We start from the raw sequence: 56777 nt of genomic DNA on the forward strand, positions 1-56777 counted from the left end.
GCCTGCACCGGCGCCGGCAGCGTGGCCGGCATCTGCTTGAACGGGGCGTAGAACGGATTGGCCTGCCCGCGCGCCTGCGCCACATCGGCAATGGATTGATCGCGCCCGCGCAGCGTGACCTTGGGCTGGCTGAAGCCCCGAGCCAACCCGGCGCGCATATTGGCCGTGTGCTCGGAAAAATAGCGCGGGATATCGGCCAGCATCTTCAGATAGCGCTGATAGTCCTCGCGCGTGCGCAGCGTGGCCTGCGCACTGAAGCCCAGGTCGCTCCAGAACGCCGAGTCGCTGTTGAACGGCATCTCCCAGGCACGGAAATGCTGCTGATCCAGCAGCACCTGCAGCTGCTGTCGATACACCTGGTAATTCACCTGGTCCTCGGCCGACAGCTGCGCCGGCCCGATCGCATCCAGCTCGGCCAATGCCTGTTGCCAATACGCGGTGCGCTGGTTCTGGGTGGCGACATCGACCTTGGGCAGATGGTCGGCCTGGCGCTGCTGGGTGGCCTGGTTGTCTTCATCCACCGCGCCGGACACCTGCGCCTGCCGCCACTGCCACTCGCGCGTATACAACGCCTTGAAGCGGGCTGCGGCCGTGCCCTGCACGGTGGTTGCCGGCTCGGCGGCATACGCCTGCACGGGCGTGCCGCCCAGGCTGGCTGCAATCAGCAGGCTCAACGCACTGATGCGCAACATGGTGTGTGTCTGCGATACGCTCATTTGACTGCTCCCGGTATGGTCTTGGCCTGTGCAATCCACTGCTGCACGCGCTGCTGCAGCATCCCCAACGGCATCGCACCGCCGCCCAGCACGGCGTCGTGGAAGGCGCGCACATCGAAATGATCACCCAACGCTTTTTCCGCTTGCGCGCGCAGCGCCAGGATCTGCAGCTCGCCAAGCTTGTAGCCCAGTGCCTGACCCGGCCAGACGATGTAGCGGTCGGTTTCCGATTGGATGCTGGGTTCGTCGTCGGACGGATGCGCGTGGAAGAAATCCACCATCTGCTGCCGGTTCCAGCGTTTGTAATGCACACCGGTATCCAGCACCAGGCGGTTGGCGCGCAGCAACTCGCCCGATAGCCGGCCGTAGTCGTTATAGGGGTCCTTGAAGAAGCCGATCTCCTTGCCCAGCCGCTCGGCATACAGCGCCCAGCCTTCGATGTAGGCGTTGTAGCCGGCCTGCTGGCGGAACGGCGGCAATGGCAGCGTCTGGGCGAGCGAAATCTGCAGGTGATGACCTGGCACGCCCTCGTGGTAGGCGGTGGTTTCGATATTGACCAGCGTGCGGCTGGCGAAGTCGCTGGTATTGACCTTCACGATCGCCGGCTTGCTGCCTTCCGGGTTGCTTTGCCAGTATTCGGCGCTCGGCGCGGTCCGCCGGAACGCCGGCATCGCCTGCACCTCCAGCGGCGTTTTGGGCAGGTGCCCGAACAGCCTGGGCAGCTCCGGTTCCATCGCGGCGATGTACTGGCGGTAGTGCTGCAGGATCTGTTCGCCGGAGGTGGCGAAATGGCGCCTGTCGGTCTCCACCGCCTTGCGGAAGCTGGACAGGTCGGCAAAGCCCTGCGCCTGGGCGATCACCGCCATCTCGCCTTCGATGCGCGCCACTTCCCGCAGGCCGATCTGGTGGATCTGCTCCGGTGCCATGTCGGTAGTGGTCTGGGTATGAATGGCGTAGCGATAGCGGCGCTCGCCATCGGGCAGCGACCAGAGGCCTTCGGAACGACGCCCCTGCGCGGCGTATTCGTCGCGCACGAAGGCGGACAGCTTACCGTAGGCCGGGCGGACCTGCTGGTCGATCGCGGCCAGCAACTGCTTGCGCACCGCATCGCGCTGGTCGGCCGGCACCGCCGCAGCGAGTTTCTTCAACGGCGAGGCGAACGGGCTCTGCTCGCCGGTGAGCGCAGCCATCTTGTCGATCTGCTCGGGCAGGCGCTGCAGCAGGTAACGCGGCTGCACCAACCCGTCTTTGGCACCCTGCCGCGAGACCGCAATGATCTGGTCGATCACGCCCGGAATGGCCTGCAGCCGGGTGATGTAGTCCTGGTAATCCTTGGCATTTTCGAATGGAAACGCATCGCCATAGCCGGCCAGCGCCAGCTGGATGCCGCCCACCGGTTCCAGCGGCATTGCATAGGTCTTGAGGTCGATGCCCTCCAGCTTGTCGCGCAACTGGCCCAGCATCATCTGCAGGCTGAGCTGGCGTTGCGCGTCCAGCGCCTTGGCATCCACCGCTTCAAACTGCCGGAGCAGCGCGGCGGTGGCACGGCGGTCGTCCTGCACTGCTTCCGGCGAGTAGTTGGTCCAGCGATCGTTGTAGCGCTTGTCGCCGATGATGCTGGCGAACTCGGGGTTGTGCTGCAGCTGGTACTGCCACTGCTTGTCCAACAGCGCATCGAAGGCCTTGGCGGCCTGTTCGCTGCTGGCTGCGGCAGCCGGTTTCTCCGGGGCTGGCGGGGCCGGTTTGCAGGCGGTGAACACTGCCGCTGCAAGCAGGCCGATTGCGACAGATCGCAGGTGGCTCATGCATTCACTCCAAGATGCAGGGACAGCGCAATGGCTTTACTCGGTAATGCCCGTCGCGCCCGGGTGCGCTCCTACGCATGCGTGACGCTATGCAGGCTCATGCAAACGGTTGGTCGATCGCCGGCGACGGCGGGGTAAACCACTGCGCGCCAGCGTCGGTGACATGGAAATGATCTTCCAGGCGCACGCCGAACTGCCCCGGCACCACGATCATCGGTTCGTTGCTGGCACACATGCCCGGCTGCAGCGGCAATCGGTTGCCGCGCACCAGATACGGCGCCTCGTGTATGGCCAGCCCGCAGCCATGGCCGGTGCGATGCGGCAGCCCGGGCAACCGATACTCCGGGCCCAACCCTGCCGCTTCCAGCACCGTACGCGCCGCCTGATCCACCGCCTCGCAAGCCACGCCGGGGCGGATCGCCGCGAATGCCGCAGCCTGCGCGGCCTGTTCAAGGTCCCAGATGCGCTGCTGCGCCTCGTTGGGCGTGCCATAGATCCAGGTGCGGGTGATATCGGAATGGTAGCCCTGTACGGTGCAGCCGGTGTCGATCAGCACCAGCTCGCCTTCGCGCAACTGCTGCACGCCCGGAATGCCATGCGGGAAGGCAGTCGCGTGGCCAAACTGCACGATGCAGAAGGTCGAGCCGTTGTCTGCGCCCAGCGCGCGATGCGCTTCATCGATGAAACGCACCAGCTGGTCGGTGCCGATGCCTTCGTGCGCGATGCCGGCGGCCAGGCGCTGCACCAGCAAGGTCATGTCGCAGGCCTGCTGCATCAGCGCCAGCTCGGCGGGCGACTTGCACATGCGGCAGCCGTCGATGATGACCCCCGCGTCGCGGATGGCGGTGCCCAGATGCGCACGCAGGCCGGTGTGCACGGCAAAGGCGATGCCCGGGTCCAGCGCCAGCGCATGCGCACGGCGATCGTCCATGACCTGTACCACCAGCGCATACGGGTCCTGGTGTTCTTCCCACAGGAATTTGGCCACCGGAATCTGCAGTACCGCGTCCAGCGAGCCTTCCTCGAAGGCCGGGCAGATCAGCGCCGGATCGCCATCGATGGTGAGCAGCATCGCCACCAGCCGTTCGCTGGCACCCCACGCCACACCGGTGAAATAGCGCAACGAGGTCCCGGCACCGATCAACAGCGCATCCACGCCATGCGCACGCATCAGCCCACGCGCACGCTCGATGCGCTGCGCATATTCATCGGCCGCGATCGGCGCGGCACGCTGCGTCCAGGGCGCCAGTTGTGCACGCGCCTGCTGCAGCGACAGGCCACCGATCTGGGCGCTCATGCGCCCGCTTCCACATCAGCGGTACTCCACTGTCCGTCCACCAGCCGCGCCACACCACCGGGATTGCGCTGGCGCAGTTCCACTGGCAGCAAGGCATCGGGCACCGCGTCGTAGCTATGCAAGGCCGCGAAACGACGGATCGCGCCCGGCATGCCCACGGCGGTGAAGCCTGGATGCCCAGTGCTGGGAAACGGCCCGCCATGATTCTGCGCCGCGCTCACCGCCACGCCGGTTGGCATCTTGCTGTTGATGAGGCGTCCCACCCGTGCGCGCAGCACCGGCGCAATGGCCTGCCAGGCGGCATCGTCGCTGCCATCGCTTGCGCGATACAGCGTGCCGGTGAGGTTGCCTTCGAAGGCGGCCGCCAACTGCGCCAGCTGCGCAGTGTCGCGCGTGCGCACCAGCAGGCTTACCGGGCCAAAGGCCTCGGTCTGCAACTCCTGCGGATTGGCCAGGAACACCTGCGCCTCCACGCTGAGCAAGGTGGGCGCGTAGCGGAAACCGTCTTCGCCACGCTGCCCGCCGGCCAGCACGGACCCGCCGGCCGCAACCAGGCTCGCCACACCACGCTGCACGCCCTCCACACCGGATGCGGAGAACAGCACCATCGGCAAGGCCGCTGCGAAATGGCCCTTGGTGGCGGCAACGAAGGCATCGCCCGCCGCGCCGTGCGGCACCACCACCACGCCAGGATTGGTGCAAAACTGCCCGCTACCCAGCGTGCACGAGGCGAAGAACTCCTGCGCCAGCGCATCGCCGCGCTCGGCCAGCGCACCGGGCAGCAGGAACACCGGATTCACGCTGGACAGCTCGGCGTAGAACGGTACGCCAGCCGCATCGGCAGCCGCCTTCAAGGCCAGGCCGCCGGCGCGGCTGCCGGTGAACCCGATCGCCCCCAGCCGCGCGTCGCCGGCCAGGCGCGCACCGACTGCGGTATCCAGGTGATACAGCAACTGCACCGCCGCCGCCGGCAGGCCTGCGGCCAGCAGCGCCTGATGCGCGAGCTGGGCCATGCGCTGGCTGGTGGCCGGATGCAGCGGATGCGCCTTGGCGATCACCGGGTTGCGCGCGGCGATGGCCGAGGCGAAATCGCTGCCGGCAATCGCATTGAACGCGAACGGAAAATTGTTGGGGCCGAACACCAGCACCGGCTTGCCCAGCGGCGCCAGATGCGAACGCAGATCGGCGGCGGTGTCGATGATGGGGTTGGTCCAGCTGTAGCTGCGTACCGCCTTGGCTGCCTGGCGCAACTGCCCGCTGGTGCGCGGCAGCTCGTTGCCACGCAGGCGCGTGGGCGCCGGCAAGGCGGTTTCTGCATGCGCGAGCGCGACCAGGGTGTCGGCATCGGCATCCAGCGCGTCGGCGTAGCCCTCCAGAAAAGCGGCGATGCGCTCGGCCGGTGCGGCGGCAAACTCGGCGGCCACCGCCTGCGCGGCACGCAACGCGGTCGCTATGTCCTCGGCACCACTGATCGGAAACAGCGGGCCGATCGGCTCGCCGGTGGTGGGATCGGCAGCACGGAAGCTGTCGCTGGCCGCATGGCTGGGCTGCCATTGGCCGGCGAGCAGGATGGGTTGCAGCATGTCGTTCATTGCAGCACCTTCGATTGCATGGAAGGGACCGCCGCGCAGCGTGCTGCAGCGGCAGACCAGGGGACGATACGCAGCTCGCACGAGGTGCGGCCTGCGCATCGATCAGGACACGCCCGCCATGCAGGCGACGGCATGCCTATGCGACGCACCGGCGGAGTGTCGCAGTGCGCCGCGTCATGGTGCCTGCAAAATCACGACAACTTGGGCGCATGTGCGATGGCATGGTCGATCACCTTCAGCGCCGCCTCGCGCTCGGCGCCGGCCACCGCCAGACGCGGCGCACGCACCTGCTCGCTCCCCATGCCCACCTTTGCCTGCACCAGCTTGATCAACTGCACGAAGGTCGGCACGGTATCCAGGCGCAGCAGCGGCAGGAACCAGTTGTACAGCTCCCTGGCCGCCGGGTAGCCGCCATCGCGCGCCAGCTCGAACAGGCGCACCGATTCGGTCGGATAGGCATTGACCAGGCCGGCAACCCAGCCCTTGGCACCCATGCTCAGGCCTTCGACGATGGCATCGTCCATGCCCACCAGCAGCGCCAGGCGGTCGCCCAGCAGTTCCTGCAGCGCGGCAAAGCGACGCACGTCGCCGGAAGATTCCTTCACTGCCTGCAGGTTCGGGAACTCGCTGGCCAGCTCGGCGATCTGCGCCGGGCCGAAATCGGTCTTGTAGGCCACCGGGTTGTTGTACAGGATCACCGGCAGATCGGTCGCGCCGATCACCGCGCGCACATGCGCGCCCATCTCGCGCCAATCGGTGGAATACACGTAAGGCGGCAACACCATCAATCCGCCGCAGCCGATCTCCTTGGCCGCCTTGGCCAATGCCACCGCTTCGCCGGTCGCCAGGCTGGCGATGCCCGGCACCACCGGCACCCGGCCGTTCAAGGCGGTCACCAGGGTCCGCAGGACCGCCAGCTTGTCTTCCACGCTCAAGGTGGCCGCTTCGCCCAACGAGCCCAGCGGCACGATCGCGGTACAGCCGGCATCCACCAGCTGGTTGGCGTGCTTGCCGAGGAAGTCGTGGTCGATGTCGCCGGAGGCGGTGAACGGGGTGGTGATGGCCGGCAACACGCCGTGCCAGAACGCAGCAATGCTCATGGATGATTCCCTTGCGAGTCGGAAGTGAACGGATCGGCCAGCGCCGCGAGGCGGACCGGGAACAACGGCGGCCGGCGGCCGGCGTCGGTGGAAAGATCAGGCAGGCAGCGGCCCAGTTCGGCCAGCGCGCTGCCACAGATGCGGCCCTGGCAGGCGCCCATGCCACAACGCGATGCCAGCTTGGCGTCGCGTGCATCGTTGAAGGTGTCCAGTGCCGCCAGCGGCACGTCTTCGCAGCGGCAGACCAGGGTGTCGGCCTGCGCCAGCGTGCGGATGCGCGCATTCAGGGCGAAACGCTGCTGCAACAGCGTGGCAAAGCCACGCGCCACGCGTCGGCGTGGCTGCAGGCGCAGCGCATCGTCGGGCGTGTCGGCCGCCATGTGCCCCGCCATTGCGCCCTCGACCAGCGCACAATCGCGCCCGCCGATACCGCAGGCTTCGCCCGCCGCGAACACCTGGGTGACGCTGGTCCGCAGCAAGCCATCGACCTGCACCTGCCGATGCGCGCCACAGGCCTCCAGTTGGCAGCCCAGCAATTGCGCCAGCTCGGTATTGGGGACCAGGCCGTAGCCCACCGCGAGCTGATCGCAGGCAACACGCAAACGGCCGGCCGGCCCCTCCAGCTCCACTTCGCGCAGCTGCGTATCGCCGTGTGCGGCCACCACCACGCTGCCGGTGCGATATGCGACGCGATGCAGTTGCAAGCGCAGCGCCACCGCCTGCGCCGCCTTGCCCGGCCAGCGCCACAACTGAGCGGCGAAGGCACGCACCGCTGCAGCCGAGGCCTGCTCGTGAATGCCCAGCACCGTGGCGCCATGCCGCTGCAAGGTAGCTGCGCTGGCCAGCAGCAACGGCCCGCTGCCGGCCACCAGCACGCGCTTGCCGGCCAGCGGCCAGCCCTGTTTGGCCAGCGCCTGCGCCGCGCCGGCGCCGGTGACACCAGGCAGCGTCCAGCCCGGAAACGGCAGCAGCAGTTCGCGTGCACCGGTGGCCAGCACCAAGGCAGCGTAATGCAGCTGTAGCGCGCCATCCGGGCTATCGGCCAGCAGCCAGCCCGGCTGCGCCAGCACGATCTGCGTCTGCGTCAGCAGCGTGATCGCCGCATGGTTGCCTACCTGCTGCAACAGCGCGCGCGCATCCTGCGGTGCGCCATGCTGCACATCGTTGCGCCATACCTGGCCACCTGCGCGCGGCTGCATGTCCACCACGCCCACGCGCACGCCATGACCGGCGGCCGCCTGCGCGGCGGCCAGCCCGGCCGGGCCGGCACCAATCACCAGCACATCGAAATGCAACACGCGCTCAGCCATCGGTGCGCACCTGCATGCCCTCGCGCGCATCCACCAGGCAGGCGCGTTGCTGGCCAACCCCGTCGATGCGCACCCGGCATTCGAAACACACGCCCATGCCGCACAGCGGCGCACGCGGCTGCCCGCTGCTGCATTGCCTGAATTGCAGCGTGGCCTGCGCCACCGCGGCCGCCACGCTGGCACCGGCAGGCACCTCCACCGGCTGCGCATTCACCTGCAGGCGCACCGTCGCGCTCATGCCGCTTGCCCCTGCACCGCGCGCGCCGGCGCATACGGCGCCGGGTCGATGGCAGGCGTGCGCCCGAGCAGGCTGTCCACGATCACCCGTGCGCTCCCCAGCGCCGTAGTGACACCCAGCCCCTCATGCCCTGCCGCCACCCAGACATCGCGCCGGCCGGGCACCGCCCCCAGATACGGGCGCCCGTCCGGCGTGGCTGGGCGCAAGCCGGTCCACACGCGGATTGCCTGCAGCTCGCGCAACACCGGCAGGTAGGCGAATGCGCGTTGCAGCATGCGTTGCAGCACCGGCATCGACAGCGCGCGATCATGCTCGCCGAACTGCCGCGACGAGCCAATCAGCAGCTGCCCGGTCGGCCGCGGCTGCACATTGAAGGCCACGCTGGTGTCGTCGGCGCCATGCGCCGAATCGGCGTAGCCCAGCTCCAGCAACTGATGCCGGATCAGCCCGGGATGGCGGTCGGTGATGACCAGATGGCCCTTGCGCGGGCGCAGGGCCAACTCTGGCAGCAGCTGCGGCAGCGCCACGCCACTGGCCACCAGCACCGGCCCGGACAAGTGCTGCCCATCGTCCAGGCGCACGCCCCGCTCCAGCAGCTGCGCCACGCGGCGGCCAGCGAACAGCTGCGCGCCCGCCGTGCAGGCCAGCTCCACCAGATGCCGGGCCACGCGCGGCGGGTACACCACCGCTTCGTCGGGTACCCGCATGCCACCGGCCAGGCCCGGCACCAGCTGCGGCTCCAGCGCGTACAGCCGCTGCGCGTCGATCGCTTCGGCCTGCAGTCCGGCCGCGGCCAGCCGCGCGATCTTGGCCGGCACCTCCGCCAGTTCGCGTGCATCGCGGGCCACCCACAGCGTGCCGCAACGGCTGAATTCGGCCTCGCTCAGCGTGGCAAAGCGCTCCCACAGGCGCAGCGAATAGGCCGACAACGCCAGCTCGGCCGGGTCGTCGTCCATCGCCACCAGATGGCCCATCGCCGCCGCCGTGGAGCCGCCGCCGATCGGCCCCGGCTCCACGATCGCCACCCGCAGGCCCGCTTCCGCCGCGGCCTCGGCGCAGGCCGCACCGACGATCCCGGCGCCGATCACGATCAGGTCGTAGCTGCGCCGCGTGGAGGCGGCAGAGGTGCCGGACTCGGCACGGGCTGCACCGACCGCTGGCGTACTCGTCGCCGGTGCAGGACCACGCGACGACGCGGCCACTGCAGGCGCAGGCGCGGGCCGCGAGGCGTGCATCAGGCCACGATGCCCCAGGCGAACGGATCGGCCGGGTCGATGACCAGCTGCGACCGCGCAGTGAGATGCGCCTGCCCACTGATGCGCGGCGCAATACCACGCCCGCTCAACCGATAACTGCCCTCGAAGGCACTCCCCAGAATGCCTTGCTGCACCCAGCGCTCGCCTTCGCCCAGCTTGCCGTCGGCAGCCAGGCAGGCCAGCTTGGCGCTGGTGCCGGTGCCGCAGGGGGAACGGTCGTAGGCCAGCCCCGGGCACAGCACGAAATTGCGCGCCACGCCGCTGCCATCCGGCGCGGCGCCATTGACTTCGATGTGATCGATTTCGCCACCTGCCTCACCCGTTATCCCGGCCGCTTCCAGCGCCAGCCGGATCGCCTCGGTGTACGCGGTGAGCTCGCGCTGATGTGCTAGGTCGAGCACGCACGGCGCCTGTTCGGTGATGAAGAACCAGTTACCGCCCCAGGCCACGTCGCCGCGCACCCGCCCATGGCCCGGCACGTCCACCTCCACTCCGGCGGCAGCGCGATAACTCTCGACGTTGTCCACCCACACCGTGCCGTCGGCGCCCAGTTCCACGCCCACGGTACCGACCGGGGTTTCGATGCGATGCTGCCCCGGTGCGATCCGCCCCAGTTCCGCGAGCGTGCGCACCACCCCGATGGTGCCGTGCCCGCACATCCCCAGGTAGCCCACGTTGTTGAAGAAGATCACCCCGGCGCAGGCGCTGCGGTCGCGCGGCGGCAGCAACAGGGCGCCGACCATGGTGTCCGAACCGCGTGGCTCGCAGGCGATGGCGCTGCGCCAGCGATCGAAGTCGCGGCCGAAGCGCTCGCGACACTGCGCCAGGTCGCCGTCGCCCAGGTCGGGGAAGCCGGACAGCACCACCCGGGTGGGTTCGCCGGCGGTATGCGAGTCGATCACGTCTAGTGTGTGCATGGCGCATGCTCCCATTGCCGGCCCGCCAACGACTAGCGTGCAATGCGAATTGGAAATGCGGAAATCTGCACAATGCGCAAACTGTCTCGCCGCCGTGCGTTTAGGCTAGGATCGACGGTCGGCCGCACGGGCCGTGCAACCGTCATCCCACGACCGCCACCAGGACCCTGATGGACCTCAATCTTCCCGCGCTGGAAATGCAGACGTTGTTCGACGCGCTGCCGGACGTGGTGTTCTTCATCAAGGATGGGCAGGGCCGCTACACCCACTGCAATCTCACCCTGGTGCGCCGGCTCGGACGCAAGCTGCGCAGCGAAATCATCGGGCGTTCGCCACTGGAAGTGTTCCCGCTGCCGCTGGGCGGCAGCTATATGATGCAGGACCGCCGCGTGCTGCAGGGCGAGGTCATCGACAACCAGCTGGAAGTACACCTCTATCCCAACCGCCTGCCCGGCTGGTGCCTGACCTTCAAGCGCCCGTTGTGCGAAGCCAACGAGGTGATCGGCGTGATCGGCATCTCGCGCGACCTGGGCCAACCCGACAGCCGCCATTCGGCCTACGAACGCCTGAGCCATGTGATGGAGCACATGCAGGCCAACTTCGGCGACAACCTGCGCGTGCAGGCGCTGGCCGATCTGGCCGGCCTGTCGGTGGCGCAGCTGGAACGCCATTTCCGCCGCGTGTTCCAGGTCACCCCGCAGCAGTTGCTGACCAAGCTGCGCATCGAGTCGGCGATGCGGCTGCTATACGGCGACGACAGCATCGCCAGCATAGGCCAGCGCTGCGGCTTCGCCGACCAGAGTGCATTCGCACGCCAGTTCAAGGCCACCGTCGGCATGACCCCGCGCGACTACCGCTCGCTCAAGGGCCAGTTGTAGGCAGCGCGCCCCATGGAACAGTGTAGCCACGCAGCATCGCCAACTGCGTGGCTGCCACCTTGCGCGCGCGAGGCGGGTGGCTTCGCCGGTGCTGCGCACCCTCATCGCTACCGCCAACCCGCCGGCGCGTACTGACACATTCCTGCCACAAATGCAGAATTCGGCAGCATGACCATGACATCCTGGCAGCCTTCGGCCAGCGTGGAAGCAACAGGGACTGAAGACCGCGTCAGGGGCGGCCGACACCCCAATGGTAGACTCCCGGGTTTCCCCTACTGCGTTGCCAATGGCCAGCTTTTTCCGCCGCAACAAGCCAACTCCGTCCGATAGCGCGCGCACCTCGCGTTTCAGCCTGGAAGAACTGGCAGCCGCATTCCCCACCGCGCCGGCGACTGCCCCCTCCGCATCGCCCACCGAGGCCACGCCGCCTGCGCAACCTGCGCAACCTGGCACAGCGCCTGCCGGCGAGGCAGCGGTAACACCCACACCCAACCAATCCCCGGCGCCGTCAACAGGCGTTGCCGCACCGGCCATTCTTCCGGCCGACCAGCTTGCGCGCGACATCGCGACCCGCACCGGGCAGGCACAGAGCATCGCCGGGGTGCCCAGTGCAGCAACGCCGCCTGCGGCGCCTGCACCTTCTGCCTTGCAGGCATTGCCGGATCTGGCGCCGCCCGCCGCGCCCGTCGCACCGACGCCGGTGGTGGTTCCGCAGGTAGTCGTGCAGACGCAAAGCGCGCCCGCGCTGCCCGCGGGCACGCCCCCGCCTGCGCCAGCCGCGCAACCGCAAACGCCAGCACCGGTCAACGCGCCGTCGGTTGCGGTGCCCGGTGCTGCGGCTCCTTCGGCCATCCCGTCAGTTGCCGCCACGCCGGCCAGCGCGCCAGCGGCGCTCCCCCCATCGTCTGGGGCCGCCACTGCGGCGAGCGCCACGCCGGTGGTCACTGCGCCGGCCATCGTCAGCAGCCCGGCGCCGGCCACGCAGGACAGCGACAGCATCGTCGGCCGGCACGACGCCCTGCCCGCTGCCCCGGCCGGCAAACCCGGGTGGCGCGAGCGGCTGCGCAACAGCAGCTTCGCGCGCAGCTTCGGCGGCCTGTTCTCGCGCAACCCCAAGCTCGACGACGACCTGCTCGACGAGATCGAGACCGCGCTGATTACCGCCGACGTCGGCATCGGCGCCACCACCGCGTTGGTCGAAGGCCTGCGCAAGCGCATGAAGTCGCGCGAATTCGCCGACGCCCAGGCCATGTTGAAGGCCTTGCGCGCCGACTTGATCGCGCTGCTGCAGCCGGTCTCCAGGCCGCTGGTGATCGACCGCTCGCTCAAGCCGTTCGTGGTGCTCACCGTCGGCGTCAACGGCGTCGGCAAGACCACCACCATCGGCAAGCTCGCCAAGCGCTTCAAGGACGAAGGCCACAGCCTGATGCTGGCCGCCGGCGACACCTTCCGCGCCGCCGCGGTCGCTCAGCTGCAGGCCTGGGGCGACCGCAACGGCGTGGCGGTGATCGCCCAGGGGCAGAATGCCGATGCGGCTTCGGTGGCCTTCGATGCGCTGCAGGCTGCCAAGGCACGCGGCACGGATGTGTTGATCGCCGACACCGCCGGCCGCCTGCACACCCAGACCGGGTTGATGAACGAACTGGGCAAGATCCGCCGCGTGCTCGGCAAGATCGACGCCGCCGCCCCGCACGAAGTGCTGATGGTCATCGACGGCACCACCGGCCAGAACGCCATTTCGCAGCTGCGCCAGTTCCATGCCGCGGTCGGCGTCACCGGCCTGGTAGTGACCAAGCTCGATGGCACCGCCAAGGGCGGCGTGGTGTTCGCGCTGGCGCGCGAATTCAACATCCCGATCCGCTTTGCCGGCATCGGCGAACGCCCCGAAGACCTGCGCGTATTCGATCCGGTGGCGTTCGTGGATGCCCTGTTGCCCGACGCATTGGGCGGCTGAGTGGCAAGACGCCTGCCCGCACCTGCAGCCCGTGTACGCACTGGTGCTGCAGGCAGGTTGCACGGTGCAGGAGATATCGAGCGGGTGGTCGCGCGCCAAACGCGTGCTGCACTTTTCGCAACGGTTGCCTGCGGCGCTGCGCGCGCCTCGACACGCCGATGGGCCAGTCACCGACTACCATGCACCGGCGGCACCGCACTGGCAGGGCGATGAAGGTTTCTTCTGCGAACAGTGCCTGATCGTCCTCGCGTTTCCGCTGCACTGATCGGGGACGCCGTCGACCGGGCACCCGCTCCGCAATCGCCCCTCTCCTTGCCAGCAGACCTCATGCCCGCAGATCCTGCCGCTCCCCCCGCTGACGCCTTCGTCGCTTCGTTGCTGCACTGGTTCGACGGCCACGGCCGCCACGAGCTGCCCTGGCAGCATCCGCGTGCACCGTACCGGGTCTGGTTGTCGGAAATCATGCTGCAGCAGACCCAGGTTGCAGTGGTCATCCCGTACTTCCAGAAATTCGTTGCGCGCTTCCCGACCCTGACCGACCTGGCCGCCGCCGACAACGACAGCGTCATGGCGCACTGGGCCGGGCTGGGCTACTACGCGCGGGCGCGCAACCTGCACGCCGCCGCCCGGCAATGCGTGGCCTTGCACGGAGGCGAGCTGCCGCGCGACTTTGACGCACTGCTCGCGCTGCCCGGCATCGGCCGCAGCACCGCCGGCGCGATCCTCAGCCAGGCCTGGAACGACCGTTTCCCGATCATGGACGGCAACGTCAAACGCGTATTGACGCGCTTCCACGGCATTGCCGGCTATCCCGGGCTGCCAGTGGTGGACAAGCAGCTATGGCAGCTGGCGGCCACGCATGTCGCGCAGGTGCCGGCCGGCCGCCTGGCCGACTACACCCAGGCGCAGATGGATTTCGGCGCCACCTTGTGCACGCGCGCCCGGCCGGCCTGCATCGTGTGCCCACTGCAGCAGGCCTGCGTCGCGCGCCGCGAAGGGCGGGTGGATGCATTGCCCACGCCCAAACCGGGGAAGGTGTTGCCCGAGCGCGAAGCCACTGCGCTGCTGCTGGAAAACACGCAGGGCGAGATCCTGCTGCAGCGCCGCCCGCCCACCGGCATCTGGGCATCGCTCTGGACGCTGCCGCAGGCCGAGACCGACAGCGGCTTGCGCGCCTGGTTCGCCAGCCACATCGACGGCAACTACGCGCGCGCCGACGAACTGCCGCCACTGGTGCACACCTTCAGCCATTACCGCCTGCACCTGCAGCCCTTGCGCCTGCGCAAGGTCGCACTGCGCGCGGCGGTGCGCGACAATGAAGACCTGCGTTGGGTGGCACGCGCCGATCTCGCCTCGCTGGGCCTGCCGGCACCGATCCGCAAGCTGCTCGACTCGCTCTAATCGCTTCGAAGGAAACCGCATGTCCCGCACCGTGTTCTGCCAGTACCAGCAATGCGAGACCGAAGGCCTGGATTTTGTGCCCTACCCTGGCGAACTGGGCCAGCGCGTGTTCGCGCAGATCGGCAAGACTGCCTGGCAGGCATGGCTGGCGCACCAGACCATGCTGATTAACGAGAACCGGCTCTCGCCACGCGACCCCAAGCATCGCGCATTCCTGGAAAGCGAGCTGCAAAAGTTCCTGTTCGAGCGCAACGCCGAGAAGCCCGAAGGCTATGTCGCGCCGTTGGACGAGCAATAGGCTTGCCGGGAATCGGGAATCGGGAATCGGGAATCGGGAATCGCAACAGCGTCAATCAAGACCGCGCAACGTGGTGACGTAGCCGCGCCGGCAACCCACCATGTCGCGCACGGCTGCCTGTGGGCTCACCCTACTCCGGTCGGCCCGTCCAGCAGCATGCGGATGCGCTTGAGCAATTCCTTCTGCGTGTAGGGCTTGTTGACGACGTCAAATTCCGCCCCACCCACGTCGGTACGCTGGATGCTGGCATCGGCATAGCCCGTGGTCAGCAGCACCTTGATCCGCGGCAGCATGCGCCGCGCCTCGCGGGCCAGCATTACACCGTTCATGCCGCCGGGCATGATGAGGTCGGTGAACAGGGCATCCACCTCCGGATGCTGTTCCAGCAGCTCCACCGCCTCGCGCCCACTCGCTGCCGAAAAGACCCGATAGCCGGCGTTCTCCAGGAACATCCGCGCCACCACGGCCACGTCCTGTTTGTCTTCCACCACCAGGATGGTTTCGCTGCCACCCTTGTCGATCGAACGTGCCTTGACCGCCTGCAGGTCGTTCTCGAACTCGTCGGAGGCAGGAAAATACAGGCGCACGGTGGTGCCCTCGTCCACCTCGCTGTAGATGCGCACGGTGCCGCCGGACTGCTTGACGAAGCCGTATACCATCGACAGCCCCAATCCGGTGCCCTGGCCCTCTTCCTTGGTGGTGAAGAACGGCTCCATGACCCGGCTGGCGATCTCCGCTGACATCCCCGTGCCGGTATCGCTGACCGCGATGCTCACGTAGCGGCCGGGCGCCAGCTGGTGGTACATCGCAAGATCATGATTGGTGATCTCCACGTTCTGGGTCTGCACCGTCACTTCCTTGCGCTCGGACCGCGCCATCGCATCGCGCGCATTGATGAGCACATTCAACAGCGCGACCTCCGCCTGGGTGGTGTCGATCTGGCAGTTCCACAGGCCCTCCTCCAGTGCCTGCCGCAAGCTGATGCCGCCCCCCAACGCGCGCTCGGCCATGTTGGTCATGCCCGACACCAGCCCATTGAGATTGACCACCCGCCCGCGCAATTTCTGCTTGCGCGAGAACGCCAGCAATTGCTGGGTCAGCGTTGCCGCCTTGGTCGCGGCGGTGGCCGCATGTTCGGCGCTGAGCGCGATGCGCTCGGCACTCCCCGGGGCATTGCTGGCGGCCAGCATCTGGATCACTTCCAGATGCCCGGACATCACCTGCAGCAGATTATTGAAATCGTGCGCAATGCCGCCGGTCAACTGCCCCAACGCTTCCATCTTCTGCGCCTGGCGCAGCGCATCCTCCGCATCGCGGCGGCGGCTCACGTCCAGCTGCGAGCCGAAGAAGTACACCAGATTGCCGTGCTGGTCGAACACCGGCGAGATGAACAGCGCATTCCAGAACGAGGAGCCGTCCTTGCGGTAGTTCAACACCTCGGTGGCAAATTCACGGCGGTTTGCGATCGACTCGCGCACGTCCTGCACGCTGGCCGGATCGGTTTCCGGCCCCTGCAGGAACCGGCAATTGCTGCCGATGATCTCTTCGGCCGAATACCCGGTCATTTCCAGGAAGGCACGGTTGGCGAACACGATCGGATTGTCCGGCAGGTGTGGATCGGTCACCGTCATCGGCATCCGCGTGGTTTCCACCGCAGCGAAAAAAATATCCGAGCGAGGCGCCTCCACCGGCAGGCCGCGCGTGTCGCTGATAACGGGCGACCCTGGCTGTCCATGACGGGAATCGTTCAAGTGCTGTTCTCCGCGGGACCATTCCCGTGACGCCAGTTTAATGGGGCACGGTGATGCGCTCCCTCACATCCTTGGCGCCGTTTCGATACGGCACCAGCCGCGATGCGTCCGGATCACGTCGGCACTGCCACGCGTGGCGATGACCGCTTACCTGAGTTGAAGCTACGCGCTCAGCCGCCGTGCGTTTCCAGGGTCCGGTATTCCTTGGGGTCCAGGACTTCCGCAAGACAGCACCCCACCCTCAAGGCCTGTTCGCGTGCATCGCCACGGTAGTCCCCCGCGCCCGCACCATCGATCGTGGCGACTGGCGCCGAGCGGTCCCGGTGGTAGATGAACGCCGTCGAGAACCACTGGGTTTGCTCGGGGGCCTGGCTTTCCATCGTCTCCACGCGGAATTCACCGCAGTAGCCGTGGATCAAGGTGCGTCGAAGCGTCTTATGGGTCATGGGCAGGAGTATCGCCGCCCACGGTTGAAGAAGGCGTGCAAGCCGCGGCCGATGCCATCGCAGGCCCCCTGCGTTCGCAGATGACGCCGCGTAGTGCATTAGTGGTCACTCGATCGATGGGGCGCTGCACACCCCACCTGCACGCAGCCAGGAACAACGGCAGACCGATCTTCCGGCACCAGGTGCAGGGTCGGCTCACATCAATCCGAAGACGTTGGGATCAACAGCGCACAGAAGGGGCGGAACGCCTGCGCTGCAATACTTGAAAATGGTGGCCGAGGACGGAATCGAACCGCCGACACGGGGATTTTCAATCCCCTGCTCTACCAACTGAGCTACTCGGCCACTATCGCAACAATGCTGCCTGCGTTGCGAGGAGGCGCATCATAGCGAGCAGGCGCGGTTTGAGCAAGCGTTGTGACCAACTCCGCTGCAAGCCGCCACCGCCACGGGTGCATTGCACCAGTTCACGCCGCACAGCCGGGGCCATGGCCTAGCCTGCGCGCATCCACCGGAGATCGCCATGCACCTGCCCCGCCTGCTGTTGTCATGCCTCGTCCTGCTGCCTGTGACGGCACTCGCGCAGCAGCCGGTGCGTGCCGTACCTCAGCTGGATCTGTCGCGCTACGCCGGGCAGTGGCATGAGATCGCGCACCTGCCGGTGTCGTTCCAGAAGAAATGCCGCAGCGACATCACCGCCAGCTACACGCTGCGCGACGATGGCCTGATCGGCGTGCGCAACGCTTGCCGAACCGCCGACGGCGCGCTGGCGCAGGCCGACGGCGTGGCGCGCCCGGTGCAGGGCCAACCCGGCCAGCTGCAGGTGCGCTTCGCCCCGGAATGGCTGAGCTGGTTGCCGCTGGTATGGGCCGACTACTGGGTGATCGCCCTCGATCCAGACTATCAATGGGCAGTGGTCGGCGAGCCGGACCGCAACTACCTGTGGATTCTGTCGCGCTCGCCGCAGATGTCGCGCGCCCGATTCGAGCAACTCAAGGCGCAGGCCACACAGATGGGCTACGACCTGTCGCCGCTGATCGTGGCCGCACCGTTGCAGTAATGCCGGCAATCCGCCGCGCAGCGGCGCGGCGATGCACGGACTGCGTAGTATTCTTGGTGCCGCCCAAGCCGCCAAGGATTTCTGCCGCATGCGCCGTGCCTATCGCCTCCTGATCGTGTCGTTGACCTGCGGCCTGCTGTTGAGTGCTTGCGGCGGCCAGGTCCGCCGCGTCTCCGAACCGGCTGCCCGCATCCAGCAACTGACCGTGCGCGCGGACGGGTCGTGGTCGCTGGAGCTGCGCCTGCAGAACTACAGCAGCATTCCGATGCAGTTCGAACGCGTGGTACTGGAGATCTCCGCCGGCGACCAGGTGGCCGGCAAGCTCGACCAGGCCGTGGGCATCTCCATTGGCCCGGAAAGCGCGGATGTGGTGACGGTCAGCCTGCAACCCACCTCGCTGGGCCGACTCACCGTGGCCGATGTCCTGGCCGGTGGCCGTTCGTTTCCGTACACCCTCAAGGGCACCGTCTGGGCGACCCCGCAGGACAAGAAACAACGCGAGTTCGCGGTGGAAGCGCGCAACACGCTCAGCCCGGCCCCCGGCCTCAACGGCGTGCTGCGCTGACGCGCACGCCCTCTCGCACCATCTTCGAAGGACTCCGCATGAGCAGCTACACCGCCCCGCTGACCGACTTCCGTTTCGCCTTGCACGACGTCCTGGGCGCACCAGCCCTGTTCGCCCGGCTCGGCTACACCGAGGCCAGTGCGGACATCATCGATGCCGTACTGGAAGAAGCCGGCCGCTTCACCGCCCAGGTGCTGGCGCCGCTGAACAGCGTAGGCGACGAAATCGGCTGTGCGTTCGACAAGAGCACCCACGCGGTGACCACCCCGCCCGGTTTCCGCGCCGCCTACGATCAGTTCGTGGAAGGCGGCTGGAACGGGCTGACTGCCGAGCCGGAATTCGGTGGCCAGGGCATGCCGCACCTGCTGGGCGTGCCGCTGAACGAAATGATCAATGCCGCCAACCTGGCTTGGGGCAACTTCCCGCTGCTCTCGCATGGCGCCACCGAGGCGCTGCGCCAGCATGGCGAGGCCTGGCAGCAGGAAGCGTTCCTCAAGCCGCTGGTCGACGGCCGCTGGACCGGCACCATGTGCCTGACCGAACCGCATTGCGGCACCGACCTGGGCCTGCTCAAGACCCGCGCCGAGCCCAATGCCGACGGCAGCTACGCCATCACCGGCACCAAGATCTTCATCACTGCCGGCGAACACGACCTCACCGACAACATCGTGCATCTGGTGCTGGCCAAGCTGCCCGACGCCCCGGCCGGCGCCAAAGGCATCTCGCTGTTCGTCACTCCCAAGTTCAAGGTGGACCGCGATGGCACGGTGGGCGAGCGTAATGCGCTGCATTGCGGTTCCATCGAGCACAAAATGGGAATCAAGGGTTCGGTGACCTGCGTGATGAACTTCGAGGGCGCCCAGGGCTATCTGGTCGGGCAGCCGCACAAGGGCCTGCAGGCGATGTTTACCATGATGAACACCGCGCGCCTGAGCGTCGGTTTGCAGGGTGTCGGCCTGTCCGAGCGGGCCTACCAGAACGCCTTGCGCTACACCCGCGAGCGGCTGCAGTCGCGTGCGCTCAGCGGCGCCAAGGCACCCGACAAGCCGGCCGACCCGATCATCGTGCACCCGGACGTGCGCCGCATGCTGCTGACCATCAAGTCGCTGACCGAAGGCAGCCGCTTGCTGGCACTGCACGCGGCCAGCCTGGTCGATCTGGCCCACCGTGGCGCCAGCGCGCAGGAACGCCATGATGCCGAGACCTTGGTGAGCTTCCTCACCCCGATCTCCAAGGCCTGCCAGACCGAATGGTCGATCGAGAATACCTACCACGCGTTGCAGTGCTTCGGCGGCCACGGCTACATCCGCGAATACGGCATGGAGCAACTGGCCCGCGATGCCCGCATCACCACCATCTACGAAGGCACTACCGGCATCCAGGCGCTGGACCTGATCGGCCGCAAGACCGCCGCCAGCCAGGCCGCCGGGCTCAAGTTGTTCCTGGCCGAGGTGGACACGTTCGCCAAGGCGCAGGAGGGCAACGCGGCACTGGCCGAGTTCATCAAGCCGCTGCGCGACAAGGCCAGCGAATGGGCCATGCTGACCCGCGACGTGCTCGACCGCGCCGCACGCAACCCCGACGAACTGGGCGCGGCCAGCTACGACTATCTGTTCTATTCCGGCTACGTGGTGCTGGCCTACTGGTGGGCGCGCAGCGTGGCCGCCGCCGATGCCTCCGCGCATGGCGACGATTTCAAGCATGCCAAGCGCGAGACGGCACGTTTCTATTTCGCCCGTATCCTGCCGCGTACGCTGACCCACGCCGCCACCCTCCGCAGCGGCGCCGCACCACTGATGTCGCTGGACGCAGCGCTGTTCGGCGAAGCCTGAGCGACATCAGCATGGCGGGCGCTGCCGCTGTCGTAGGAGCGGACCTGGCCGCGACAAGGGCCATATCGATCGGTAAAGCCTCGCGCCCGGGTGCGCTCCTACAGCCAAGCATCGCGGGCGCTGCCGCTGTCGTAGGAGCGGACCTGGCCGCGACAAGGGCCATATCGATCGGTAAAGCATCGCGCCCGGGTGCGCTCCTACAGATAAGCATCGCGGGCGCTGCCGACTTCGTAGGAGCGGACCTGGCCGCGACCAGGGCCATATCGATCGGTAAAGCATCGCGCCCGGGTGCGCTCCTACAGACCAAGCATCGTGGGCGCTGCCGCCATTGTAGGAGCGGACCTGGCCGCGACCAGGGCCATATCGATTGGCAAAGCCTCACGCCCGGGTGCGCTCCTACGGGTCACCAAAGCCATCAACGCGGCCAGGTCACTACTGGCTGAGCCACTGACCGCAAGACACGCGCCAAAGCCGTTCGCTGCGATACACAAACTGTCAACGATCGGGTATAAGCTGTTTTCCCGATGGAGACAGACACGCACGTAGGTGATGTGATCGTCCCCGGAGGCAGCCCTGCCCCGGTCGCGGGCAACGCTGTCGCTGCAATCCAGCAACTGCCCTCCCTCCGCCTGCTCTCGCTCGATGCGCATGGCCGGGTACTGGACTGGATCAACTGGCAGGACGCCGCCTGCCTGTATGCCCGCGACGCGGTGTCCTGGACCTTGGGCGAGCCGTGCATGCAGATCCACGGCGGCATTTCGCGGTTGACCGGCAAACGCAGCACGCTGGCGCTGCACCCGATCATCGCCGCGCGCGGCCACGCCCGTTCGCGTGCGCTGGACCCCACGCCCACGCTCAGCAATACCGCCCTGTTCGCGCGCGATGCGCAGTTGTGCATGTACTGCGGCCAGCATTTCAGCCGCCCGCACCTGACCCGCGACCATGTGATGCCGGTCTCCAAGGGCGGGCGCGACACCTGGGAGAACGTGGTGACCGCCTGCTTCCAGTGCAATTCGCGCAAGGCCAACCGCACGCCGCAGCAGGCACAGATGCCCTTGCTGGCGGTGCCCTACCGGCCGAGCTGGATCGAGCACCTGATCCTGTCCAACCGCAACATTCTGTCCGACCAGATGGCATTCCTGCGCGCGCAGCTGCCCAAGCGCTCCAAGCTGTCGCTGTAGCCATTGCATTGGCGTTGCCCGCGCGGCGGGTGGTTGCGCCTGCCCACCCGATCACCGCATCGGGGTAGACGGCCGACCAATCACCTTGTTCGCTGCCCGACCTGGGCAACCCGCCGTTCACCGTTCCTGCGGCAATCCGGTATGCACGCAAACCATCCTCTGACGCGCGCCGACAATAGGGGTGCGGCAGATGGCCGCAGGCGCCTGCGCGCGCAACGCAGGCCAGCAGCAGTGGGCCGCACGGTCCGCACCGCCCGCCGATAGCTGAACCGGTTTGCTTGCCGGGCCTTCGCATGGGGAGGACAATACGGCTTCAGAATATTGACACGATGATGATCGACTCCACCCGCTACCCGCGCCTGTCGCGCATTCAGACCCCCGACGACCTGCGCCACTTCGACGAGGCCGAACTTGCGTCCATTGCCGAGGAGCTGCGCGCCTATCTCATCGAATCGGTGGGTAAGAGCGGCGGGCACTTTGCCGCTGGCCTGGGCGTGATCGAACTCACCGTTGCCCTGCACTACCTCTACCAGACCCCGGTCGATCAGCTGGTGTGGGACGTCGGGCATCAGACCTATCCGCACAAGATCCTCACCGGGCGGCGCGACCAGATCCACACGGTCAAGCAAAAGGACGGCTTGGCGCCGTTTCCCAAGCGCGAAGAGAGCATCTACGACACCTTTGGCGTTGGCCATTCGTCCACCTCGATCTCGGCCGCGCTCGGCATGGCGATCGCCGCGCAGCGCAATGGCGACGACCGCAAGGTGGTGGCGGTGATCGGCGACGGGGCGATGACCGCCGGCATGGTCTACGAGGCGCTCAACCATGCCGGTGGCATGGATCCGGAGCCGAACCTGCTCGTGATCCTCAACGACAACCGCATGTCGATCTCCGAAGCGGTGGGCGGGCTGACCAAGATGCTCGGCCGTGCCAGCGGCAGCCGCACCCTCAACGCCATCCGCGAGGGCGGCAAGAAGATCCTCGGCGACAAGAAGAACAATCCCACCGCGCGCTTCGTGCGGCGCTGGGAAGAACACTGGAAAGGCATGTTCGTGCCGTCCACGTTGTTCGAGGAAATGGGCTTCCACTACACCGGCCCCATCGATGGCCATGACCTGCCCGGCCTGGTCGGCGCGCTGAAGACGCTCAAGACCCTCAAGGGCCCGCAGCTGCTGCACGTCATCACCACCAAGGGCAAGGGCTACGAGCTGGCCGAAGGCGACCAGATCGGGTATCACGCGGTCGGCCCGTTCGACCCGAGCAAGGGCCTGGTCGCCAAGACCGGCACCAAGAAGCCGACCTATACCGATGTCTTCAGCGACTGGGTCTGCGACATGGCCGCTGCCGAACCCAGGCTGCTGGTCATCACCCCGGCAATGCGCGAAGGCTCCGGGCTGGTGCGTTTCAGCAAGGAGTACCCGCAGCGTTACTTCGATGTGGCAATTGCCGAACAGCATGCCGTGACGCTGGCCGCCGGCATGGCGACCCAAGGCGCCAAGCCGGTGGTGGCGATCTATTCCACCTTCCTGCAGCGCGGCTACGACCAGCTGGTGCACGACGTGGCGGTGCAGCAGCTGGACGTGCTGTTCGCGATCGACCGCGGCGGCGTGGTCGGCCCGGATGGCGCCACCCATGCCGGCAATCTGGACCTGAGCTTCCTGCGCTGCGTGCCGCACATGGTGGTGATGGCACCGGCCGACGAAGCCGAATGCCGCCAGATGCTGAGCACCGGCGTGCACTACGCCGGCCCGGCCGCGGTGCGCTACCCGCGTGGCACCGGCCCAGGCGTGGCGCTGGATGCCGCGCTGGCCACCTTGCCGATCGGCAAGGCGCAGCTGCGCCACAGCGGCACCCGTCTGGCCCTGCTGGGCTTTGGCGCGTGCGTGGACGCTGCCGAGGCGGTGGGCCGCGAACTCGGCCTCACCGTGGTCAACATGCGCTTCGTCAAACCGCTGGACAAGGCAATGCTGCTGGAGCTTGCCCGGACCCACGACGGCTTCGTCACCATCGAAGACAACGTGGTGGCCGGCGGCGCAGGCTCTGGCGTGTCAGAGCTGCTCAACGCCGAAGCCATCACCATGCCCATGCTGCACCTGGGCCTACCGGACAGCTTCCAGCACCACGCCAGCCGCGAAGACCTGCTGGCCGAAGCCGGTATCGACCAGGCTGGCATCCGCGCCGCCGTGCTCAAGCGCTGGCCGCAGCTGATGGCCACCAGCGCACCGGCGTTGAATGCCGCAGCGGGCTGAATTCATCTGACAACGCCACGCCGCAACCATTGAGGAGTGGCCGTTGCACAGGAACCGGCAGACGCCTTGCGGAGGCCGGTTTTTTCGTTGGCCAACCTGCCGCCTGAAAATCTACGCTGTCACCGAACCGGTGCGCTGAAAAGTTTCTACCAGCTCCACGATGCGGCCACGCGCCTGCATGTCGTGCAGCTCCATCTGCAACCGACGCACCCCCGGGCCCGGCTCGGCACACGCGAGTGCCTCGCGCACGAGCGCCGGCAGCCCGTCCAGCTCCCGCAGCCACCATGCCGCGTCGGCAGCCTGCAACCGCGCGGCGTGGTCGAACTGGTCGTAGTCCAGTGGATACACGATCGCCGGCAATCCCGCCTCCAGGCAGGCGTACAGGATGCCGGCACCGCCGTGGTGAACCACCAGCGCATAGCGATGCAGATGCTGCGCGTAGTCCACGTAGGGCAGACGCCGATAATTGCCGTATGCCGGCTGCGGCGGCGCGGCGGTGTCGCCATCGCTGAAGTGGAACACCACCTCGGGAAACTGCGGCGCCAGCGCGCGCAGCACCGCATCCATGCGCTGCTTGACCCACTGCAGATGCGTGCCCAGGGTCACCAGCACATGCCGCCGCCCGGCGATGAATTCCGGTGCCTGCACGGCCGACGGGGGCGTGCACAACTGCGGCCCGACAAAGCGCAGCGCAGCCGGCCAGCGCTGCGCGAATTCGAATGACGGCACGCCCAAGGCCAGGATGCACTGCGGCGAATACACCGCCTCGCTGCCATCGTTGCGATACAGCGCCGGCAATCCGCAGGCCCGCATCTGCCGCCGGTAGCAGGCATGCAGGCTGCGCTTGAAGCCGCGGGTGAGCCGCCGGGCGATCGCATGCCAGGCACGCTGGCGCAGCGTGGTCGCAGGCAGCAGGCCGCCAAAGTACGCCGGTGGCCCGTCGCCGGTTTCGATCACGCAGGGCGACGGCATGCTGGTCCACCAGGCGATGCCCATCGCCTGCGCCGCCAGCCCGGCACTGGGCAGGGTGAAATCGACGATCACCAGGTCCGGCCGCTGCGTGCGCCAACGCGCCTGCAACGCATCGCCCACCTGCGCCATCAATCCCAGTGCGTCGTGCAGCTGCCGGCGCAGACGCACGGGGTGATGCCCGACCGCATGCGGCGGGTTGGCGATCTCCAGCAACACACGGTCGGCTTGCGCATCCAGCACGCCGGCGCCGCGCAATCCACATGCCTGGATACGCGCCTGTGCAGCAGGCGTGCTGACCACATGCACATCGTGGTGCGGCGCGAGCTGCCGGGCGATGGCCAGAATCGGATGCAGATGCCCGCTGTACGGCGGGGCGACCAGATCAATGCGCATGCACCCTGCCCCGCAGCGTCTGCTGGACCGTGGCGACGAAGGCCTGGCACTCGGACAGCACCTTCGCAGTGGTCAGGTAATCCAGATGCCCGCAGGCCGGCGCCAGCTGCACCGGCCCGCGAAACAACGCACGCGAAATCCAGTCGCTGCGCCCTTGCACGCTATGCAACTGCGCGAACGTGGCCGGGTTGCGGCAGACCGGGCCGTAGGCGAACACCGCCAGATGCGCGCGCAGCTCCTGCGGCAGCTGCAGCGCAGTGAGCAGCTGCAACCCGCAGCTGCCGGCCAGCAGCACCGTCATCGGCGCCTGCGCAAGCAGGGCCTGCACGCTCATGCGATCGCTATACGCCACGCGCGCAGCACGCGCGGCCAGGTAATGGCGTGCGTTGGAGACACTGGCGCGCCACAGCGCAACGCGACGGTGCGGCGCCATGTCGCTGCGGTACGGGTAATTGCATGCGATCAACTGCCGGCCATCGCCGTGCAGCTGCTGCAGAAAATCGCGTTGCTGCGCACTCAACGCACAGCTCGCCGGATCGCTCTGCCCGGTGAGAAAGGCGATCTGCACCGCTGGCGCCTCAGTGCGCACGGAAGCGACCATCTGCCAGCACGCGGTAACGCCGCGTGCGCCAGGCGATGCTGCGTATGCAGGCCGCGTGCAGCAGGTGCAGCGGCTGCAGGCATTCGGCCAGGACCGACAACACCGGCCGGTGACGTACCGCACCGGTGCTGCGCCACTGCACCACACACAGCAGCAGCGCGCGCAGCAGCAAGAGCGTCGCCCCGCATGCGATGGACCAGCCACCGGGCTGCACGCAGATGCCGAGCAACAGGGCCACCAACACCACCGGCGGCAATCCCTGCAGCACCGAGATGGCAGCGGCAATACCGATGCGCTGACGGCGCAGCAGGAGCAAGGCGAACAGCATCCAGCGATGCATCTGACGGGCATAGCTGGGCAGATCCGGCATGGCGGTGCGCATCGCCACCGGGGCGGTGGATTGCCGGATGCGGCCACCACGTTGGCGCACCAGGGCGGCCACGGCCAGATCGTCGGTGAGCTGGTCCAGCAGGCCGGAAAAACCGCCCCAGGCACGCAGGCGCTCGGTCCGCACGGCGTAGCACATGCCGTTGATGGTCAGCGGCGCGGCGAACGGCAGCCAGCCCAGATAGGTGAGCGCGGCATTGTTGTTGACGAACTGCGCCAGCAGCCGCCCGGCCAGCGTGTCGCTATCGCGGTAATACGGCAACCCGGTGACCAGGTCGGCGTGCTGCAGATCGCGCAGCAACTGCACCAGCGCAGCAGCGCTCAACTGCGCATCGTCATCCAGCACCAGACTGATCGGCGCCTGCAGCTGCGCAAGCGCCGCCTGCAACTTCCACGCCTTCGGATTGAGATCCGGCGGCGCAGCGGGCACCTGCATGCGGGTGATGCGCACCTGCGGATACAGCGCCACCAGCGCATCAGCCACCGTATTGCCAGCGCGGTCGTCCGCGTCCAGCAGCCACAGGAAGTGCGCCTGCGGCAGCGCCTGCAGGTTGGCGGCCAGCACCTGCTGCAACTGCGCGTCGCCCCCCAGGATGGGCTGCAGGATCGCCACATCCGCCTGGCGGGCTGCAGCGCCATGCAACGGCGCCATGCGTGCGCGGTGCATCACCCACAGCGCCGCTGCGGTCTTGACGATAAGCAAGACCAGATAGAGCGCAGCCAGGGCCGACACTAGGCCCATTGCGCCGCCTGCCAGCGGACGAACGCCTCCACGCCCTCGTCCAGACCGACACTGGGCGGCCCCAGATCGGCCAGCGTGCGCCGCGGATTGAAGGTCTTGGAATACGCGAACACGCCCACGCCGAAGCGCGTGATCGGCGGCTCGCTGCGCAACCGCAGCAAGCGATACGCGCCCTCCACCACGCTGGCCATGCGCAGCGCCGTGCCGATGCGCACCTCGCGCTGCGGCAGCGGCAAGTGCAGGCGTGCCAGCACATCCAGCAACAGCTGCTGCAAATCCACCGGCTGCGCATTGGTGAGGTTGTAGGCGCGCTGCAGCTGCGCTGCGGTGGCGGCGCGGTAGAGGTAATCGCACAGCGCATCAATGTAGATCAGATCGCCGATCACCGGCTGGGTCTGGCCGACAAACCGCGGCAGCGCGCCCTTGCGGGCCGCCGCGATCACGCGCGGGAACAACACCGTATCGCCAGGCCCGAACACCGCGCGCGGGCGCAACACTGACCATTGGCCCGGATACGTCTCAAGCAGCGTTTCACCCAGGTACTTGGTCTGCGCATAGGTGTTGACGAAGGCCGGGCCGATCGGGCTGTCCTCCTCCAGGTCGTACTGATGTTCCTCGCGATAGAACACCGAACTGGACGAGACATACAGCAGGCGCGGGCAACCGTGCCGCCTGCAGAAGTCGATGACGTTGGCGGTGGCCTGCACGTTGTGCTGGAGGAACTGCGCGCGCGTTCCCCACGGCGACGCCAGCGCGGCGGCATGGATCACCACATCCGGCTGCCAGTCCAGCGCGAACGGCTGGCTCAGATCGATGCGGTGATAGTTGGGCAGCGCGCTCGCGCGCCGACCGATGCCATGGATCTCCACACCGGGCCGCCCCTGGAAACGCCGCAGGAATGCGCCGCCGACAAAACCGGATGCACCGGTCACGAGAATGCGCAAGCTCATCGCCACTCCGGTTGATAACGGTCAAGACTGGGCTGGCAGTGCGAAGGCAGGATGACCAGCTCCGGATGCGCCTGCGACAGGCCGTGCAGCTGCCGCACGGTGCGCTGGAAGGCGGGCCAGTCGTGCATCACCAGGCGTGTGGGCCAGGCCGGCCATTGCAGTGTCTTCCAGGTTGCCGACGACCACACCGCATCTGCGCACAGCAACACCTCGCGGTCCTGTTGATCGCGCAGCCACAGCCCCATCTGCCCCGGCACATGGCCAGGCAGCGGCACAGCGAGCACGCTACCGTCTTCGAACAGATCGTAGGCAATGCCCAGGCCTTGCCAGGCACCGGTCAATGCACGCTGCGGCGCCTGTTCGGCAAACTGCATGCGCCGATCGACATCGGCCGGCAGCAGCTGCGGCAACAGCGCGCGGCGCAACCCGCCCAACCGCGAACAGCGGCGCATCTGCGCATAGTCCGCGCGCAGACAGATGAAACGCGCGTTCGGCAGATCGCGCAGGCCACCGATATGGTCGGCATGGAAATGCGACACCAGGCACCAGGCGATCTCGTCCAGCTGCACGCCGCGACGCGCCAGTTGCGCGCCCAGGGTTTCGTGCGCCGGCAGCGTCACCGGCGTGGTCCAGCGATACAGGCGTTCCGGCCACGGATCGGTGGCGCGGAAAAAATGCTCCGCATAGCCGGTGTCGTAGAGCAGCGCGCCGCGCTGCGGATGCCGGATCAGCACGCTCAAGGCCGGAAACTCGACCGCATGCCAATGCCCATCGGCGCGCACCATGCGCTCGCAATGCCGGCAATGGCCGATGCGCAGCAGGTCGAGGGAAACGCGCGGCGCCATCAGTAGCGCAACACCATGCCGCCGATCGCCAAGCCGGCGCCGGTGCCGAGCAAGGCGACCAGCTCGCCGCGCTGCAGTTGCCGATCCACCACGGCATGATGCAGGGCATGCGGCAACGAGGCGGCCACCTGGTTGCCGGTGGTCGGCAGGATGCGCACCACCTGCTCGGCATGCAGCCCCAGCGCCCGCACCACATGCTCCAGGCCACCACCGGAGGCCTGGTGCGGCACCAGCCAGCGCAACGCGGTGGCCGCAACCCCCGCCTCGTCCAGCAGTTGCGTCCAGAACGCTGGCAGGTGACGCGCGGCAAAGCGGTACGCGCCGCGGCCATCCATCCAGAACAGGCGCGAGGCCGCGGGTGCGCCTGCTTCTCCGTGCGGCGCGCGGGTGCCGCCGCCGCCGATGCGGCACAGGTCCGCGCCGTTGCCATAACTGGCAAGGCGGCTGGACAGCAACGCCGAGTCCTGGCCTGCACTGCTGCACCCAACCACGACCGCGGCAGCGCCATCACCGAACAATCCCGCAGTGCCGGGGACGGCATCATCCAGCCCGGCCGATGCCACTTCGCTGGAGACGATCAACACGCGCCGGTAGCGGCCCAGGGCCAGCGCACTGGCGGCCATGTCCAGCGCCACCAGGAAGCTCAGGCAGGTGGCATTGACATCGAAGGCGGGAATGCCGGAATCGCCCAAGCCCAATGCGCGCTGGATCAGCACCGCCTGACAGGGAATCGGTTGCTCCATGACCGCACAGGCCGAGATCAGGCAATCGATCTGGGTTGCGTCGATGCCGGCAGTGTTCAACGCCTGCCGCGCTGCGGCCGCTCCCATCGACGATGCCGTTTCGCCCTCGCCCACGTAATAACGGGTCACCACACCCAGGCGTGCGGCCGTGGTTCCGGCCGGCAACTGCCAGCGCGCGTCCAGCGCGAGTGAAGTGACTTCGCGCGCCGGGACATGGCGTCCAGTACCCAGGATGCGCAGCGGCAATGCGTTCAACACGAAAGCTCTCGGCAAACAAGGCGCGCAGCATACCGTGGCAGCAACGGCCGGCCTAACCCCCGCACGACCAGTCGCCCTGCGCGATCGCAGTGCCATCCGGGAGGCGCGCGACACGGCTCCGGCGACCGGGCGCGACAAGCGCCGCTTCAAACGGCTGCAACCACTGCACAACGACATCGCCGGCGGACTGCAGCAGGCAATCGCGCGTGCAGACGTGTACCACCCGATGCGTCAGGCGATCAAGGCGCCTCCACCTCGTAGCCGAGCGCCTGCAGGCGGGCCAGATACCCATCGGGCGCGGTCAAGCGACTGATCGGCAACACCGCGAAGGTGCTGCGGTTGCGCTGCAACGCGGCACTGGCGATGCCGAGCCAATGCTCGCGCATGCGCCGCTCCAGATCGTCGATACCGCGTTTCCTGGCCGCCCCGGAACTGGCCATCGCGCTCATGCACGCCGCCTGCGGATCTTCGCGCGGCAACTGGCGCAACGCCTCGATGTCGCCCACCGACCAGGCATTGGCGCGTTCGACCATGGTGGGCAGATCGCGCTCCACCGTCACCAGGATGCTGCGAAAGCAGCCAGTGTCGTCCATGCCGCCAGCACGAAATTCCTTGAGCGCCTGCCGCGGGTCGGTGATCTTGTAGTCCAACGCGGTGGGTGTCGGCTTGATGCCCGCGCGCTTGGCGGCGCGCTCCACCACCGACCAGATCACCGGCGAGCGGGCCAGGCCCGAGCGTTTCAGCGCCACCTGGTACAACTCGCCAGCGGCCAGCATCGGGCGCTTGCGCTCCACGCTGCGGTCGTCGCCGATGTAGCGGGCCTTGGCCACACGCCAGCGCGCGTACAGATCGGGCGGCAATACCTCGCGCAGTTCGCGGCCATCGGCGTTCTTCATCGCCTTCATCGCCGACGGCAGCAAGGTGAGTTTGCCGAAGAACCCCATGTCCGCATCGACTTGTACGGTCGGCGCCATCAGCACCTGTTGGGACTGGCCAATGATGGTTTCCACTTCGCTCGATTGCCATTGCAGGCGCTTGGGCAACGGCGACTGCGTGCCCAGGATCCACAACACGTGGTCACCCTTGCTGACCTTCCACAGGCCCGGCCCGGGCTGCACGCCGCGGACCACCATCGCTTCCAGATCTACCACCGGCGGTGGTGGCGCCGTCTTCGGCGGCAGCGTTTCGCTGGCCGCCGCCAGCAGCGATACCAGCATCATGCCGACTCCCCATCCCGCTGCCCTGTGTCGCATCGCGCATCGCCCCCTGTGTGAGGCGGACATTACGTGAAGCCAGCACCCGCCGCGTTAGGGAAGCGTTGTGCCACGGCAGCAAGACATGCCATCGACGCTGCATCCCCGCATGCTGGACCAGCAGCGCACGCCGTGGATTAGGGCAACTGCTTGCCCGCGCGCAGACAGGTGCGGAAGAACACCAGCAGGTCCCAGCTATAGCGCTTGAGCAGGCGACGCGGCTCGTTGAGCAGGCGGTACATCCACTCCATGTGCAGGCGGCGCACCCAGTCCGGCGCGCGCCTGGCGGTGCCGGAAAGAAAGTCGAGCAATGCGCCTACCCCGAAGACCAACGGCACCCGCAATGCGTGGCTATGGTCGAGGATCCAGCGTTCCTGCAACGGATTGCCGAATGCCACCAGCAGCACGTCCGCGCCGGAGCGGTTAATGCGCTCGGCCAGGCCCTGGCCTGCGGCGGCAAATTCGCCATACCCGTCGCAGATGCCAACCACCTGCTGTCCCAGGGAGTCGGTCAAGGTGGCCGCAGCAGTCTTGCCGACACCGGGCTGCCCGCCCAGCAGAAAGAACTTCAGCGGCTGCGCACTGTGCCGGCATAGGTACGGGATCAGGTCGGTCCCGTTGAGATTGCCGGCAAACCGGCGCCCATGAATCAGCCGTGCCGCCAGATCCATCCCGATTCCATCGTTGACGATGCGCACACTGGGTTCGCGCATGCGTTTGCGCAGTGCCTGGCACTGCACGATGAAATTGGTGTTGGCGAAGAACACCCGGCGCGGCTGCTGCGCCGCCAACGCCTGGAACAGGTCCACCGCGAAGGCTTCCTGAGTGGTGGACAGCACCGGAAAGCCGCCCAGTGGAATCACCACGCCCGGCGGTGCCTCGACGGCGGCGGGCGTTGTGTCCATCTGCATGCGCTGGCCTTGCATCATCGAATCACCAAAGGTCGTAAGGGAAGGCAGCCAGCAAGCCGGACTGCAGTTTTTCGAGGTCGAAGCTGCCGTTGCCCCCCAGCGCCAGGCACTCTTCCACGTTATTGCCCGAATGCCACTGGGTGCGCCCGGTGCCGTAGTAATAGTCGTCGTACTTGAAGCGGTCTTCGCCATTGCCCCAGTCCAGGTAGACCGCCGGGATGCCATAGGCCTCGGCCAGGATCAGACCATGCAACGAACTACTGACCACCAGCTCCGCGCCCAACAAGCGGCTTGTGAATGTTGCCGGCTTGACGTCCGGGAACACCAGGTGATCGGCGTAGGCGCTGTATTTTTCAACCGGCTCGTTGAAATGCGGAACGATGGCGAACGGACGTTTCTGCACCTCGCCCAGCGCCTCGGCGGGAAAGAACATCGGGGTCAACAGGCCCGGGTCGCCATAGACCTCCGGCACCGCGATGCCACGATCCAGCAGGAATTGGCGGGTCTTGGGCCCACGGACTGCACGCACGTCCAGCGTGCTGAAGGTATTGCGCTCGGCGGGAATCTTGCCGTTGATGCCGCTGCCCCAGACGGTGTCGCCGTCCTTGGCGAAATGCAGCACCGACCCGATTGCGATGAGCTTCTTGCTGAGATCGTGTTTTTCGATCAGCGTCTTGTCCTGCAACGACAGCACGCAGGAGACGATCACCTTGGACAGGTGGTCGCCCATGTTGACGCCCGCATTCTTCGGCTTCCACCAGAACAGTGCACGACGTTCTGCGTGTTCCACCCACTTCTGCAGCAAAGCGTTGGCCATTTCCAAGGGTCTCCTGTGTACAAACGTGCGAGGTGCGCCGCATTGGTCAATGCGAAAGCGCGGCCTCCGAGGAAGCACGCGCGGCGGCGCCGATGTGCTGCGGATACAAACGGGTTTCCGGATACGCGGCCGGATCGAGCACGCGGTCGGTGGTGTCCGACCAGTTCAGGCACTGGCGGTAGCGCACATGCGGCGCATCCAGCGCCAAGCTGATCGCGGCAACGATCGACTCTGCATTACCGGGGGTATAGCCAAAGCGGGACTGGTAGGGCCCGACCACGACGTTGGGACACACGGCCGGCAAACCGAAGAAGTCGTACTGCAGCAGCTTCATCGAGCTGTCAGCCAGGTAGACCGGCACCTGTTCCGACGCATACGGCGCAATGCCCAAACGCGCGTGCTTGATGTAGCCGATGGTCTCGGCGTGCTTCATCTCACCATAGACGATGACGTTGTCGCCGTAGCCTGGGTGACGGCCCATGCCTGAGCCGATCACATGGAACGTGACCTGCGGGAACGCCTTGCTGGCAACCACGAAGAAGTCCGGATCGAACAACATCGACCCCACCGCCACTGCATGGATTCCCTCGCCATACGGCGATCGGTCTCCCAGTTGGTCCAGGTTGTGATCCACGCCATGGCCTACGTGGTAGACATTGTCGCGGCTGGCGATTTCCTCCGCCATGGCCGGCGATACCAGCGCAATCACATCCAGCGAGGACGCCACCCGATCGAACTCACGTTCGATATAGGACGCCACGTTGATCGTGCTCAGGCCATCGGAAGCCCGATATACCAGCTTGGCTGCGGGGTTGGTGCGCTTGGCCAGTTCGATGAACGCCACCGCGATACCGCTTTCAAACACGATGACGTCGGCGTCGCGCATCCAGTCGAGCAACTGGCGCGGTGGATGCGCGGCATACCAGCGAAACATCGCATCCTCGACCGAGCGCAACCATGCGCGACGCGTATTGAAGGGATGCACCGCAGTACGCCACAGATAGCAATCCACGCCCTTATGCGACACCACGGTGTTGGCAGTCTCATCGAGTGGCAAGCGCGCGTCGCCCTTCATCCGCGACAGGCGGCTGTAGCGCAGCGAGAAGAACCGCGTGGTGCCACGCTGCGCGAGCTGATCGGTGATGAAATGGATGTTGGCGCGGCGCGGCGTGCGGTAATCGTGGGCGGACAAGACCAGGTAGCAAGGCCGGCGAATGCCGGAAGCAGCGGCGGCGGATGTGTCGCTCATGGGCCGTGTCCTATGAATGAGTGAGAGAAAGCATGCCTGAGGACAGGAGAAGACGATGTCGATCTCATCGGCGCGCCCTGGCCTGTGTCAGTAACTTGCGGATATTGATGATGGAAACCACATCGCGGCGGAATGCCGGCCAGATGCCCAGCATCAGCAGACAGACTGCGGCCATCGCTGCAGCGCCAACGCCCAACTGCTGCCACAACGGGCCGCCAACGGTGACCGACGCGTAGTAGGCACAGGCACCGGCGAGCCCATAGGCCGTCATCGCACGGACTGCATTGCTGAATAGCGCGGCTACCGGCGTGTCGGAGATCTTGCCGACCCAGATCAGCGACAGCGGCCAGGTCAGCAGCAGACCGAACGAATAACCGATCGCCACCCCCATGGCGCCCCAGCGCGAACCGACGAAGATGCAGGCGATCAGCACGATGCGGCTCACCAGCGAGAACAGCAGCTGCTGCCGCATCAACCCCCTGGCCAGGAACACCCAGTAGGTGGCGTAAGACGCTGTCTGGAAGATGCCACCCAGCGCCAGCACCTGGAACAATGGCACTGCTTCGCGCCATTGTTCGCCCAGCACCAGCACGATCAACGGCATCGCCACCGCACAGGCGAACGAGAACAGCGCCACGATCAGATGCACCATCACCGTCTGCCCACGCAGCAGGAACGCGCTGAATCGCTCGCGGTCGTCCTGCAGTTGCGACAACACCGGCAAGGCCACGCTGGTGGCCGGCGCATTGATCTGGTTCAGCGGCATCATCAACAGCTGGAACGCGCGGTTATACAGGCCCAATGCATCCGGACCAGTGCGCCAACCGATGATGACCTGCCCAACGTTGCGGCTGGCGTAACCCAGCAACTGCGCCGCCATCAGGTTCCAGCCAAAGCTCATGAAGTCGCGCATCGGCGCCGCACGCTGATAGCCGCCCGGCAACCAGCGCGCACAACTGGCAGCGATCACCAGGTTGACCACTGCCTGCACCATCTGCTGCACCACCAGCGCCCAGTAACCCCAGCCCAGCAACGCGGCAGCCACCGCCGCGCCCAGGCCCAGCACCTGCGAACCGACATCGCTCAGTGCCACCTGCCCGAAGCGCAGCCCGCGGCTCAGATGCGCGCGGTACTGCGTGGTCATGCCATTGAGCAGGAAAGTCACCGCCAGCGCCTGGGAAATCGTGACTAGCGCCGGTTCGTTGTAGAAATTGGCGATCAGCTGCGCCGAAGCGAACACGATCACCGACAGCAACAGGCCGATGCCGCTGTTGATCCAGAACAGGTTGTCGCGTTGTTCGCGGCTGACGTGCTTGGCCTGAACCGCAGCAGCCGACAAGCCGAAATCGCGCAGGATTTCTGCGGCGCCCACAATGGCAGTCACCATCGCCATCAGGCCATAGTCGTAAGGCGTCAGCAACCGCGCCAGCAGGATGATGCCGCCAAACTGCACCACCATCTTGGCCGACTGGCCCAGCATGGTCACTGCGGCCCCGCCGGCGGCACGCGAACCCAGGCTGCGCTGCGGCGGCGCGGGAGTGGGCGGTGTAGGCGTTTCAGCGGTCACAGCGCCGCATCTCCATCCTTGCCCAGCGCTTCCAGATAGGTGCGGTAGTGCAGCTGCCCGCTACGCGGCCAGTCGCGCTGCGACAGATCCGGTGCCGGTGCGCGCGGCGCCGTGCGCACCTTGTCCAGCATGCCGGCCAGCAACGCTGCATCGAAATCACCTTCATACAGGAACACCCAGCCCGGCCCCACTTCTTCGGCGATTGCCGCATTGGATTCGCTCCACGGCGCCAGCACCGGCCGCGCCAGCGACAACGCCAGCAGCAAGGTGCCGGAGTTGTGCATCTGCCGGTACGGCAGCACCACCAATTCGGCTTCGCTGACTTCGCGTGCCAGCACCGGCTCTTCCACATAGGCCAGCAGCGCAGTGATGCGCGGATCCTGCACGCACGCAGCTTCCACCAGCGTACGCATCTGCGGTGTGGCCGGGTTGCCCACGATGCGCAGATTCACGCGCGGGTCGCTCACCTGCTGCATCACTTCCAGCAAGGTTTCCACGCCCTTGTACGGACGGATCAGGCCAAAGTGCAACAGCCGCCCAGGCACCGTACTGCCCTGGGGCATGGGCGCGAACCAGTCGCGATAATGCCCATGCAGGATGGTGTCGGTGAACGGCGGACGCGCCGGCGTGGTCGCATTGATGCGGATCCAGCGGCGTGTCAGGTGGTCGATCCAGCGCAACAGGCTGCGCTCGCGCCACCCGCGATCTTCGTGCGGCGCCAGATTGTGCAAGGTCCGCACGACCGGCGTGCCGGTCACCTGCAGTTTGAGCAGCAACAAGGCCGCACACATCTGCTTGGCCAGCGTTCCCGCAGCGCTGGGATGGCGCAGCAGGTACTCCGGCCAATGCAGGTGCAGCACGTCGTAGCGCGACAGCAACGCAGCGCGCATCGAGAAGAAGCGCAGCTGCACCGCGTCCGGGAGCGCGTCATACAGCTGGGTCAGATAGGGGTTGGTGTTGGCACTGGGCTGCTCGGTGGAAAACAGCACCGTGAGCTGCGGCTTCGCCGCCGCTGTGGCTGCGGGCCCGCTCATCGCCGCGTCTCCCGCGGGCGCGGCGTGCCCAATGCCATGTGGTACTCGTCGACATAGCGCCCAACCACGTGTTTCCAGTCGTAGCGGCTCACATAGGCCATGGTCGCTGCGCGACGGGTAGCAAAATCGGTGTCTGCCGTCAGCGCCAGCGCCTGCACCTGGTCAGCCGCCGCCTCAATGCGGTCGCGGTTGACGATCACGCCCTGCCCCGATTCAGTGGCAAGCCGCACGAACGGCGGAATGTCACTGAGGACGGGGATCAGCCCCGCGCTCATCGCCTCCACCGCCGCGATACCGAAGCCCTCGTGACGCGACAGGCAAACGAAGAACTGCGCCTGCTGCATCAACGCGCGCAACTGTTCCTGCGACGGCGACATGCTCAGCTGTACCTTGTCCTGCAACCCACGCTCGGCGATGGCCTTGCGCAAGTCTGCCTCGTTCAGGTCGTACGCGCGGCCGGCGACGATCAGGCGCCATCGCGGGTCGCGCTTTAGCGCAGCCTGCAGCAACTCCAGCGTTTCGATCAGGCCCTTGTTCACCGACCAGCGACCGAAATACAGCATCGTCCGGCCCGGCGTTACTGCGCCCTGCCCCGCATATTTTTCCACATCCACGCCATTTTCGATCACGCGCAGCCGCGCCGGCGAGACCACCTTGGCAAACAGGTCGCCGTCGTTTTCGCTGGTTGCAATGACCCGGCAATACGCCAGTGCCGAGATACGCGTCAGGGTCTGGAACCACAGCTGCTTCATGCGCGAGGCGTATGCGGTGTGGAAGAAACCACCATGCGTGGACACCACCATCGGCTTGCGATGCAACGGCTTGGTCAGCGCCAGATAGTCATAGAAAAAATCGATGCCATGCAGATGCACCAGGTCCGCAGAGTGGATCGCACGCAGCACCGAGGGCGCCAGTGGATAACGCGACGAACCGCGATAGCCGATCCGCCGGATCGGCAGACCTTGGTAGGCTTCCTGCGGCGCCAGCTGTGCACCCGGATCGGTGAACACGCGATCCAGCGTGACCACCTCCACCGTATCGGCACTGGAAGCCTGATGCTGGCGGGCCACATTGAGAACGACTTCCTCCATCCCCCCGATCGACGGGTGGAATTGGCGGACGACATGCACCACTTTCATTGACGCCCATCTCCTGTGCCAGCGACGCGCACGCAGGTGCTGCGACGGCTAATGATTCTGCAATTGGTCATCGACCCTTCAACCCCAACATCCATGGCGCCAGACGCACCAGCACCGCACGCAGCGGCACAGCGCATACAATCGCGAACGCGCTCAGGCCCATCGCCCACACCGGCGTACCGATGAGCCCCCGATCCACTACTCCGGTCCGCGCAACCACGCTGGTCGCCACCAGGAACACCAGCGTGTGCGTGCACAGAATCAGCAAGGTGTTGGTGCCGATCCATTGCACCCAGCGCCAGTGCCGAAGGAAATAGGCCACGCACAAGGTCATCGCCGTGCCGAGCAGGCTCACCAGCAGGAACAGCACAGGCCAATGCCCGAACTGAAGGTTATTGACATCCACCTGCCCGTTCCACGCCGCCAGCACGCCCCATGCAGCCGCCACCACCGGCAACACCAGTGCCCACCCCAGCGCCGAGACCGATCGCAGCGTATCGGCGAACCGCGACAGGGCAGCACCGACGGCGATGAAGAACAACGCAACCGGCAATACATCCAGCGCAAGCGGCAGGCGCATCTGCAGCAACGGAAACCAGCTGACCCAGGCCAATGCGAGCGGCAAGCCGAGCGCAGCCACCACGGTGGCGCTCAGCCGTGCGCGCAGTGCAATGTAGCTCAGCGTTGTGACAAACAAGGCTGGCAGAAACCACAGTGCCGGAAGCACATACAAACGTGTTCCGTTGGCCCACAACACGCCGACGAACGGGTGCCACCACGGACGCGCGCCCGGTTGCTGAAATGCATGATTGAGCACGGCCATCAACAGCCACACCCCATAAGCAACCAGAAAAAACCCCAGGTACGGGATGAGCAACGTCCGCGCGAGCTTGTTGACCGTGGCCACGTTCAATGCGCGGCGCCCGAAGCGCTCGCCCACCCAGCCAGAGAGCACGAAGAACAGCGGCACATGGAAGCTGTAGGCAAACAACTTGTAGGCCGGCGGCATGCCGCTCGCATGACCAAGCACGACCAGCACGATCGCCAGCGCCTTTGCGGCATCGATCTGCCAATCGCGCGTTGCCGCGGCCGCTGGCCGGGCCATCGTGCTGGCCGGACCCGCATCGGAAGACGCCGCCGCCGTTGTCATGCCGCAGCGCCGGTCATGCGGTCACCATGCGCGCACCCAACGCCCACGGAGCAAAGCGCATCAGGATCCAGCGCATGGGCACACACACGGCCAGCGCAAACAGCGTGACAAAGATCGCCCAGCCCAGGCCCGGACGCGCCGAGCCAACGCCACCGGCAACCGCCGCAACGCCGGACAGCACGAAGAACACCAGCATGTGCGTGCAAAGGATCAGCAAGGTGTTGCGACCGATCCACTGGATCCATGCCCAGCGCTGCACCAGCCGCGCCGCGCAGATCACCATCAGCGAGCCCAGGATGGCGCTGAGCAGGAACACGGCGTGGTGGCGTCCGAATTGCAGCATGTTCACGTCGATCCGCCCGTTGACCTGCGCCAGCCAGGCAACCGCAAGCGCCAATCCCACGGTCCCCAGCGCGCTGACCGGCAGCGATGTCGGCAGGCGCGGCGACACATGGATCAACAATGCACCAAGCGCGTAGAAACACAACGACACCGGTAGCACGTCCAGCCCGAAAAAAAGCCGCACGCCCTGGGCAGGGAACCAGTTCATCCAGAACCATGCCACCACCAGCGCGACCGCAGCGATTGCCAACGGCGGCAGCACGCGACGCAGCAGCACATAGCCGATCAGCGTCACCAACATCACCGGCAGGAACCATAGCGGCGGCTGCACATATAGATCGGGACCGATGCCGGTGAATAGCGACACGATGGGCTCCCACCAGGGATGACTACCCCAGCGAGCCGCCTTTTCCCCGATATTGCGGGTCAGCAACCAGTACGCATAGCCCAGCAGATAGAAGGTGACATATGGCAGCAACAGACTGCGCGCCGGCTTGGTCATCGTCTGCGAGAGACTGCTGGTGCGCGAGGCGTAGCCGGCCGCCAGCCATCCCGACACCAGGAAAAACAACGGCACGTGGAAGCTGTAGGCGAACACCGTCATGCCCTGCGGCACGCCCTTGGCGTGGCAAAACACCACCAGCAGGATCGCGATCGCCTTGGCGGCATCGATCTGCGGATCGCGCGCCCGCCCGCCGCCAGCCACCCGCAGGTCGGGTGCGCGCGCAGCCTCTGCAGCAGAGGCAACGCTCATCGCATGGCTCCCGCCGGCACAGGCATGTGCTCGCGCTCGGAGCCTGCCTGATGCTTGCCTGGCGATTCGGCGGCGGTCACTGAGGACCAGGTGGGACGCAGATGCCAGAGGCAGCCGCACACGAACCACCACAGGGCCGAGGTCTTGATCGAGAAATAGCCATTGGAGACCAGCAAGCTCAGCGCAAACGCGAAGATGGCCAGGTTCTTGAACAACTGGCCTTCCTTGCTGGGCATCAACAACAGGAACGAATACGACAACAGGAACGCCAGCACCCCGACGATGGACTGCGACGCAATGAAGTACGAAATGCCGCTATCGAAGTAGCGGTACGCCTGCGCGAAGTCCAGCCCCATCCAGGAGTTGAACGACAGGTTGTTCATCGAGTTCACGGTGAAGAACACCCGCCCCATGGTGGTGTCCTGGTAAGCCGAGATACCGGTGATCCAGACCAGCAACCATGCGCTCATGATGACCAGCAGGAACACCAGGAATGCAAGCCGCTGGTCCAGACGTTTGAGCAGGGGCGACAGCATCACCATCAGCACGCAGGTGCCCGCAGCCAACCGTCCGTCGGAGGCGACGATCATGAAGCCGATCAATCCAACCGACAGCAGCAGCGCCGCAGGTCGCATCCAGCGCCAGAACACCAGCAAGATGGCGGTGAAGAAGCAGATGTAGTTGCCCATGGTCACCGGCTCGATGAACATCGAGGAGGCGCGCGGCAGATTGGAGCCGGGCAGGAAGTTGCGCTCGCCCGGCCGGGTCGCGCTCACGAACAGGTTACTGTCCTCATTCCAGAAGCCTTCGGCACTCATCCCGCGTGCGTTGACGAAGAAGCTCTTCGGATTGACCAGATCGCCATATGCGGTTGGCATCGCCAGTTCAAACGCGGCGACCAGCGAAACGATGATGGTCATGCGAATGAACAGTTTGGGCAGCGATCCGGTATAGGCCGAGCCCAGTACGACGAAGGCGAATACCACTAGCGCATCGCGCAAGAACTTCGGGTCGATCTGCCAGTTCACCAGAAACCGGACGAACATCAGCAGCACGATCAACCCCAACCCGCTGATGATAAGCGCCAGCCGCTTGCGGCTCAGCGAGCCAAGGCCTAGCAGGAAGCACGCCGCATAGACCATGAACTCGACCGCATAGGTGATGACCGGCCGGACGGTGAACACGTTCGCATTGATGAGTGCCAACACCAGGTTGTAACCCACGCCAACCAATAACGCCAGCTCGATCAAGGCGTTATGCCAGCGAACACGGGCCTGCTCGCTCATTCGGATCAGCATGCAGCCGCCTGCGCAGGTGAGGCGGCCGCCATGCAGCCGCCCGCAGCGCCGGACGCGCCAGCTTGCAAGCGTCCGGCCATCATCAGTACGCGGTCTTCTGTCCGAGCACGCGCACCGCAGTCAGCACGATGATGCGGATATCCAGCCACAACGACCAGCGGCGGATGTAATCCAGGTCGTACTGGATGCGCTTCTTCATCGTCCGCAGCTCCGGGGTCTCGCCACGGAACCCGTTCACCTGCGCCCAACCGGTGATGCCCGGCTTGACGTAGTGGCGCTGCATGTAATGGTTAATCAGCTTTTCATAGTGCGTGTTGTGCTGCGCCGCGTGCGGACGCGGCCCCACGATCGACATGCTGCCACCCAGCACATTGAAGATCTGCGGCAGCTCATCCAGGCTGCTACGCCGCAGAAACGCGCCGAAGCGGGTGATACGCGTATCGTTCTTGGTCGCCTGCTGGATGGTGCTGCCATGATCGTCATGCACGCGCATCGAGCGGAACTTGAACATGTAGAACTCGCGGCCACCCAGGCCATGACGGCGCTGGCGGAAGAACACCGGGCCCGGCGAGCTCAGCTTGACGCCAACGGCAATCGCAGCCATCAACGGCCACAGACCCATCAGCGCGATCACGGCCAGGATCTTGTCCTGCAACGCCTTGGCCACCACGAAGTAGTTGTCGCGGTCCACACCACCCTGACGCAGGTTGATGACCGGCGTGTTGCCGATCTGCTCGCCGGACTGATTCAACAGACCGAAGTCGAACAGGTCGGGCACCAGCTTCACGTTGATCGGGTAGCGGTCCAGGCGCTGCAGCAGCTGCTTGATATGCTCGCGCTCACCCAGCGGCAGCGAGATCCACACCTGCTCGACCTGGTTTTCCTTCAGGTAGTCGATCAGCGCATCCGGCTCGCCCAGGCACGGCAGCGACTGGCGCTGCTCGGTCACGGCAATGTCGTAGGGAGTGCGAAAGTAACCGACCAAATTCATCCCTACCCACGAATTGCGGCTCAGGTAGTGGTTGATCTTCATCACCGGATGGCGCAAGCCAACCACCACCACGCGCTGCACGTCCACGCCCTGGGCACGCAGGTGATTCAGAAAGCCGCGCAACAAGGTGCGTGCCGCCACCAGCGATGCCAGGCCACCGACGAACCACAGACCGATCCAGCCGCGCGCCACTTGCTCGCCCACCTGCACGATCAGCGCGTGCACTGCAAACAGCGCGAACACGCCGCCGAATGCGCCGCCAAGCACGGCCAACTCGCTCAGCAACCCACGGCCGCGCCAGCTGCGGTACAGCGGAAACAGCGCGAAACAGATCACCGAGTACAACAGCGTGGTGGCAATCGCCACACGATACGGGGCCGCTGGCACCCAGGTGCCCAACACGATGCGGTAAGCGACCAGGCCGGACACCACCACCATGGTCAGGTCGAACACACGCAGTACCAGGTCGGCCGCCGCCGAATACTTGGACAACAACCGCGGTGAGGAAGTGTTATAGGTCGCGCTACTGAGGTCTGCCAGAAGCATGGGGATGTCCTCCAAACTCGATACGTTGCATGCGGGGGAACATACGAAACGCACGCGAGCCTTCAATCATCTCCGTCGCATGATCGCCGCGGTAATAGCTACCGACCCCAGATCACCCGACAGCCCTTTGTTTCAACGTAAGACACACTTTCTGCAATGGAAGAGTCCGCAACATACCGACTCTTCCTTGTTCCACGCTGAATCGCCTGTCACCTCAATTAACCAGCGTTTTGCAACACCACGATGTCAGTTCACGCGCGCTTGCAGGCCCGGGCCGCGCAGGAAGTAACGCACAAGCGCGGTTGCCAAACCGAGAAATACGCCAAAGATAAGACCCAATGCGAGATTAAGTTTGAGTTTTGGTGAGGTCCTGGACGTAGGCACATCTGCTGTATCGACGATCGTCACGTTGTTGGCGCCGACATTGCCCGCCACGCCGATTTCCTTGTAACGCTGCAGGAGCGCGTCATAGAGCTGGCGATTGGTATCGACGTCGCGCTTGAGCATGTTGTAGCGAATGCTGCGGCTCTGCAGGTCCAGTTCATTGTTGCGCAGGCCGGCGATGCGTTCGTTGAGCAGTTGCTCCTGGTGGACAGACGCGTCGTAGGTCGCCTTGAGCGACTGACGCACGTTGACAACCTCGCCGTTGATCTGCCGGCGCGACTCTTCGATCTGCGCCTTCAGGCGCTGCATTTCCGGGTAATCCGGCTTGAAGGTCGACAGCTTCTGCTGGTACTCGCTGGTCAGGCGCACCTGCTCGCCGCGCAGCGTCTGGATCAACGGGCTGCTGAGTACCTGCGGCAGCGACATCGCATCGCCGGTGGCCGCCTGGCGCCAGGCGGCCTCGGCCTTGATGCGTGCATCCTGCGCAGAGGCCAGCAGCGCATTGAGGTCGGTCAGGTTCTGCGCCGGCAGCGATGGCTTGTCATCGCCCACCGAGACGATCTGCTCGTCGGTGGAATACGCCACCAAGTTCTTCTCGGAGTCTTCCACCTTGCCGCGCAACTGCTCCAGGCGCTCGGACAAGAACTGGGTGGCGAACGAGGATGCCTTCATGCGGCGCTGCTGGGTACTGACGATGAACACCTTGGGATACGTGTTGGCGATCTTGGCCGCCAGCACCGGGTCCGGCGAATCGTAGTTGACGTAGACCAGTCGCGAATTGAGGATCGGTTCTACCACCAACCCCGCCAGCAAGGTGTCGGTGAGGCTGCGCTCGATGATCGCCTGACGCGAATCTACCGACTTGCCGACCTCTGGGTTCTTGGCCGCCGCCTTCGCCAACGCTTCGTCGACCTGCTCCTTGAATGCCGGCTCCTGGTCGAGCTTGGCTTCGCGGATCACCGCACGCGCCAACGAGCGGCTCTGCAGCAACTGGTACTGGGTCTGGTAGAAGTCGCGGTCCTGCGGCGACTCCACCGGCATCAGGTTGTCGACGTTGACCACATTGAGCGAATCACGCTCGATCTGCAGCGTGCTGGTGGCACGATACTTTTCCGGCATCAACAAGGTGATACCCAGCGCCAGCACCACTGCAGCCACGGTGATGCAGACGATCAGCCAGCGCTGCGACACCAGCGCACGCCAATAGTCCAGCAAGCTCACGTCCGCCAGTTCCAGGTGCCCGTGGCGATGCGACGACGAAGACGTGTTGTCGGAATTCATACTCATCGGTAAGCGCGCCACACCATCACCAAGGGGGTCAGTTCCAGCATGGTGCGCAACCACACGCGCGCATCCGAGCGGTACACCACGACAATGTCACCGCCATAGATCTCAGGGTCCGGGTGGGTTCCCTTTTCGATCTCGGTCAGGTCGAAGCGCGCGAGCATCCTCTGCCCCTTGACCATGCGGAACACGATGACGTTGCCGCGACTGGCCACGGTGCTGACGCCTTTGGCCTGCGCGATGGCCTGCTGCAGGGTGAGGTTGGCGCCGATCACCGGATAGATGCCCGGCTCGTCCACCGCCCCGGTCACCGTGACACGCCGGCCGTTGGATTCCTGCACGAACACCGACACCTGCGGATCCTGCAGATAACCGTTGCGATAACGGTCGGCGACCAGCTTTTCCAGCTCACCGACCCCCATGCCGACGGCATTGACGTCGCCGATCAGCGGCAATGAGATGTGACCATTTTGGTCGATGCGCACCTGGCGCTCCAGGTCGTCGACCTGAAAGACCTTGACCAGCAGCAGGTCGCCCGGCGAGAGGCGATATTCCGGCTGCACGGCAGACATCGCCAGCGGGTCCGGAAGCGGCAACGCGTTCGCCATGTCCTTGCCGGTGCTGCAGGCGCCCAGCGTCATCGAGCAGATCAACGCCAGGCCCAGACCTTGGCAGAATCGTCCGATCAGTTTCTTCATGCGTGTGGCTGGCTGCCTCGGTTGGTGGGACAGGAGCTCGCGCAGCATTCAAGCGGCCAACGCGCCAGCACGAACGTACGACAGAGAGTGCACTCCGATCATGTCGGTATCACGTCGGAGATGACGTGTTGCACTGCACTATGGCACAGAACGCGTGCGCTGCAAGACGCAGCACGCCATTTTTTTGACGGCGTTGGCCTATTGATTCAAATTTGTAGATGAAACGTCAAAAAAATGTGATGAACGTCCGCAACCAAACCGCGTCAATTGGAGTGTTTTCGGTCACTTAGCGCAGTTAAATCATGTACATCAATAGCGAGCAGGACCATACGGAACGGGCGCTAGCGCACCCACCCAACGCTCTCACAGGTATGCCGATCGACGTATCGAGGTAGATCGAAATGCGCATCCATTCACGTGATGCGGCGCAGCAAAAAGCCCATGTCGCGGCGACATGGGCTTGGTGTTTGGTCGGGGTAGCCGGATTCGAACCGACGACCACTAGTCCCCCAGACTAGTGCGCTACCAGGCTGCGCTATACCCCGAAGATGTTGCGTCCCGCCACCAGGGCGGCCTGCGATTATAGCGGCTTTGCGCAAGGTTTTCCTAGCGGCGCAGCAGTTGCAGCACTTCTTCCAGCTCCATCCGCACCTGCTTGATGATCTGGTTGCTCAATGCCGACTCGCTCTTGGCGCCATCACCCTCCAGACGCAGGCGCGCACCGCCAATGGTATAGCCCTGCTCGTAGAGCAGGCCGCGGATCTGCCGCACCATCAATACGTCGTGGCGCTGGTAGTAGCGCCGATTGCCGCGCCGCTTGACCGGCTCCAGGCTCGGAAATTCCGTTTCCCAGTAGCGCAATACGTGCGGCTTGACGTCGCACAGCTCGCTCACTTCACCGATGGTGAAGTAGCGCTTGGCCGGTATCGGCGGTAGCTCGCGATTACTGCCCGGATCCAGCATAAGCCTCCACCCGTTCCTTGAGTTTCTGGCCCGGGCGGAAGGTCACCACCGTTCGGGCCGAGATCGGAATTTCCTCACCGGTCTTGGGATTGCGACCGGGCCGTTGATTCTTGCGCCGCAGATCGAAGTTGCCGAAACCGGACAGCTTCACTTGGCGGCCCTGCTCCAGCGCATCGCGCAGCACGTCGAAGAACGCATCGACAAATTCCTTTGCCTCGCGCTTGTTCAGGCCGACTTCGTCGAACAGACGCTCGGCCATCTCCGCTTTCGTCAATGCCATGCCAATCCCCTGGTTACCGCCTCAACTCCGGATCCGGGCGCGGTGCTCGCGCTCGACCACCGTTACCACATCGGCCACGACCGCATCCACGTCCCGGTCGGTGAGAGTGCGCGAGTTATCCTGCAAAATCAAGCCCATAGCCAGACTCTTGAAACCTGGCTCGACCCCCTGCCCGACATAGCGGTCGAACAACTGCACCTCGCGCAGCAACGGACCGACGGCAGTCTGCACGCTGGCCGACAGCGCCGCCCAACTCACCTCCTCCGGCACCAGGAAGGCCAGGTCGCGGCGCACCGAGGGGAACCGCGACAGCTCGCCGGCACGCGGCAAGGCGCGCCGCACCAGCGGTGCAAGCTCCAGTTCGAACGCGAGCACGTCCACGTCGATGTCCATCGCCTTGGCCAGGCGCGGATGCACCTGACCGATCCAGCCGATGCACACCCCGTCGCGGTAGATGTCAGCCGAACGGCCCGGATGCCCGAACGGCTGCGCCGACGGACGGAACTCCAGCACCGCACCGCTGGCCGCCGCCAGCGCCAGCAGGTCGCCCTTCACATCATGGAAGTCCACCTTGCGTGCCGGCTCGCCCCATTGCAGCGCCAGCGCATCGCCGCACACTGCAACGGCAACGTGCTGGGCTTCGCGCGGCGCCACGCCCGCATCGGCGGCAGCGGCGAACACCTTGCCCAGCTCGAACAGGCGCACGCGCCCGGCCTGGCGCGCGGCATTACGGCCCAGGGTCGCCACCAGACCCGGTAGCAGGCGCGGACGCATGATGGCCAGCTCCGCACTGAGCGGGTTGGCAAGCGGCACGACGCCGTCGTTGAGCTGCCACTGCTGCAGCAGGTCGGCATCGACGAAGGCGTAGTTGATGGTCTCCTGCAGGTCCCGCGCCACCAGCTGGCGGCGCACGCTGAGCTCGTCCAGCTGGGTTTCGCTCGGCATCGCAATCCGGCTGGCACCGCCGGGCAGCGTGGTCGGCACCCGGTCGTAACCATGGATGCGCGCCAGTTCTTCGATCAGATCTTCCTCGATGGCGATATCGAAGCGACGGCTCGGCGCCATCACCTGCCAGCCCTCGGCCACGGCCTCAAGCTGCATGCCGAGCGCGCTCAGGATGCGCACCACCTCCGCATCGTCGATCTGGATACCAAGCACGCGTGCGATCCGCGCGCGACGCAACGTGATCGGTGCGGCCTGCGGCAGATGCTGCGGCAACTCGGCATGCACCACCGGGCCCGGCGTACCGCCGGCCAGATCCAGCACCAGGCGCGTGGCCACTTCGATCGCCTGTGGCGCCAGTGCCGGGTCCACCCCACGTTCGAAGCGATGGCCGGCATCGGTGTGCAGGCCGAGCTTGCGACCACGGCCCATGATCGCGGCCGGATCGAAATATGCCGACTCCAGGAACACGTTGCGGGTAGTCTCGGTGACCCGCGTGTCCAGCCCGCCCATCAGCCCGGCCAGCGCCACCGGGCGGCCGGCATCGGTGATGGTCAGGAAGCTGTCGTCCAGCGTCACCTGCCGCCCGTCCAGCAGCGCCAGTTGCTCGCCGGCGCGCGAACGGCGCACGCCGATCGGCCCCTGCAAGGTGTCCAGGTCGAAGGCGTGCATCGGTTGGCCCAGTTCCAGCATCACGTACTGGGTGATGTCCACCAGCAACGACACCGGGCGCACACCACTGCGGCGCAGGCGCTCGGCCAGCCAGACCGGCGTGGTCGCCGCCGGATCGATGCCTTCGATCACACGCCCGCAATAGCGTGGCGCTTCCTTGTCGGCGTCCAGCTCCACCGCCAGCGTCCGCGTGGACACCGGCGCAACGGCAGCCGCGTCGAAGGCAACCACTTCGCTGGCGCAAGCCGCCGCCACATCGAAGGCAATGCCACGCACGCTGAAGCAATCAGCGCGATTGGGGGTGAGCTTGATCTCGATGCTGGCGTCGGGCAGGCCGAGATACTCGGCCAGCGCCTGACCCACCGGCGCATCGTCCGGCAGTTCGAACAGGCCGGAGGCGTCGCTGTCCAGGCCCAGTTCCTTGGCCGAGCACAACATGCCGTTGGAGGGCACACCGCGCAGCTTGGCCGCGGTGATGGTCAGCTCGCCGATCTGCGCACCGATCAGCGCCAACGGCGCCACCAGGCCTGCACGCGCATTCGGCGCGCCGCATACGATCTGCAACAACTCGCCCTGCCCGGCATCCACGCTGCAGATCTGCAGGCGGTCAGCCTCCGGGTGCCGCACCGCTGCGACGATCCGCGCCACCACCACCTGGCCCAGCGACGCGCCCAACGGCGTTACCTCTTCCACCTCCAGACCGATCGCCGTCAGCGTCGCCGCCAACGCCTCGCGGCTGGCCTGGATCGGAACGTGGCTACGCAGCCAATTTTCTGAGAATTTCATGGAGAACCGGGAATCGGGAATGGGGAGTGGGGAATCGCAAAAGCGGGGTTACCAGGCGTCCGGAAAGGAATCGACAGAGCGTACGGCCCTTACGATTCCCGATTCCCGAATCCCGATTCCCTGCCGTCAGGCAAACTGCCTGAGAAAACGCACGTCGTTCTCGAAGAAGGCGCGCAGGTCGTTGACGCCGTAACGCAGCATCGCAAAACGCTCCACGCCCAGGCCGAAGGCGAAGCCGGTGTAGCGCTCCGGATCGATGCCGACACTGCGCAGCACGTTCGGGTGCACCATGCCGCAGCCCAGCACTTCCAGCCAGCGCGTGCTGCCATCGGGCTGCTGCCAGGCAATATCCACTTCCGCACCCGGCTCCACGAACGGGAAATAGCTGGGACGAAAGCGCATTTCGAAATCGCGCTCGAAGAACGCGCGCACGAACTCGGACAAGGTGCCCTTGAGATCGGCGAAGTTGGAATGCTCGTCCACCAACAGCCCTTCGACCTGATGGAACATCGGCGAGTGGGTCTGGTCCGAATCGGAGCGATACACCTTGCCGGCGGCGATCATGCGCAGCGGCGGCGTGTGTGCGTCCATGTAGCGCACCTGCACACCGGAGGTGTGGGTCCGCAACAGGCGGCCGTCGCCGAAGTAGAACGTGTCGTGCATCGCGCGCGCCGGATGGTGCGGCGGGAAGTTCAGCGCTTCGAAGTTGTGCCAGTCGTCCTCGATTTCCGGGCCATCAGACAACTCGTAGCCCAGCCGCGCGAAGATCTCGACGATACGCTCGAGCGTGCGCGTGACCGGATGCAGGCCGCCCCGTTCACCCCGACGCCCCGGCAAGGTGACGTCGATACGCTCCCCGGCAAGACGGGCGTCCAATGCGGCGGTTTCCAGCGTGTTCTTGCGCTGCGCCAATGCAGCGGTCAGTGCGTCGCGGGTCTGGTTGATCGCCTCGCCGGCCGCCTTGCGCTGGTCGGCCGGCAGCGTGCCGAGCTGCTTGAGCTGGGCAGTGATGCTGCCGCTCTTGCCCAGCAAGGCGACCCGCAATGCTTCCAGTTGGTCCGGCGTCTGTGCGGCGGCAACATCGGCCAGCGCGCGCTCGGTCAGGGATTGAATCTCACTCATTGCACTTGCGCCTCAACTGCTAGCCGAACGGTGTTTCCGGGTGCACCGGAACGCATTGTCACTGCACCAACCTGCCATCACCCACTTGGTGGCTTCGCAAAAACGCAAAAGGGGAAGGACTCGCGCCCTTCCCCCTGCATCTCTGCGTTTCACGCATCGAAAGCACCCGCACCGAGGTGTGACTACTGACGATGACTCGCTTCTGTCAAAAGTCCGCACATGGATGTGCGGGCTCCTGCGAGGGACTCGCACATACGGCGTGCGGGCTCTTGCAGAGGGACCTGCATTTACGCCGCCAGCGCGCCCTTTGCCTTCTCGGCCAGCGCGGCAAAGCCGGCGGCGTCGTGCACGGCAATATCGGCCAGCACCTTGCGATCCAGGGTTATACCAGCCTTGAGCAGGCCATTCATGAAACGGCTGTAGCTCAGGCCGTTGATGCGGGCAGCCGCATTGATGCGGGTGATCCACAGCGAACGGAAATTACGCTTCTTCTGCTTGCGGCCAATATAGGCGTACTGCTGTGCCTTGATGACGGCCTGCTTGGCAACGCGGAAGACCTTGCGGCGAGCGTTGTAGTAGCCCTTCGCCAGGGTCAGAATTTTCTTGTGGCGGCGACGCGCCTGTACGCCACGCTTTACTCGTGCCATGGGTCAGTCCTCAGAGGTAGGGAAGCATACGATCGAGACGGCCAGCGTCCTCGGCACGGACGTGGTTCGTCTGCCGCAGGTTGCGCTTGCGCTTGGTCGCTTTCTTCGTGAGGATGTGGCTACGGTTTGCGTGGCCGCACTTGTACTTACCGGAGGCAGTCTTGCGGAAACGCTTGGCCGCCGCCCGGTTGGTCTTGATCTTGGGCATTGCGATGTCCTTGATGGTGTTTTGTCACTGACACGGGCGGCAGTCTTGCGACCACGCTTTCCATCCTTGCCCTTGCCTGCTTGTAAGCCCTTGATCGAACACGATCCGGACAGGTCCTGGTGCCGCTTGCACGGCGCCCCGATAAACTGGGCCGCGCAGTCTACCCGTTGCCGGGAATTCTTGCAAATCGCGCCCTATCGCCGCGGCTGGCCCGGGTTGGGCCGCCGCGGCAGCGGGTCAGATCTTCTTCTTCGGCGCGATCATCATGACCATCTGACGCCCTTCCAGGCGCGGACGGGATTCGATGACGATGTCGTCGCCCAGATCGGCCTCGATCCGGGCCGCCATCTCGCGACCGAGCTCCTGGTGGCTCATTTCACGACCACGGAAGCGGATGTTGACCTTGACCTTGTCACCCTCTTCCAGGAAGCGGCGCATGTTGCGCAGCTTGATCTGGTAGTCACCTTCATCGGTGACCGGGCGGAACTTCAGTTCCTTGATCTCGACCTGCTTGGTCTTCTTCTTGGCCTCGTTGGCCTTCTTCTGCTGCTCGAACTTGAACTTGCCGAAATCCATGATCTTGCAGACCGGCGGATCGGCCTGCGGCTGGATTTCGACCAGGTCCAGGCCTTCTTCTTCGGCCTTGGCGAGCGCTTCGTCGCGCGACAACACGCCGACCATCTCTCCGTCACTGCCGATCACGCGGACGCGCGGCACCCGGATTTCTTGGTTCTTGCGGTTCTGTTTGTTGTCAGGGGTACTGATATTGCAATCTCCCAGGGGAATCGAACCGGCGCATCCGGATCATCCAGACCGGCCGGGGTTGGCTCACGCTGCCTGCTCTGCCTGCAGACGTTCGATGAAGGCCGAAACCGCCATGGTTCCAAGGTCTTCTCCCGAGCGAGTCCGCACGGCAACCGCGCCATTTTCCTTCTCACGGTCGCCGACCACGAGCAGATAGGGCACGCGTTGCAGCGTATGCTCGCGGATCTTATAACCGATCTTCTCGTTACGCAAATCGGCGCTGACACGGAAGCCTTGATTTGCAAGGGTTTTCCGAACCGAGTCCACATATTCGGCCTGAGCGTCGGTAATGTTGGCGACGACGACCTGCACCGGAGCCAGCCAGGACGGGAACGCGCCGGCGTGGTGCTCGATCAGAATGCCGATGAAACGCTCCATCGAGCCGACGATGGCCCGGTGCAGCATCACCGGATGCTTCTTCTGGCTGTTCTCGTCCACATACTCGGCGCCCAGCCGGCCAGGCATCATGAAATCGACCTGCATGGTGCCCAGCTGCCAGGTGCGGCCGATGGCGTCCTTGAGGTGGTACTCGATCTTGGGGCCATAGAAGGCGCCCTCGCCCGGCAACTCCTGCCACTCCACCCCGCACACGCCCAGCGCGCTGCGTAGCGCGGCTTCGGCCTTGTCCCAGGTGGCGTCGTCGCCCAGGCGCTTTTCCGGGCGCAGCGCGATCTTGATCTGGATCTCGTCGAAGCCGAAGTCGGTATAGACCTTCAGCGCCTGCCGGTGAAACGCAGTCACCTCCGACTCAATCTGCCCCTCGGTGCAAAAGATGTGTCCATCGTCCTGGGTGAACCCGCGCACGCGCAGGATGCCGTGCAACGCGCCGGACGGCTCGTTACGGTGGCAGGCGCCGAATTCGCCATAGCGGATCGGCAGGTCGCGGTAGCTGTGCAGGCCCTGGTTGAACACCTGCACATGGCCCGGGCAGTTCATCGGCTTGACCGCGTAGGTGCGCTTCTCCGATTCGGTGAAGAACATCGCGTCCTGGTAGTTGTCCCAGTGGCCGGATTTTTGCCACAGCGACACATCCAGGATCTGTGGGCAGCGCACCTCGCCGTAGCCGCTGTCGCGGTAGACGCGGCGCATGTACTGCTCGACCACTTGCCACAGCGACCAGCCCTTGGGATGCCAGAACACCAGGCCCGGCCCTTCCTCCTGCAGGTGGAACAGGTCCTGCGCCTTGCCGATCTTGCGGTGGTCGCGCTTGTCGGCTTCTTCCATGCGCAGGATGTAGGCGTCCAGCTGCTTCTTGTCGGCCCAGGCGGTGCCGTAGATGCGCTGCAATTGCTCGTTCTTGGCATCGCCGCGCCAGTAGGCACCGGAAATACGGGTCAGCTTGAAGGCCTTGAGGAAGCGCGTGTTGGGCACGTGCGGGCCACGGCACATGTCCACGTATTCCTGGTGGTAGTACAGCCCCATCGCGGTGATGTCGGCGGACATGTCCTCGATCAGGCGCAGCTTGTACTCCTCGCCACGCTGGGCGAACACCTCGACCACCTCGGCGCGCGGAGTGACCTTCTTGATGACGTCGTAATCCTGCGCGATCAGCTCCTGCATCCGCTGCTCGATCGCGGCCATGTCTTCGGGCGTGAACGGGCGCTCGCTATAGATGTCGTAATAGAAGCCTTCGGCAATGACCGGACCGATCACCATCTTGACCTCGGGGTAGAGCTGCTTGACCGCGTGGCCGACCAGGTGAGCGCAGGAATGGCGGATGATCTCCACGCCTTCGGCATCCTTGGCGGTGATGATGCGCAGGCTGACGTCATGGTCGATGACGTCGCTGGCATCGACCAGCTGGCCATCGACCTGGCCGGCGATGGTGGCCTTGGCCAGGCCCGCGCCGATCGACTGGGCGACCTGCATGACCGAGACGGGGGATTCGAATTCGCGGCGGCTGCCGTCGGGGAGCGTGATGTTGATCATGGGCAAGAATAATGATGTCTGGTCTGGCTGCAGCCGGAAGCTGCCATGGGAGGCCTGACCACTGCTGGACAGGCTCGGGGAGAAGCGGGAAAGGTCATGCGGAAGACCGCGTCGCGGGCGCCACGGACACGGGCGCCGCTCGGGATCAGCGGTGGGCGGTGGTAGTGCTCATGTCGCACGCTCGGCCGGCGCGGGGCGCGGGCCACCTTCTCGCAAGGGGTCTTGGAGGTGAATGGTAAACCAATCAGGCGGCCACCGGGCAGCCCGGCACGGGGCCGGCGGGCGCATGGCATGATGCCGGCCACTCGTCCTGCCGCTGCCGACCATGACCATCAAGGGTAAAGCCACCTCGCTGGATATCGCCTACCTGGCCGGCGTGTCGCAGCCGACCGTGTCGCGTGCCCTGCGCGGCAGCCCGATGGTCAACGAGGAAACCCGCAAGCGCATCCTGCGGATTGCCCGCGAGCTGAACTACAAAGTGGACAAGAATGCTTCTTCGTTGCGGCTGCGCAATGCCGGCACGCTGGCGCTGCTGTTCTTCGAAGACCCCACCGCCGACGATTCGCTGATTAATCCGTTCTTCCATTCGATGCTGGGCTCGATCACCCGCGCCTGCGCGCTGCAGGGCTACGACCTGCTGGTGTCGTTCCAGCAACTGTCCAAGGATTGGCAGGCCGACTACGAAGACAGCAACAAGGCCGACGGCATCATCCTGCTGGGCTACGGCGATTACCAACAGTCGCGCCAGCGGCTGCAGCTGCTGGTGGAGCAAGGCACGCATTTCGTGCGCTGGGGCGCGGCGCTGCCGGGCCAACCGGGTATCTCGATCGGCAGCGACAACTACCAGGGCGGGCTGGACATCACCGAGCACCTGTTGGCGCAGGGCTGCCGGCGTATCGCCTTCCTGGGCCATGCCTCCAATCATTACCCCGAATTCGAGGAACGCTACCGCGGTCACGTGGCCGCGCTGGCACAACAGGGCCTGGTTGCCGATGCGGCGTTGCAGTTCGATGCGATCACCACCGAGTCGTCCGGCCATGCCGCGTGCCTGGCGCTGCTCGACAGCGGCCACGCCTTCGATGCAGTGTGCGCGGCCAGCGATCTGATCGCCATCGGCGCGATGCGCGCCCTGCGCGAGCGCGGCCTGCGCGTGCCGCAGGACGTGGCGGTCAGCGGCTTCGACGATATCGCGCTGGCCGCCTCGGTGGCGCCGGCCTTGTCCACGGTGCAGCAGGACACCAAGCAGGCCGGCACGCTGCTGGTGGAAAGCCTGGTGGCGCTGATCCGCGGCGAAGCGGCGCAAAGCCGCACGATTCCGGTGAAGCTGGCCGTGCGCGATTCCTCGCACAGTAGCGGATTGCAGCCGCCGTTGGGCTGGAACCCATCCGGCGCGGAGACTGGCGAGGCGGTGACTGGCAGGGCCGCCGATGGGACTGCCAGGCGCTGAGTCGGGATTCGTCAGCGCATGCATGGGGCTGCAAGAAACGCTTCGTAGGAGCGCACCTGGGCGCGATGAAGCGTTACCGATAATGCCCCGTCGCGCCCAGGTGCGCTCCTACAGATTGCGAACGTCGCGGGCGGCTTGTTCGGCCATCTGGGCGTCGAGTTGCTTGCGCAATGCGGGAAGTGAAACTGGCCGTGCGCGACTCCTCGCACAGCAGCGGGTTGCAGCCGCCGCTGGGCTGGAACCCGTCCGGCGCGGAGACCGGCGAAGCAGTGACTGGCAGGGCCGCCGATGGGACTACCAGGCGCTGAGTCGGGATTCGTCAGCGCATGCATGGGGCTGCAAGAAACGCTTCGTAGGAGCGCACCTGGGCGCGATGAAGCGTTACCCATAATGCCCCGTTGCGCCCAGGCGCGCTCCTACAGATTGCGGACGTCGCGGGCGGCTTGTTCGGCCATCTGCGCGTCGAGTTGCTTGCGCAATGCGGGATCGATGACCGGCGCGTCCGAGAGCAGCACGCGCACGCCGTGCGCCGGGACCTTCGTGACCAGCCGCCCCTGCGCCTGCAGGTGTTCGCCACTGACCGCATCGCGCCAGAGGCCGGGTTGCAGGAAGCGATTGACCACGATGCTGGTGGCTGCATCGCCCTTGTTGAGCAGCACAAGGGCGGTCTGGGTCGTGCCGGCATGCTGATACACGCGCAAAAACGCGGCCTGCTGACCGCGCAGGCTGAGATCGACCTGCACGCCGCGCTGCAATGCCGGGGTCTCGCGGCGCAGGCGTGCGATGCGCTGCAACGGTGCAAAGATCGGGCTTTGCGGCGCCGTACGGATACGCTCCACACCGAAATAATTGCGATTGCCTGCGTGCTCGGCGCGCCCGCGCATGAAGCCGGTTTCCGAGCCGTAATAGATCACCGGGATACCGCGCGCGGTAAATAGCCAGTTGTGCGCGTCGATGAAGCCGGTGTCGCTGGCATCCAGCCGCGCCATGTCGTGATTGTCGTAGAAGCTCATCAGCTCGTAAGGGTTCGCGTACGGACCCTGGCGCAGGAACAAGGGCTTGGCGAGCTTTTCGAAGCCCGCTTGCTCATGGCCGAAGACTGCAGACAGCTGCTGCTTCAACGGAAAATCCAGCACGCTGACGCCGGCATTGCGCGCCCAGGTATGTCCGGCGATCTTGTCGGCGTCGTAGTCGAAGGCTTCGCCGAACATGAAGAATCCCGGGCGTTTCTCGCGAATGCGCGCCACGAAGGCGTGCCAGAAGCGATCCGGCATCCAACCGATGGTGTCGATGCGGAATGCATCGGCGCCCTGCTCCATCCATTGCAGATACGCACCGGCCAGGTAGTCGAGCACGGCCGGGTTGTTCTCGTTGAGATCGGACAGTTCCGCCAGCCCGCCGCCGGTGTTGTAGAAGGCATGCAACGGGTTGTGCTGCGGATCCAGCTGCGCGGGCGGCAGATTTTGATGATCGGCAACCAGGCGCCCCTGCGCATCGTAGAGCTTGCCGAAGCCGGGTTGTGCCACCGGCATGGTGTAGGCCGGCGAACCATGGTTGCCCACGATATCCAGCACCACTTTCAGGTGATTGGCGTGCATGGCGCGGGTGAAACCGGCGAAATCCAGGCCCGGGCTGGGCAGGTGTTCGTCCAACTTGTAGAAGTTGACGCCCCAGTAGCCGTGGTAGCCGGTCTTGCCGTAGTCGCTGAGCGTGCTGCCGCAGGTGATCGGCTTGCCACCGGTGAACGCCTGATCGGGGTTGTCGACGATGGGCGTGATCCACACCGCGCCAAATCCCAGGTCGCGAATGTAGTCGGCATGATC

General features: G+C 65.7%; 49 protein-coding genes, 2 tRNA genes and 1 pseudogene (2 of these 52 cut by a window edge). 11 read left to right on the forward strand and 41 right to left on the reverse strand.

Annotated elements, in window-relative coordinates; translation table 11 throughout:
- The 9 genes from XcuCFBP2542_RS06275 to XcuCFBP2542_RS06315 form a co-directional block, all read right to left on the reverse strand.
- Positions 1 to 716, reverse strand: partial view of a DUF885 domain-containing protein gene (locus tag XcuCFBP2542_RS06275; protein ID WP_104602754.1) — the beginning only. Its footprint begins 1153 nt before the window's first position; 716 of the gene's 1869 nt are visible here — the first part of the coding sequence; it begins with the start codon at positions 714 to 716; the stop codon falls past the left edge of the window.
- Positions 713 to 2521: a DUF885 domain-containing protein gene (locus tag XcuCFBP2542_RS06280; RefSeq protein WP_104602755.1), complete on the reverse strand. Its 1809-nt coding sequence runs from the start codon at positions 2519 to 2521 to the stop codon at positions 713 to 715. Before XcuCFBP2542_RS06280 ends, XcuCFBP2542_RS06275 begins: the two co-directional genes overlap by 4 nt.
- A 97-nt stretch (positions 2522 to 2618) precedes the next feature.
- Complete coding sequence (locus XcuCFBP2542_RS06285) at positions 2619 to 3818, reverse strand: M24 family metallopeptidase (RefSeq protein WP_104602756.1); 1200 nt, start codon at positions 3816 to 3818, stop codon at positions 2619 to 2621.
- Positions 3815 to 5410 carry an aldehyde dehydrogenase family protein gene (locus tag XcuCFBP2542_RS06290; protein ID WP_104602757.1) on the reverse strand — a complete coding sequence of 532 codons (1596 nt, stop codon included), beginning with the start codon at positions 5408 to 5410 and terminating at the stop codon, positions 3815 to 3817. The genes XcuCFBP2542_RS06285 and XcuCFBP2542_RS06290 overlap by 4 nt, the downstream gene beginning before the upstream one ends.
- 191 nt (positions 5411 to 5601) lie before the next feature.
- Positions 5602 to 6510 (reverse strand): dihydrodipicolinate synthase family protein, encoded by a 909-nt coding sequence (locus tag XcuCFBP2542_RS06295; protein ID WP_104602758.1) that lies wholly within the window; start codon positions 6508 to 6510, stop codon positions 5602 to 5604.
- Positions 6507 to 7820, reverse strand: a complete 1314-nt coding sequence (locus XcuCFBP2542_RS06300) for an NAD(P)/FAD-dependent oxidoreductase (RefSeq protein ID WP_104602759.1) — start codon at positions 7818 to 7820, stop codon at positions 6507 to 6509. Before XcuCFBP2542_RS06300 ends, XcuCFBP2542_RS06295 begins: the two co-directional genes overlap by 4 nt.
- Positions 7813 to 8058, reverse strand: a complete 246-nt coding sequence (locus XcuCFBP2542_RS06305; protein ID WP_104602760.1) for a 2Fe-2S iron-sulfur cluster-binding protein — start codon at positions 8056 to 8058, stop codon at positions 7813 to 7815. The genes XcuCFBP2542_RS06300 and XcuCFBP2542_RS06305 overlap by 8 nt, the downstream gene beginning before the upstream one ends.
- Positions 8055 to 9293: an NAD(P)/FAD-dependent oxidoreductase gene (locus XcuCFBP2542_RS06310; protein ID WP_104602761.1), complete on the reverse strand. Its 1239-nt coding sequence runs from the start codon at positions 9291 to 9293 to the stop codon at positions 8055 to 8057. The genes XcuCFBP2542_RS06305 and XcuCFBP2542_RS06310 overlap by 4 nt, the downstream gene beginning before the upstream one ends.
- A complete protein-coding gene (locus tag XcuCFBP2542_RS06315; RefSeq protein ID WP_104602762.1) occupies positions 9293 to 10231 on the reverse strand; it encodes a proline racemase family protein in 939 nt (312 codons plus the stop codon). The genes XcuCFBP2542_RS06310 and XcuCFBP2542_RS06315 overlap by 1 nt, the downstream gene beginning before the upstream one ends.
- Before the next feature lie 170 nt (positions 10232 to 10401).
- Here XcuCFBP2542_RS06315 and XcuCFBP2542_RS06320 point away from each other — a divergent pair, with 170 nt between their 5' ends.
- The 4 genes from XcuCFBP2542_RS06320 to XcuCFBP2542_RS06340 all read left to right on the forward strand — a co-directional run bounded on the left by XcuCFBP2542_RS06320 (position 10402) and on the right by XcuCFBP2542_RS06340 (position 14762).
- Positions 10402 to 11109 carry an AraC family transcriptional regulator gene (locus tag XcuCFBP2542_RS06320; protein ID WP_104602763.1) on the forward strand — a complete coding sequence of 236 codons (708 nt, stop codon included), beginning with the start codon at positions 10402 to 10404 and terminating at the stop codon, positions 11107 to 11109.
- A gap of 286 nt (positions 11110 to 11395) precedes the next feature.
- Entirely contained in the window at positions 11396 to 13063 is a 1668-nt protein-coding gene (ftsY, locus tag XcuCFBP2542_RS06325; RefSeq protein ID WP_104602764.1) for a signal recognition particle-docking protein FtsY, read from the forward strand.
- Positions 13064 to 13390: 327 nt separating this feature from the next.
- Positions 13391 to 14464 (forward strand): A/G-specific adenine glycosylase, encoded by a 1074-nt coding sequence (gene mutY / locus XcuCFBP2542_RS06335; RefSeq protein ID WP_104602766.1) that lies wholly within the window; start codon positions 13391 to 13393, stop codon positions 14462 to 14464.
- A gap of 19 nt (positions 14465 to 14483) precedes the next feature.
- Complete coding sequence (locus tag XcuCFBP2542_RS06340) at positions 14484 to 14762, forward strand: oxidative damage protection protein (protein WP_104602767.1); 279 nt, start codon at positions 14484 to 14486, stop codon at positions 14760 to 14762.
- Between the two features lie 125 nt (positions 14763 to 14887).
- On the opposite strand, the gene XcuCFBP2542_RS06345 is transcribed toward XcuCFBP2542_RS06340, so the two are convergent.
- The 3 genes from XcuCFBP2542_RS06345 to XcuCFBP2542_RS06355 form a co-directional block, all read right to left on the reverse strand.
- Positions 14888 to 16513 (reverse strand): hybrid sensor histidine kinase/response regulator, encoded by a 1626-nt coding sequence (locus XcuCFBP2542_RS06345; RefSeq protein ID WP_104602768.1) that lies wholly within the window; start codon positions 16511 to 16513, stop codon positions 14888 to 14890.
- 170 nt (positions 16514 to 16683) lie between these two features.
- The gene (locus XcuCFBP2542_RS06350; protein ID WP_104602769.1) at positions 16684 to 16959 is read right to left on the reverse strand and encodes a hypothetical protein; all 276 of its coding nucleotides are present in this window, start codon (positions 16957 to 16959) and stop codon (positions 16684 to 16686) included.
- 269 nt (positions 16960 to 17228) lie between these two features.
- Positions 17229 to 17304: transfer RNA gene (locus tag XcuCFBP2542_RS06355), tRNA-Phe, on the reverse strand.
- 178 nt (positions 17305 to 17482) lie between these two features.
- Here XcuCFBP2542_RS06355 and XcuCFBP2542_RS06360 point away from each other — a divergent pair.
- The 5 genes from XcuCFBP2542_RS06360 (at position 17483) to dxs (ending at position 23846) form a co-directional block, all read left to right on the forward strand.
- Entirely contained in the window at positions 17483 to 18019 is a 537-nt protein-coding gene (locus tag XcuCFBP2542_RS06360; RefSeq protein WP_104602770.1) for a lipocalin family protein, read from the forward strand.
- Positions 18020 to 18107: 88 nt separating this feature from the next.
- Entirely contained in the window at positions 18108 to 18584 is a 477-nt protein-coding gene (locus XcuCFBP2542_RS06365; protein ID WP_104602806.1) for an LEA/WHy family protein, read from the forward strand.
- A 38-nt stretch (positions 18585 to 18622) separates the two neighbouring features.
- Positions 18623 to 20416, forward strand: coding sequence for an acyl-CoA dehydrogenase C-terminal domain-containing protein (locus tag XcuCFBP2542_RS06370; protein WP_104602771.1), 1794 nt, complete (start codon positions 18623 to 18625; stop codon positions 20414 to 20416).
- A 524-nt stretch (positions 20417 to 20940) separates the two neighbouring features.
- The gene (locus XcuCFBP2542_RS06375) at positions 20941 to 21597 is read left to right on the forward strand and encodes an HNH endonuclease (protein ID WP_104602772.1); all 657 of its coding nucleotides are present in this window, start codon (positions 20941 to 20943) and stop codon (positions 21595 to 21597) included.
- A 332-nt stretch (positions 21598 to 21929) separates the two neighbouring features.
- Positions 21930 to 23846, forward strand: a complete 1917-nt coding sequence (dxs, locus tag XcuCFBP2542_RS06380) for a 1-deoxy-D-xylulose-5-phosphate synthase (RefSeq protein ID WP_104602807.1) — start codon at positions 21930 to 21932, stop codon at positions 23844 to 23846.
- 111 nt (positions 23847 to 23957) lie between these two features.
- Here dxs and XcuCFBP2542_RS06385 read toward each other — a convergent pair whose 3' ends face one another.
- The 28 genes from XcuCFBP2542_RS06385 to thrS form a co-directional block, all read right to left on the reverse strand.
- A complete protein-coding gene (locus XcuCFBP2542_RS06385; protein WP_104602773.1) occupies positions 23958 to 25211 on the reverse strand; it encodes a glycosyltransferase in 1254 nt (417 codons plus the stop codon).
- Entirely contained in the window at positions 25201 to 25812 is a 612-nt protein-coding gene (locus XcuCFBP2542_RS06390; RefSeq protein ID WP_104602774.1) for a hypothetical protein, read from the reverse strand. The genes XcuCFBP2542_RS06385 and XcuCFBP2542_RS06390 overlap by 11 nt, the downstream gene beginning before the upstream one ends.
- Positions 25790 to 26941: a glycosyltransferase gene (locus tag XcuCFBP2542_RS06395; protein WP_104602775.1), complete on the reverse strand. Its 1152-nt coding sequence runs from the start codon at positions 26939 to 26941 to the stop codon at positions 25790 to 25792. Before XcuCFBP2542_RS06395 ends, XcuCFBP2542_RS06390 begins: the two co-directional genes overlap by 23 nt.
- The gene (locus tag XcuCFBP2542_RS06400) at positions 26932 to 27891 is read right to left on the reverse strand and encodes an NAD-dependent epimerase/dehydratase family protein (RefSeq protein ID WP_104602776.1); all 960 of its coding nucleotides are present in this window, start codon (positions 27889 to 27891) and stop codon (positions 26932 to 26934) included. Before XcuCFBP2542_RS06400 ends, XcuCFBP2542_RS06395 begins: the two co-directional genes overlap by 10 nt.
- Complete coding sequence (locus XcuCFBP2542_RS06405; RefSeq protein ID WP_104602777.1) at positions 27888 to 28736, reverse strand: MBL fold metallo-hydrolase; 849 nt, start codon at positions 28734 to 28736, stop codon at positions 27888 to 27890. The genes XcuCFBP2542_RS06400 and XcuCFBP2542_RS06405 overlap by 4 nt, the downstream gene beginning before the upstream one ends.
- Positions 28736 to 29734 (reverse strand): 3-oxoacyl-[acyl-carrier-protein] synthase III C-terminal domain-containing protein, encoded by a 999-nt coding sequence (locus tag XcuCFBP2542_RS06410; protein ID WP_104602778.1) that lies wholly within the window; start codon positions 29732 to 29734, stop codon positions 28736 to 28738. The genes XcuCFBP2542_RS06405 and XcuCFBP2542_RS06410 overlap by 1 nt, the downstream gene beginning before the upstream one ends.
- A gap of 242 nt (positions 29735 to 29976) precedes the next feature.
- Positions 29977 to 30990: a TraB/GumN family protein gene (locus tag XcuCFBP2542_RS06415; RefSeq protein WP_104602779.1), complete on the reverse strand. Its 1014-nt coding sequence runs from the start codon at positions 30988 to 30990 to the stop codon at positions 29977 to 29979.
- Positions 30991 to 31127: 137 nt separating this feature from the next.
- A complete protein-coding gene (locus tag XcuCFBP2542_RS06420; RefSeq protein WP_104602780.1) occupies positions 31128 to 31919 on the reverse strand; it encodes a WecB/TagA/CpsF family glycosyltransferase in 792 nt (263 codons plus the stop codon).
- Positions 31920 to 31923: 4 nt separating this feature from the next.
- Positions 31924 to 32718 (reverse strand): polysaccharide pyruvyl transferase family protein, encoded by a 795-nt coding sequence (locus tag XcuCFBP2542_RS06425; RefSeq protein WP_104602781.1) that lies wholly within the window; start codon positions 32716 to 32718, stop codon positions 31924 to 31926.
- A 46-nt stretch (positions 32719 to 32764) separates the two neighbouring features.
- On the reverse strand, positions 32765 to 33967 hold the full coding sequence (locus XcuCFBP2542_RS06430; RefSeq protein ID WP_104602782.1) for a GumK N-terminal domain-containing glycosyltransferase: 1203 nt from the start codon (positions 33965 to 33967) through the stop codon (positions 32765 to 32767).
- A 64-nt stretch (positions 33968 to 34031) separates the two neighbouring features.
- Positions 34032 to 35534: a lipopolysaccharide biosynthesis protein gene (locus tag XcuCFBP2542_RS06435; protein ID WP_104602783.1), complete on the reverse strand. Its 1503-nt coding sequence runs from the start codon at positions 35532 to 35534 to the stop codon at positions 34032 to 34034.
- On the reverse strand, positions 35531 to 36568 hold the full coding sequence (locus XcuCFBP2542_RS06440; protein WP_104602784.1) for a glycosyltransferase: 1038 nt from the start codon (positions 36566 to 36568) through the stop codon (positions 35531 to 35533). Before XcuCFBP2542_RS06440 ends, XcuCFBP2542_RS06435 begins: the two co-directional genes overlap by 4 nt.
- Positions 36565 to 37707, reverse strand: a complete 1143-nt coding sequence (locus XcuCFBP2542_RS06445; protein WP_104602785.1) for a glycosyltransferase family 4 protein — start codon at positions 37705 to 37707, stop codon at positions 36565 to 36567. Before XcuCFBP2542_RS06445 ends, XcuCFBP2542_RS06440 begins: the two co-directional genes overlap by 4 nt.
- A gap of 67 nt (positions 37708 to 37774) precedes the next feature.
- Positions 37775 to 38812, reverse strand: a complete 1038-nt coding sequence (locus XcuCFBP2542_RS06450) for an acyltransferase family protein (protein WP_249027616.1) — start codon at positions 38810 to 38812, stop codon at positions 37775 to 37777.
- Positions 38813 to 38870: 58 nt separating this feature from the next.
- Positions 38871 to 39953: an acyltransferase family protein gene (locus tag XcuCFBP2542_RS06455; RefSeq protein ID WP_104602787.1), complete on the reverse strand. Its 1083-nt coding sequence runs from the start codon at positions 39951 to 39953 to the stop codon at positions 38871 to 38873.
- Positions 39950 to 41239 (reverse strand): polysaccharide biosynthesis protein GumE, encoded by a 1290-nt coding sequence (locus XcuCFBP2542_RS06460; protein ID WP_249027617.1) that lies wholly within the window; start codon positions 41237 to 41239, stop codon positions 39950 to 39952. Before XcuCFBP2542_RS06460 ends, XcuCFBP2542_RS06455 begins: the two co-directional genes overlap by 4 nt.
- 94 nt (positions 41240 to 41333) lie before the next feature.
- Positions 41334 to 42788, reverse strand: a complete 1455-nt coding sequence (locus XcuCFBP2542_RS06465; RefSeq protein ID WP_104602789.1) for an undecaprenyl-phosphate glucose phosphotransferase — start codon at positions 42786 to 42788, stop codon at positions 41334 to 41336.
- Between the two features lie 246 nt (positions 42789 to 43034).
- Entirely contained in the window at positions 43035 to 44474 is a 1440-nt protein-coding gene (locus XcuCFBP2542_RS06470; protein WP_104602790.1) for a GumC family protein, read from the reverse strand.
- On the reverse strand, positions 44456 to 45154 hold the full coding sequence (locus XcuCFBP2542_RS06475) for a polysaccharide biosynthesis/export family protein (RefSeq protein ID WP_167526884.1): 699 nt from the start codon (positions 45152 to 45154) through the stop codon (positions 44456 to 44458). The genes XcuCFBP2542_RS06470 and XcuCFBP2542_RS06475 overlap by 19 nt, the downstream gene beginning before the upstream one ends.
- Before the next feature lie 468 nt (positions 45155 to 45622).
- Positions 45623 to 45699 (reverse strand) — tRNA-Pro (locus XcuCFBP2542_RS06480).
- 61 nt (positions 45700 to 45760) lie between these two features.
- A complete protein-coding gene (locus XcuCFBP2542_RS06485) occupies positions 45761 to 46117 on the reverse strand; it encodes a MerR family transcriptional regulator (protein WP_005995911.1) in 357 nt (118 codons plus the stop codon).
- Positions 46098 to 46397, reverse strand: a complete 300-nt coding sequence (locus tag XcuCFBP2542_RS06490) for an integration host factor subunit alpha (protein ID WP_002811076.1) — start codon at positions 46395 to 46397, stop codon at positions 46098 to 46100. Before XcuCFBP2542_RS06490 ends, XcuCFBP2542_RS06485 begins: the two co-directional genes overlap by 20 nt.
- A 21-nt stretch (positions 46398 to 46418) precedes the next feature.
- Entirely contained in the window at positions 46419 to 48797 is a 2379-nt protein-coding gene (pheT, locus tag XcuCFBP2542_RS06495; protein ID WP_104602791.1) for a phenylalanine--tRNA ligase subunit beta, read from the reverse strand.
- Positions 48798 to 48923: 126 nt separating this feature from the next.
- Positions 48924 to 49919, reverse strand: a complete 996-nt coding sequence (gene pheS, locus XcuCFBP2542_RS06500) for a phenylalanine--tRNA ligase subunit alpha (protein WP_104602792.1) — start codon at positions 49917 to 49919, stop codon at positions 48924 to 48926.
- Between the two features lie 287 nt (positions 49920 to 50206).
- A complete protein-coding gene (gene rplT, locus XcuCFBP2542_RS06505; RefSeq protein WP_003484828.1) occupies positions 50207 to 50566 on the reverse strand; it encodes a 50S ribosomal protein L20 in 360 nt (119 codons plus the stop codon).
- A 10-nt stretch (positions 50567 to 50576) separates the two neighbouring features.
- Positions 50577 to 50774: a 50S ribosomal protein L35 gene (gene rpmI, locus XcuCFBP2542_RS06510; RefSeq protein WP_002811096.1), complete on the reverse strand. Its 198-nt coding sequence runs from the start codon at positions 50772 to 50774 to the stop codon at positions 50577 to 50579.
- A 237-nt stretch (positions 50775 to 51011) separates the two neighbouring features.
- Complete coding sequence (gene infC, locus XcuCFBP2542_RS06515) at positions 51012 to 51554, reverse strand: translation initiation factor IF-3 (protein WP_082861869.1); 543 nt, start codon at positions 51552 to 51554, stop codon at positions 51012 to 51014.
- A gap of 48 nt (positions 51555 to 51602) precedes the next feature.
- Positions 51603 to 53507, reverse strand: coding sequence for a threonine--tRNA ligase (gene thrS / locus XcuCFBP2542_RS06520; RefSeq protein ID WP_104602793.1), 1905 nt, complete (start codon positions 53505 to 53507; stop codon positions 51603 to 51605).
- 325 nt (positions 53508 to 53832) lie between these two features.
- Between thrS and XcuCFBP2542_RS06525 the strand changes: the two genes are divergently transcribed.
- Both XcuCFBP2542_RS06525 and XcuCFBP2542_RS06530 read left to right on the forward strand, forming a co-directional pair.
- Complete coding sequence (locus XcuCFBP2542_RS06525; RefSeq protein ID WP_167526883.1) at positions 53833 to 54954, forward strand: LacI family DNA-binding transcriptional regulator; 1122 nt, start codon at positions 53833 to 53835, stop codon at positions 54952 to 54954.
- A 179-nt stretch (positions 54955 to 55133) separates the two neighbouring features.
- Positions 55134 to 55262 (forward strand): annotated as a pseudogene (locus XcuCFBP2542_RS06530) (LacI family transcriptional regulator); the annotation flags it as partial.
- A gap of 108 nt (positions 55263 to 55370) precedes the next feature.
- Here the strand turns inward: XcuCFBP2542_RS06530 and XcuCFBP2542_RS06535 are convergent.
- Positions 55371 to 56777: the 3' portion of an alpha-amylase family glycosyl hydrolase gene (locus XcuCFBP2542_RS06535; RefSeq protein ID WP_170066959.1), read on the reverse strand. 267 nt of this gene lie beyond the right edge of the window; only the last 1407 of its 1674 coding nucleotides appear in the window; the start codon falls outside the window, past its right edge — the gene reads right to left on this strand; its stop codon occupies positions 55371 to 55373.

Origin of the sequence: Xanthomonas cucurbitae, assembly GCF_002939885.1 — a bacterium.
In the GTDB taxonomy this organism is placed as follows: domain Bacteria; phylum Pseudomonadota; class Gammaproteobacteria; order Xanthomonadales; family Xanthomonadaceae; genus Xanthomonas; species Xanthomonas cucurbitae.

Excerpts from the sequence above, each read along its gene's own strand:
- mutY (WP_104602766.1), top strand. The coding sequence starts at position 13,391 with ATGCCCGCAGATCCTGCCGCTCCCCCCGCTGACGCCTTCGTCGCTTCG.
- XcuCFBP2542_RS06425 (WP_104602781.1), bottom strand. The coding sequence starts at position 32,718 with ATGGCCAACGCTTTGCTGCAGAAGTGGGTGGAACACGCAGAACGTCGT.
- XcuCFBP2542_RS06305 (WP_104602760.1), bottom strand. The coding sequence starts at position 8,058 with ATGAGCGCGACGGTGCGCCTGCAGGTGAATGCGCAGCCGGTGGAGGTG.
- XcuCFBP2542_RS06290 (WP_104602757.1), bottom strand. The coding sequence starts at position 5,410 with ATGAACGACATGCTGCAACCCATCCTGCTCGCCGGCCAATGGCAGCCC.
- XcuCFBP2542_RS06460 (WP_249027617.1), bottom strand. The coding sequence starts at position 41,239 with ATGAGCGAGCAGGCCCGTGTTCGCTGGCATAACGCCTTGATCGAGCTG.
- XcuCFBP2542_RS06280 (WP_104602755.1), bottom strand. The coding sequence starts at position 2,521 with ATGAGCCACCTGCGATCTGTCGCAATCGGCCTGCTTGCAGCGGCAGTG.
- XcuCFBP2542_RS06390 (WP_104602774.1), bottom strand. The coding sequence starts at position 25,812 with ATGGTCGCTTCCGTGCGCACTGAGGCGCCAGCGGTGCAGATCGCCTTT.
- XcuCFBP2542_RS06395 (WP_104602775.1), bottom strand. The coding sequence starts at position 26,941 with ATGGGCCTAGTGTCGGCCCTGGCTGCGCTCTATCTGGTCTTGCTTATC.
- XcuCFBP2542_RS06420 (WP_104602780.1), bottom strand. The coding sequence starts at position 31,919 with ATGATGCAAGGCCAGCGCATGCAGATGGACACAACGCCCGCCGCCGTC.
- XcuCFBP2542_RS06370 (WP_104602771.1), top strand. The coding sequence starts at position 18,623 with ATGAGCAGCTACACCGCCCCGCTGACCGACTTCCGTTTCGCCTTGCAC.
- XcuCFBP2542_RS06485 (WP_005995911.1), bottom strand. The coding sequence starts at position 46,117 with ATGCTGGATCCGGGCAGTAATCGCGAGCTACCGCCGATACCGGCCAAG.
- rpmI (WP_002811096.1), bottom strand. The coding sequence starts at position 50,774 with ATGCCCAAGATCAAGACCAACCGGGCGGCGGCCAAGCGTTTCCGCAAG.
- XcuCFBP2542_RS06350 (WP_104602769.1), bottom strand. The coding sequence starts at position 16,959 with ATGACCCATAAGACGCTTCGACGCACCTTGATCCACGGCTACTGCGGT.
- XcuCFBP2542_RS06415 (WP_104602779.1), bottom strand. The coding sequence starts at position 30,990 with ATGCGACACAGGGCAGCGGGATGGGGAGTCGGCATGATGCTGGTATCG.
- pheT (WP_104602791.1), bottom strand. The coding sequence starts at position 48,797 with ATGAAATTCTCAGAAAATTGGCTGCGTAGCCACGTTCCGATCCAGGCC.
- XcuCFBP2542_RS06320 (WP_104602763.1), top strand. The coding sequence starts at position 10,402 with ATGGACCTCAATCTTCCCGCGCTGGAAATGCAGACGTTGTTCGACGCG.
- XcuCFBP2542_RS06360 (WP_104602770.1), top strand. The coding sequence starts at position 17,483 with ATGCACCTGCCCCGCCTGCTGTTGTCATGCCTCGTCCTGCTGCCTGTG.
- XcuCFBP2542_RS06365 (WP_104602806.1), top strand. The coding sequence starts at position 18,108 with ATGCGCCGTGCCTATCGCCTCCTGATCGTGTCGTTGACCTGCGGCCTG.
- XcuCFBP2542_RS06375 (WP_104602772.1), top strand. The coding sequence starts at position 20,941 with ATGGAGACAGACACGCACGTAGGTGATGTGATCGTCCCCGGAGGCAGC.
- XcuCFBP2542_RS06315 (WP_104602762.1), bottom strand. The coding sequence starts at position 10,231 with ATGCACACACTAGACGTGATCGACTCGCATACCGCCGGCGAACCCACC.
- XcuCFBP2542_RS06440 (WP_104602784.1), bottom strand. The coding sequence starts at position 36,568 with ATGAGCGGGCCCGCAGCCACAGCGGCGGCGAAGCCGCAGCTCACGGTG.
- pheS (WP_104602792.1), bottom strand. The coding sequence starts at position 49,919 with ATGAGTGAGATTCAATCCCTGACCGAGCGCGCGCTGGCCGATGTTGCC.
- XcuCFBP2542_RS06525 (WP_167526883.1), top strand. The coding sequence starts at position 53,833 with ATGACCATCAAGGGTAAAGCCACCTCGCTGGATATCGCCTACCTGGCC.
- XcuCFBP2542_RS06310 (WP_104602761.1), bottom strand. The coding sequence starts at position 9,293 with ATGCACGCCTCGCGGCCCGCGCCTGCGCCTGCAGTGGCCGCGTCGTCG.
- XcuCFBP2542_RS06300 (WP_104602759.1), bottom strand. The coding sequence starts at position 7,820 with ATGGCTGAGCGCGTGTTGCATTTCGATGTGCTGGTGATTGGTGCCGGC.
- XcuCFBP2542_RS06295 (WP_104602758.1), bottom strand. The coding sequence starts at position 6,510 with ATGAGCATTGCTGCGTTCTGGCACGGCGTGTTGCCGGCCATCACCACC.
- dxs (WP_104602807.1), top strand. The coding sequence starts at position 21,930 with ATGATCGACTCCACCCGCTACCCGCGCCTGTCGCGCATTCAGACCCCC.
- XcuCFBP2542_RS06405 (WP_104602777.1), bottom strand. The coding sequence starts at position 28,736 with ATGGCGCCGCGCGTTTCCCTCGACCTGCTGCGCATCGGCCATTGCCGG.
- XcuCFBP2542_RS06430 (WP_104602782.1), bottom strand. The coding sequence starts at position 33,967 with ATGAGCGACACATCCGCCGCCGCTGCTTCCGGCATTCGCCGGCCTTGC.
- XcuCFBP2542_RS06490 (WP_002811076.1), bottom strand. The coding sequence starts at position 46,397 with ATGGCATTGACGAAAGCGGAGATGGCCGAGCGTCTGTTCGACGAAGTC.
- XcuCFBP2542_RS06385 (WP_104602773.1), bottom strand. The coding sequence starts at position 25,211 with ATGCGCATTGATCTGGTCGCCCCGCCGTACAGCGGGCATCTGCATCCG.
- XcuCFBP2542_RS06475 (WP_167526884.1), bottom strand. The coding sequence starts at position 45,154 with ATGAAGAAACTGATCGGACGATTCTGCCAAGGTCTGGGCCTGGCGTTG.
- XcuCFBP2542_RS06465 (WP_104602789.1), bottom strand. The coding sequence starts at position 42,788 with ATGCTTCTGGCAGACCTCAGTAGCGCGACCTATAACACTTCCTCACCG.
- XcuCFBP2542_RS06400 (WP_104602776.1), bottom strand. The coding sequence starts at position 27,891 with ATGAGCTTGCGCATTCTCGTGACCGGTGCATCCGGTTTTGTCGGCGGC.
- ftsY (WP_104602764.1), top strand. The coding sequence starts at position 11,396 with ATGGCCAGCTTTTTCCGCCGCAACAAGCCAACTCCGTCCGATAGCGCG.
- thrS (WP_104602793.1), bottom strand. The coding sequence starts at position 53,507 with ATGATCAACATCACGCTCCCCGACGGCAGCCGCCGCGAATTCGAATCC.
- rplT (WP_003484828.1), bottom strand. The coding sequence starts at position 50,566 with ATGGCACGAGTAAAGCGTGGCGTACAGGCGCGTCGCCGCCACAAGAAA.
- XcuCFBP2542_RS06285 (WP_104602756.1), bottom strand. The coding sequence starts at position 3,818 with ATGAGCGCCCAGATCGGTGGCCTGTCGCTGCAGCAGGCGCGTGCACAA.
- XcuCFBP2542_RS06340 (WP_104602767.1), top strand. The coding sequence starts at position 14,484 with ATGTCCCGCACCGTGTTCTGCCAGTACCAGCAATGCGAGACCGAAGGC.
- XcuCFBP2542_RS06450 (WP_249027616.1), bottom strand. The coding sequence starts at position 38,812 with ATGGCCCGGCCAGCGGCCGCGGCAACGCGCGATTGGCAGATCGATGCC.
- XcuCFBP2542_RS06445 (WP_104602785.1), bottom strand. The coding sequence starts at position 37,707 with ATGAAAGTGGTGCATGTCGTCCGCCAATTCCACCCGTCGATCGGGGGG.
- XcuCFBP2542_RS06455 (WP_104602787.1), bottom strand. The coding sequence starts at position 39,953 with ATGAGCGTTGCCTCTGCTGCAGAGGCTGCGCGCGCACCCGACCTGCGG.